Origin of the sequence: Parabacteroides acidifaciens (genome assembly GCF_003363715.1) — a bacterium.
GTDB classification, from domain to species: domain Bacteria; phylum Bacteroidota; class Bacteroidia; order Bacteroidales; family Tannerellaceae; genus Parabacteroides; species Parabacteroides acidifaciens.
The window spans coordinates 57672-109494 of sequence record NZ_QREV01000012.1 but is presented as its reverse complement, the minus strand read 5'-3'; the positions used below and the strand labels follow the sequence as shown (position 1 = coordinate 109494).

Annotated in this window: 44 protein-coding genes and 3 pseudogenes; 22 read left to right on the top strand and 25 right to left on the bottom strand. The window is 43.7% G+C overall.

The genetic code is table 11. The annotated features are described in order from the left end of the window. Window positions 1-647: 647 nt before the first annotated feature. On the bottom strand, window positions 648-830 hold the full coding sequence (locus tag DWU89_RS07500; protein ID WP_115499023.1) for a hypothetical protein: 183 nt from the start codon (window positions 828-830) through the stop codon (window positions 648-650). A gap of 233 nt (window positions 831-1063) precedes the next feature. Here DWU89_RS07500 and nrfA point away from each other — a divergent pair. Continuing rightward, window positions 1064-2455 (top strand): annotated as a pseudogene (gene nrfA / locus DWU89_RS07495) (ammonia-forming cytochrome c nitrite reductase); the annotation flags it as partial. On the opposite strand, the gene DWU89_RS07490 reads toward nrfA, so the two are convergent. Together DWU89_RS07490 and DWU89_RS07485 are read right to left on the bottom strand one after the other, a co-directional pair. Beyond that, window positions 2452-4764, bottom strand: coding sequence for a sensor histidine kinase (locus DWU89_RS07490; protein WP_115499021.1), 2313 nt, complete (start codon window positions 4762-4764; stop codon window positions 2452-2454). The pseudogene nrfA and the gene DWU89_RS07490 overlap by 4 nt on opposite strands. Before the next feature lie 154 nt (window positions 4765-4918). After that, window positions 4919-5419, bottom strand: a complete 501-nt coding sequence (locus DWU89_RS07485) for a thioredoxin family protein (protein ID WP_115499020.1) — start codon at window positions 5417-5419, stop codon at window positions 4919-4921. Window positions 5420-5978: 559 nt separating this feature from the next. On the opposite strand from DWU89_RS07485, the gene DWU89_RS07480 reads away from it, so the two are divergent. The 5 genes from DWU89_RS07480 to DWU89_RS07460 all read left to right on the top strand — a co-directional run bounded on the left by DWU89_RS07480 (window position 5979) and on the right by DWU89_RS07460 (window position 10703). Then, window positions 5979-6806, top strand: a complete 828-nt coding sequence (locus DWU89_RS07480; RefSeq protein WP_115499019.1) for an ABC transporter ATP-binding protein — start codon at window positions 5979-5981, stop codon at window positions 6804-6806. Between the two features lie 15 nt (window positions 6807-6821). After that, window positions 6822-7550, top strand: coding sequence for a hypothetical protein (locus tag DWU89_RS07475; protein WP_115499018.1), 729 nt, complete (start codon window positions 6822-6824; stop codon window positions 7548-7550). After that, complete coding sequence (locus tag DWU89_RS07470) at window positions 7547-7936, top strand: GntR family transcriptional regulator (RefSeq protein ID WP_115499017.1); 390 nt, start codon at window positions 7547-7549, stop codon at window positions 7934-7936. Before DWU89_RS07475 ends, DWU89_RS07470 begins: the two co-directional genes overlap by 4 nt. Continuing rightward, complete coding sequence (locus DWU89_RS07465) at window positions 7923-8327, top strand: hypothetical protein (RefSeq protein ID WP_115499016.1); 405 nt, start codon at window positions 7923-7925, stop codon at window positions 8325-8327. Before DWU89_RS07470 ends, DWU89_RS07465 begins: the two co-directional genes overlap by 14 nt. Window positions 8328-8393: 66 nt before the next feature. Beyond that, window positions 8394-10703 carry a TonB-dependent receptor gene (locus tag DWU89_RS07460; protein WP_115499015.1) on the top strand — a complete coding sequence of 770 codons (2310 nt, stop codon included), beginning with the start codon at window positions 8394-8396 and terminating at the stop codon, window positions 10701-10703. Between the two features lie 82 nt (window positions 10704-10785). Here DWU89_RS07460 and DWU89_RS07455 read toward each other — a convergent pair whose 3' ends face one another. Next, the gene (locus DWU89_RS07455; RefSeq protein WP_115499014.1) at window positions 10786-11313 is read right to left on the bottom strand and encodes a hypothetical protein; all 528 of its coding nucleotides are present in this window, start codon (window positions 11311-11313) and stop codon (window positions 10786-10788) included. 157 nt (window positions 11314-11470) lie between these two features. On the opposite strand from DWU89_RS07455, the gene serB reads away from it, so the two are divergent. Genes serB through DWU89_RS07440 form a run of 3 tightly spaced genes read left to right on the top strand, consistent with a single transcriptional unit; the run spans window position 11471 to window position 13511 of the window. Continuing rightward, the gene (serB, locus tag DWU89_RS07450; RefSeq protein ID WP_115499029.1) at window positions 11471-12697 is read left to right on the top strand and encodes a phosphoserine phosphatase SerB; all 1227 of its coding nucleotides are present in this window, start codon (window positions 11471-11473) and stop codon (window positions 12695-12697) included. A gap of 16 nt (window positions 12698-12713) precedes the next feature. Then, complete coding sequence (locus tag DWU89_RS07445) at window positions 12714-13016, top strand: Dabb family protein (RefSeq protein WP_115499013.1); 303 nt, start codon at window positions 12714-12716, stop codon at window positions 13014-13016. Window positions 13017-13037: 21 nt separating this feature from the next. Then, window positions 13038-13511, top strand: a complete 474-nt coding sequence (locus DWU89_RS07440; RefSeq protein WP_115499028.1) for a C-GCAxxG-C-C family protein — start codon at window positions 13038-13040, stop codon at window positions 13509-13511. 4 nt (window positions 13512-13515) lie between these two features. On the opposite strand, the gene DWU89_RS07435 is transcribed toward DWU89_RS07440, so the two are convergent. From DWU89_RS07435 to DWU89_RS07405, 7 genes are all read right to left on the bottom strand, one after another. Next, a complete protein-coding gene (locus DWU89_RS07435; protein WP_115499012.1) occupies window positions 13516-14220 on the bottom strand; it encodes an MgtC/SapB family protein in 705 nt (234 codons plus the stop codon). A gap of 39 nt (window positions 14221-14259) precedes the next feature. Beyond that, window positions 14260-16419, bottom strand: a complete 2160-nt coding sequence (locus DWU89_RS07430) for an alpha-galactosidase (protein ID WP_115499011.1) — start codon at window positions 16417-16419, stop codon at window positions 14260-14262. Window positions 16420-16623: 204 nt separating this feature from the next. Continuing rightward, a complete protein-coding gene (locus tag DWU89_RS07425; RefSeq protein WP_115499010.1) occupies window positions 16624-17535 on the bottom strand; it encodes a dihydroorotate dehydrogenase in 912 nt (303 codons plus the stop codon). Beyond that, a complete protein-coding gene (locus tag DWU89_RS07420; RefSeq protein WP_115499009.1) occupies window positions 17523-18302 on the bottom strand; it encodes a dihydroorotate dehydrogenase electron transfer subunit in 780 nt (259 codons plus the stop codon). The genes DWU89_RS07425 and DWU89_RS07420 overlap by 13 nt, the downstream gene beginning before the upstream one ends. Before the next feature lie 60 nt (window positions 18303-18362). Then, window positions 18363-18812 carry a helix-turn-helix domain-containing protein gene (locus tag DWU89_RS07415; RefSeq protein ID WP_115499008.1) on the bottom strand — a complete coding sequence of 150 codons (450 nt, stop codon included), beginning with the start codon at window positions 18810-18812 and terminating at the stop codon, window positions 18363-18365. Between the two features lie 847 nt (window positions 18813-19659). Then, window positions 19660-20682, bottom strand: coding sequence for a DNA polymerase III subunit delta (gene holA, locus DWU89_RS07410; RefSeq protein WP_115499007.1), 1023 nt, complete (start codon window positions 20680-20682; stop codon window positions 19660-19662). A 29-nt stretch (window positions 20683-20711) separates the two neighbouring features. Next, the gene (locus DWU89_RS07405) at window positions 20712-21488 is read right to left on the bottom strand and encodes an AMP nucleosidase (RefSeq protein WP_115499006.1); all 777 of its coding nucleotides are present in this window, start codon (window positions 21486-21488) and stop codon (window positions 20712-20714) included. A 54-nt stretch (window positions 21489-21542) separates the two neighbouring features. Between DWU89_RS07405 and DWU89_RS07400 the strand changes: the two genes are divergently transcribed. Beyond that, window positions 21543-21992 carry a type I restriction enzyme HsdR N-terminal domain-containing protein gene (locus DWU89_RS07400; protein ID WP_115499005.1) on the top strand — a complete coding sequence of 150 codons (450 nt, stop codon included), beginning with the start codon at window positions 21543-21545 and terminating at the stop codon, window positions 21990-21992. A gap of 414 nt (window positions 21993-22406) precedes the next feature. Here the strand turns inward: DWU89_RS07400 and nqrF are convergent, their stop codons facing one another. Genes nqrF through DWU89_RS07365 form a run of 6 tightly spaced genes read right to left on the bottom strand, consistent with a single transcriptional unit; the run spans window position 22407 to window position 28402 of the window. Then, a complete protein-coding gene (nqrF, locus tag DWU89_RS07390; protein ID WP_115499003.1) occupies window positions 22407-23693 on the bottom strand; it encodes an NADH:ubiquinone reductase (Na(+)-transporting) subunit F in 1287 nt (428 codons plus the stop codon). Between the two features lie 28 nt (window positions 23694-23721). After that, a complete protein-coding gene (gene nqrE, locus DWU89_RS07385) occupies window positions 23722-24339 on the bottom strand; it encodes an NADH:ubiquinone reductase (Na(+)-transporting) subunit E (RefSeq protein WP_115499002.1) in 618 nt (205 codons plus the stop codon). 25 nt (window positions 24340-24364) lie between these two features. After that, window positions 24365-24994, bottom strand: coding sequence for an NADH:ubiquinone reductase (Na(+)-transporting) subunit D (locus DWU89_RS07380; RefSeq protein WP_115499001.1), 630 nt, complete (start codon window positions 24992-24994; stop codon window positions 24365-24367). A 6-nt stretch (window positions 24995-25000) separates the two neighbouring features. Then, window positions 25001-25813, bottom strand: coding sequence for an NADH:ubiquinone reductase (Na(+)-transporting) subunit C (gene nqrC, locus DWU89_RS07375; protein ID WP_115499000.1), 813 nt, complete (start codon window positions 25811-25813; stop codon window positions 25001-25003). A gap of 13 nt (window positions 25814-25826) precedes the next feature. Continuing rightward, window positions 25827-27029 carry an NADH:ubiquinone reductase (Na(+)-transporting) subunit B gene (locus DWU89_RS07370; protein WP_115498999.1) on the bottom strand — a complete coding sequence of 401 codons (1203 nt, stop codon included), beginning with the start codon at window positions 27027-27029 and terminating at the stop codon, window positions 25827-25829. A 23-nt stretch (window positions 27030-27052) separates the two neighbouring features. Beyond that, entirely contained in the window at window positions 27053-28402 is a 1350-nt protein-coding gene (locus DWU89_RS07365; protein ID WP_115498998.1) for a Na(+)-translocating NADH-quinone reductase subunit A, read from the bottom strand. Window positions 28403-28528: 126 nt separating this feature from the next. Between DWU89_RS07365 and DWU89_RS07360 the strand changes: the two genes are divergently transcribed. Beyond that, window positions 28529-29803, top strand: coding sequence for a type IX secretion system plug protein (locus tag DWU89_RS07360; protein WP_115498997.1), 1275 nt, complete (start codon window positions 28529-28531; stop codon window positions 29801-29803). 178 nt (window positions 29804-29981) lie between these two features. On the opposite strand, the gene guaD is transcribed toward DWU89_RS07360, so the two are convergent. Genes guaD through DWU89_RS07345 form a run of 3 tightly spaced genes read right to left on the bottom strand, consistent with a single transcriptional unit; the run spans window position 29982 to window position 33392 of the window. Continuing rightward, window positions 29982-31283: a guanine deaminase gene (gene guaD, locus DWU89_RS07355; protein ID WP_115498996.1), complete on the bottom strand. Its 1302-nt coding sequence runs from the start codon at window positions 31281-31283 to the stop codon at window positions 29982-29984. A 6-nt stretch (window positions 31284-31289) separates the two neighbouring features. Continuing rightward, a complete protein-coding gene (locus DWU89_RS07350) occupies window positions 31290-32186 on the bottom strand; it encodes a cation diffusion facilitator family transporter (RefSeq protein ID WP_115498995.1) in 897 nt (298 codons plus the stop codon). A 24-nt stretch (window positions 32187-32210) separates the two neighbouring features. Further along, the gene (locus DWU89_RS07345; RefSeq protein WP_115498994.1) at window positions 32211-33392 is read right to left on the bottom strand and encodes a CHC2 zinc finger domain-containing protein; all 1182 of its coding nucleotides are present in this window, start codon (window positions 33390-33392) and stop codon (window positions 32211-32213) included. A 244-nt stretch (window positions 33393-33636) separates the two neighbouring features. Here DWU89_RS07345 and DWU89_RS07340 point away from each other — a divergent pair, with 244 nt between their 5' ends. Beyond that, window positions 33637-36222 (top strand): DUF5686 and carboxypeptidase-like regulatory domain-containing protein, encoded by a 2586-nt coding sequence (locus DWU89_RS07340; RefSeq protein WP_115498993.1) that lies wholly within the window; start codon window positions 33637-33639, stop codon window positions 36220-36222. Window positions 36223-36237: 15 nt separating this feature from the next. After that, a complete protein-coding gene (locus DWU89_RS07335) occupies window positions 36238-37566 on the top strand; it encodes a Na+/H+ antiporter NhaC family protein (RefSeq protein WP_115498992.1) in 1329 nt (442 codons plus the stop codon). On the opposite strand, the gene DWU89_RS07330 is transcribed toward DWU89_RS07335, so the two are convergent. Continuing rightward, window positions 37535-38110 carry a DJ-1 family glyoxalase III gene (locus tag DWU89_RS07330; RefSeq protein ID WP_115498991.1) on the bottom strand — a complete coding sequence of 192 codons (576 nt, stop codon included), beginning with the start codon at window positions 38108-38110 and terminating at the stop codon, window positions 37535-37537. The two genes, DWU89_RS07335 and DWU89_RS07330, sit on opposite strands and share 32 nt — an antisense overlap. Then, the gene (locus DWU89_RS07325; RefSeq protein WP_115498990.1) at window positions 38107-39756 is read right to left on the bottom strand and encodes a PAS domain-containing hybrid sensor histidine kinase/response regulator; all 1650 of its coding nucleotides are present in this window, start codon (window positions 39754-39756) and stop codon (window positions 38107-38109) included. The genes DWU89_RS07330 and DWU89_RS07325 overlap by 4 nt, the downstream gene beginning before the upstream one ends. A 189-nt stretch (window positions 39757-39945) precedes the next feature. Here DWU89_RS07325 and DWU89_RS07320 point away from each other — a divergent pair, with 189 nt between their 5' ends. The 5 genes and pseudogenes from DWU89_RS07320 to DWU89_RS07305 form a co-directional block, all read left to right on the top strand. Further along, the gene (locus DWU89_RS07320; RefSeq protein WP_115498989.1) at window positions 39946-41247 is read left to right on the top strand and encodes a phenylacetate--CoA ligase family protein; all 1302 of its coding nucleotides are present in this window, start codon (window positions 39946-39948) and stop codon (window positions 41245-41247) included. A gap of 30 nt (window positions 41248-41277) precedes the next feature. Continuing rightward, the gene (locus tag DWU89_RS07315) at window positions 41278-41703 is read left to right on the top strand and encodes an acetolactate synthase (protein ID WP_115498988.1); all 426 of its coding nucleotides are present in this window, start codon (window positions 41278-41280) and stop codon (window positions 41701-41703) included. 11 nt (window positions 41704-41714) lie between these two features. Then, the gene (locus DWU89_RS20770) at window positions 41715-41855 is read left to right on the top strand and encodes a symporter small accessory protein (protein ID WP_167451648.1); all 141 of its coding nucleotides are present in this window, start codon (window positions 41715-41717) and stop codon (window positions 41853-41855) included. Then, complete coding sequence (locus DWU89_RS07310; protein ID WP_115498987.1) at window positions 41852-43411, top strand: sodium:solute symporter family protein; 1560 nt, start codon at window positions 41852-41854, stop codon at window positions 43409-43411. The genes DWU89_RS20770 and DWU89_RS07310 overlap by 4 nt, the downstream gene beginning before the upstream one ends. Before the next feature lie 571 nt (window positions 43412-43982). Continuing rightward, window positions 43983-44165, top strand: a pseudogene (locus DWU89_RS07305) (Arm DNA-binding domain-containing protein); the annotation flags it as partial. Here the strand turns inward: DWU89_RS07305 and DWU89_RS21030 are convergent. Further along, a pseudogene (locus DWU89_RS21030) lies at window positions 44155-45121 on the bottom strand (IS4 family transposase); the annotation flags it as partial. The pseudogenes DWU89_RS07305 and DWU89_RS21030 overlap by 11 nt on opposite strands. 154 nt (window positions 45122-45275) lie before the next feature. Between DWU89_RS21030 and DWU89_RS07295 the strand changes: the two are divergent. The 4 genes from DWU89_RS07295 to DWU89_RS07280 all read left to right on the top strand — a co-directional run bounded on the left by DWU89_RS07295 (window position 45276) and on the right by DWU89_RS07280 (window position 51045). Continuing rightward, on the top strand, window positions 45276-47660 hold the full coding sequence (locus DWU89_RS07295; protein WP_115498985.1) for a hypothetical protein: 2385 nt from the start codon (window positions 45276-45278) through the stop codon (window positions 47658-47660). Between the two features lie 113 nt (window positions 47661-47773). Further along, window positions 47774-48001: a hypothetical protein gene (locus DWU89_RS07290; RefSeq protein WP_115498984.1), complete on the top strand. Its 228-nt coding sequence runs from the start codon at window positions 47774-47776 to the stop codon at window positions 47999-48001. Window positions 48002-48057: 56 nt separating this feature from the next. Further along, on the top strand, window positions 48058-50583 hold the full coding sequence (locus DWU89_RS07285) for an amidohydrolase family protein (RefSeq protein ID WP_115498983.1): 2526 nt from the start codon (window positions 48058-48060) through the stop codon (window positions 50581-50583). 9 nt (window positions 50584-50592) lie between these two features. Further along, the gene (locus tag DWU89_RS07280; protein WP_244205872.1) at window positions 50593-51045 is read left to right on the top strand and encodes a hypothetical protein; all 453 of its coding nucleotides are present in this window, start codon (window positions 50593-50595) and stop codon (window positions 51043-51045) included. Between the two features lie 54 nt (window positions 51046-51099). Here DWU89_RS07280 and DWU89_RS07275 read toward each other — a convergent pair whose 3' ends face one another. Beyond that, window positions 51100-51429, bottom strand: coding sequence for a hypothetical protein (locus DWU89_RS07275; RefSeq protein ID WP_115498982.1), 330 nt, complete (start codon window positions 51427-51429; stop codon window positions 51100-51102). Between the two features lie 5 nt (window positions 51430-51434). Then, window positions 51435-51731: a helix-turn-helix domain-containing protein gene (locus DWU89_RS07270; RefSeq protein ID WP_167451647.1), complete on the bottom strand. Its 297-nt coding sequence runs from the start codon at window positions 51729-51731 to the stop codon at window positions 51435-51437. Between the last annotated feature and the right edge of the window lie 92 nt (window positions 51732-51823).

Here is a 51823-nt window from a genome sequence, read left to right as displayed (position 1 = left end):
AGAATAGTTCGTAACCTGTTTCCATTGAGCAAAAATAATTATTTTTTGCTTTCTCCACAACTTTTCGGGGTGAGCCATCAGGAGTTCTTTATTTGGCAAAAGAGAGAGCCTGTGGCAGGGGGCTTATTGTAAAAAACGCATTTTTCAGCCTCAAAAGACATCCGAAACAAAACAAATGTTAATCCACTTTTTCGACCTCAAAAAGGGACTTTTTCTCCTTTTTTGAGCGTTTTTAGTCATTACGACCGTCCTAATCTCCATTGCGACCGTGCTAATGTGTAGTGCACTCGGCAGCTCGCGAAGATTAGCACGGTCGTAATGGAGATTAGGACGGTCGTAATTGAAAAGAGGACGGTTTTCATGGCAAAAAAGCACCTGAATTTCCTTGAGATATTTGGAACGCCGTCCGTTTTATTTTCAAATATTCGATTCTCCGGGAGTTAAGCTTTATCACTTTGCCGACATTTTCTGTTTTCGGTAATCAAATTGTACGCTTTTTCAGACAACCTGCGCACCTCACTCCATCTGTTGTCAGTAAAGAAGATTAAAACCGTGAAAAGAGTCAATCTAAAATGGATCAAGATTTCGGACGAAATAGAAAAACGCCCAAAAAGAGGGTTATTGTATAATTTGCCTCATTCTTGTGTTTATCCCCAATGATTATCGGGTGAAAGCTCTTCCCCTCTTACCGTATTGTCTTGAGCATTCATAAACTCTTCACGGAACTTATGTAATAAATCTATATCCTGGATGTCATTAATATCCAATATTTCTTGAATCAAGGCTATCTTGCCACTCTCCGGTTCTGCATACGGTATCATACTTTTCATGTTTTTTTAGATTATTCAATAAATACTTTGCTTTATATGGTAGTAAACAATCTGTTTTTTCTTTTGTTCAGACTTCATCGGTCGTTATAAGGAAATTTTTCATATATTAGCAGCCCATAAAAGACACTTATTATATAACTTAAGGGTAAAAGACATTGAAGTTACGATATAAAATATTCACAATTATAGGTATTGTTACGATTGTTGTTGTAATTGTTTTCGGTAGAACATTACATCATCAAGACGGAATAAAGTTTATTGATGATACTGATGAAGACCAAGAGTTAGATAACGTTGACCTCTTTTCTAACGAATCTATGGACCTGCGTTATTCAAACGAGTATCAAACCTGGAAAAATACAACCGACACAACTTTCCAAAGTTTATTTAACGGGAACCAGCAGGTGGATATTTTAGCTATGCGCCCCCGGATGGTTATTTTGTGGGCCGGATATGCCTTCTCAAAAGATTATGCAACACCCAGAGGACATATGTATGCCATAGAAGATGTTTACAACAGCCTGCGCACAGGTGCGCCTATGGACAGCAAAAGCGGACCACAGCCGGCAGCCTGCTGGGCTTGTAAAAGCCCGGATATTCCACGCTTGTTGACGAGGACTGACGCTAAGACGCTCTATAAAAAGAAATGGGCCGAACTGGGAAGTGAAGTCGTCAACCCGATTGGCTGCGCCGACTGTCACGAACAGGAAAGTATGAGCTTGCGTATCACCCGTTCCTTTCTGACCGAAGCCTATTCCCGTAAAGGACAGCATATTGAAGACGCAACCGATCAGGAGATGCGCTCCCTCGTCTGTGCACAGTGTCATGCCGAATATTATTTTCATGGAGAAGAGCGTGTGCTGACTTTGCCTTGGGACCGGGGCTACACGGTAGAAAACATAGAAGCCTATTACGACAGCATACATTTCTCCGACTTTACCCATAAATTAAGCCGGACGCCTTTATTAAAGGCCCAGCATCCAGATTATGAACTGGCGCAAATGGGTATTCACGCCCAACGGGGTGTTTCCTGCGGTGAATGCCACATGCCGGCTGTTGGAGAAGGTGGAAACCGGTATAACGATCATCATATTCAAAGCCCGTTGGCAATGATTGACCGTACCTGCCAAGCTTGCCACAGGGAAAGCGAGGAAACGCTGCGAAATAATGTCTACGATCGGCAGAATAAAGTACTCTCCCTTCGCAACCGCTTGGAAGAAGAACTGACAAAAGCTCATATCGAAGCTCAGTTTGCCTGGGACAAAGGAGCGACGGAGCAGCAGATGGAGAATGTATTGAAATTGCTTCGCCAGGCACAATGGCGCTGGGATTTCGGAGTAACCTCCCACGGGGCGGCCTTTCATGCTCCCCAGGAAGTGATGCGCATTTTGAGCGACGGATTCGATAAGGCAACACAGGCCCGCATTCTGATTATGAAAATACTGATGCGCCAAGGTTACACAGGGGAAGTCCCTATGCCTGACCTTTCCACTAAAGAAAAGGCGCAACGGTATATCGGCCTCGATATAGAAGCCGAACGGATCGCCAAAGACCAATTCCTGAAGACTATTGTTCCGCAATGGCAAAAAGAAGCGGCTGAGAACAACCGTATTATTGAGAATTAATTTTCAGATATCTCCAATCCAGGAGTGTATGGCAGCGCAATCGTGAATGTGCTACCTTTTCCGATTGTAGATTCCAACGATATATTGCCACCAAAGGTTTTGATAATACTTAGGCAGATTGCCAAGCCCAAACCGGTTCCCTGTGCAAACTCGTCCAGTTTCTGGAAACGTTCAAAAACCAACGCCTTCTTTTCTTCAGGAATACCTTTGCCGGTATCTGATACGGAAAGAAGGATGAACCGGCTGTCCTTACTCAGTTCGTATTTAATCTCGATGTATCCCTGCGTGGTAAATTTTCTCGCATTATTAATAAAGTTCGTACAAACTTGTGTCAGGCGCAAACGGTCCGTATGAATAATGGCCGGCACATCAGGCACCTGCATCCGCAGCTCTACGCCTTCCGGCATCATCAGCCGGTGAGTATGGTGGACATCTTCTATCAGTTTGCTTAAGTCTATGTTCTCATACGAAAAAGACAGGCATCCGGATTCGATGCGCGACAAATCCAGGATGTCGCTGATTAATTTCAATAACAAGTCGCTGTTCTTACTTATCAGATCGAGGAATTCGACTTTCTCTTCCGGCTCTAACGACACGTCAGAATTGAGCAGCTGCGAGAAACCGACGATAGCGTTAAGCGGCGTCCGTATCTCATGGCTCATATTGGCCAGGAAAACAGATTTCATCCGGTCCGACTCTTCCGCTTTATGGCGGGCTTGAATAAGATTGTTCTCTGTATTCTTAATCTGCTGGATATTCAGGCACAAGCCACTTACCACCACTGAATTGTCATTTGAGGAGAAACCTTCTATGTTTTTATTTTGTGCATAGCGGAACTCCCACCATTCATGGCCCTTTCCGTTAAAGTCATAACGTCGGCGCGTTATCTGCCGGGCAGGAAAACCTGTGTCCAATTTCCCCCGGTTTACTATAAATTCCTCCTGATCATCAGGATGGATGGTTTCTTGGAACTCATCAGCTGTAATTGGTATTGGAGGAATACCCAAGGAATGGTAGAATTCGTTATCAAACTCAAAAATACCATTCTTATACCGGAAAGCAAAGATATTTCCACTCTCCAAAGCAAAAGAAAGAAAGGCTTTCTCCTGACGTAGTTTTTCCTGGGCTTCTTTCTTGTGTTGCGCTTCCCGCCTGTATTGCTTGCGCTGGTAGATAAAGACAGCCAGCAACAGAATACCGAAAATAACTGCAAGAATAGAAATGAATATTTTATAACGCACAGTCAGTGGCATATTAAGAATGATGGCATCGTCAGGTAGTTGTGATAAGTTAATACCCCATTTACTCAGCACATCATAGTCAAACACATATGACTTCTTGCTTTGTTGGATTTGAGGGAACTCTGACAAAGGAACTCCATTCAGAATATCAGTAATCCGACCGGCGGCTTCGTGTGTCTGCTCCTCTAATGTAGCCAGATATCCACCTACAATACCATTATTACAGCCTATTAGCTCATTCATAACAGTAAAACAAGGAAAAGCACTGAGCCGTCCCAGGGAAATCGTCATATAATCCCTCTTTGTCGCCAGGTAAGCTTTGTTGTAATAGTTTTCGCCGAACCCCTTGATTAGCGCATGAGCCGATTTCGCATTGAGTGTGCTGATATATATTGAGTCTGGCTTTATCTTAGGAATATTCGTTATCGAGATGCCGTTTTTACCGGACAAACGGACTCTGTCTGTCGAAAAGATATTGTTTGAGGCGCACAAGCCTTTTATCTGCTCATTCATATCCGCCAAAATCATATTGTCAGCGAAAGTATCATCGGCAACTCTTATAATGATGCAATTGCCTATTAATTGCTGTATCAATTTTATATTGGTCCGGTAGTCCGGTTTGTCGCTAAAGCCTGTGATATTCGGGTGTTTTTCAATAAAAGATATATTGGGATAATTGATTCCCATGAAAACTACCGGTATCGATTTGACAAACGGATGTTCGCACGTTATCAATGCATTCAAGGCTTGGTCATCATTGACAAGGATGATATCCGGTTTCCAGGAAGACAATTCGTTCAGTTTGTCAAATGTCTTCTGCCTTTGTTGCTTTTCAGTGAACTGCTCGCAGTCCAGATAGAAAGAGTATATACTTGCCCGTACACGCCTTTTATGCAAATCATCGGATAGAACCTTCTTCATTTCCTTGTAGGCAGAAAAATGTTTTTCGTAAGATTGAATTACGAGTATATGTTTTTCCTTCGATGAATCAGCCGGAGGACCACATGATATGAAGGTTAGCAAAAGTATCACTACAGCTACTAACTGGAATGAGTATTTATAAGGCATACTATTGTTGGTAATATCGAGCGTTTTTATACTACTGCAAAAATACGTTTTTTAAACCGAAAACAAATAGAAATCACTGACTATTCAAATACCAAAGCATAAAAAAGGCTGACCCGTTACCGGACCAGCCTTTTTCTAATAATAATCTAACTGATTAAATCTTCTTCAATACATTTGTCAGATCTTCCGGGGTCACATTGGCGGCGATGATAACACCCTTATCGTCTATCAGGAAGTTACGGAATCCCTTTTGCAGGTTATACTTCCCAAACAACTCTGACTTTCTGCCAAGTCCTTCATGAAATTGCATCGTGCCTTCCAATTTGTCGGCTTTTACCGTCTCGGTAAAAATGGATTCTTTCTCGTCCAAAGAGATCGAATACATCGCAATCTTACCTGAACTCAACTTGTTAACTTCATTCCATAATTGAACGTTACGGGCCCGCGATTCAGCATCGTAAGCTGCCCAGAAATTCAGCAATGTGTAACGTCCTGAATGATTTTGGAAACTGAAACTCGTTTCGTTTCCTAAAGACTCTATTCTCGGAGCAAAGTCACCAGGGTTTAAACCGACTGTTGGCTTTGCGTTTTTAGTTCCGGCTGATACTGCGAACAGCGCAACCGCAACAAGGAGAACATAAGCTCTTACCTTCATATCATCATATTTATGTTAAACTTAATCGGAGTGTTGCAGAAACTACTCGCTCCGACTCCTGATTTTCAGGAATAAACAAGGGCTTCACCTTCGCTAAGGAATCGCTTTCTTGTTCTTAACGGTTGCAAATATACAGGTAAAAGCTCTTACGAGCCAAACTATATAACACTTTTCTGCTTAATTGCAAGATTTTTTATATGTTTTATTGCATCAAAAGAACGCAAATAGAATGTTTTATAGCATACCATTAACTATATTTCACACTCCATCCCTATCATTTGGCTGTTCGTTGCCCGGAACGTTTCGGCTTTCTCATATAGTTTCACCTGTTTCGTCAAGGTGAAACTTTAGTTCTATCAGGAGGAAACTTTAGTTTCATGCAGGAGAAACTTTAGTTCCATGCCCATGAAACTTTTTTTGCACTGTAGTCTACATTATATATTATAGGTATAAGTTTTTCTTTTTCACATAAAATATTTACCCTTTTCTCTTGTTTGCTTAATAAATAGTATTACATTTGCAGTGTACTAATAAACTAATACACTAAAAGAGCAAGCATATGATTACATTAAAAGAGGCAAGTCTCAGCTACAAACGAAATAATCCTGTCCTCGACGGGGTTGACCTGGACATCCAGCCGGGTTGCATCTATGGTCTGTTGGGAAAGAACGGCGAAGGGAAGACTACATTGCTAAATATCCTGAGCGGACAACTTTTCCTGAATAAAGGCATCTGCCAGGTGTTCGGCCAGAATCCGGCAGAGCGGAACGCCGGACTGCTGCAAAAGCTATTCCTACTGCCGGAAGAAATCAATATGCCGGATGTGACGGCCATGCAGTATGTCCGGATGTATGCTCCCTTCTACCCTACTTTCAGCGACGATATCCTGAAAGCCTGTTTCGAATCGTTCGAAGTGGATTTCTCTGCCCGCCTCAATAAGATGTCGCAGGGACAGCGGAAAAAAGTCGCTATCACGCTGGCGCTTGCCGTCCATACTCCACTCCTGCTGATGGACGAACCGACCAACGGGCTGGACATCCCTTCCAAAGACGTGTTCCGCAAGCTGTTGGCCTCGTTTACGAATGAGCAACAGACGGTTATCATCTCGACTCACCAGGTGCGTGATCTGGAAAGTCTGATAGACGCGGTACTGATCCTGGATAACAAGAAAGTAATACTGAACAGTCCGTTAAACGAAATCGGCCGGAAACTCTTCTTCCGCCTCGTCAGTCCGGAAGAAACGGTTCTCTTCCAGAACCAGACTCCGTTCGGACTCATGGGCGTAGGCGAAAACACGAAAGGTGAAGAGACGCCTGTCTCCCTGGAACTCTTGTTTAATGCAGCGACTCTGCATCCTGAGAAAATCAAAAGCATGTTCAACCGATAAACACCACATACAACCATGAACGATAAGATTAGTTTACAACGAATTAAACTGCTGCTGCGTGCAGACTGGATAGAACACAAATCGCAAGCGGTCTTTGCCATAGGCGCCTTTCTTGTGGCTCTCATCGTCTTCTTCCTGCTTACGTCAGGTGATACGACAATGAAGGAATTTACCAGGAAGCAGTATTTCTTTTATGGCATCGGACTGTTTTGCTATTTCATTTACTTCTGCCGCTATGCAGGGAAAAAGGTACACAGCTCCAAAGGGCTGTATCTGACGCTTCCGGCTAATACAATAGAGAAATTCGTGACGTTGCTTGTGGAAGGATTCCTGTTGATAGCTCTCTTTCACGTGATGTTATGGCCGTCGTTCTACGCTGTGTCTCTGGCGATAACCGGTTATTCCGTCATTAGTTTTTCGGGAGTGATGAATGCTTTCAAAGTCTCCTTGCCGATCCTTGCTTTCCTCTCCTCTATTGTCTTTCTGTCTTATGTTGCTTTCCGGAAATACGCTTTTCTCATAGCCATATTGGCTTACGCTATATTGTTGGGAGGTACGGTCTACATCATTACGAAGTTTGTTATGAACGGATTTGGCCCGCAGCAGGGTGTTTTTATGGAGATGACTCCGATGTATTATATGATCAATTTCCTGGTCCAGTACCATGCTGTCGCTTTCTATGCAGCCACTCTCGGCATACTTTATATCGCTTATCTCAAACTTAAAGAAAAGGAAATCAGATGAACTACAATACGAATCAATCCATATTCATCCAGATAGCCGACCGAATCTGCGACCGGGTGCTGAGTGGCGAGTATCAGGCCGAAGCCCGTATACCGTCCGTCCGGGAGCTGGCGCTCGAAATGGAGGTGAACCCGAACACGGTCATGCGCTCGTACGAACGTCTGCAGGCGAACGAAATCATCTACAACAAAAGGGGCATCGGCTATTTTATCTCGCCTGATGCAGAAAAAGAGATACGGCGGATGCGACATAACCAGTTCATAGAGGAAGTTCTTCCGGCGGTCTTTAAAGAAATGCACCTCCTGGGCGTCGAGCTGAAAGAGCTGACAAATGCATACGATCAATATTCATCTACATTAAACACTGGCAATCATGAAAAGAAGTAATCTATATTTAATCCTGCTGTTCGCCCTGTTATACGTGTTCCCGCTCTTTGTCTGGACGGCCTACGCCTGCCTGGGCTACAAGTCTTATACGAGGATATCCGATCAGTACCGGATTATCAGGATTGAGAATCCCGACTTAACGGCAAAGCAAGTATTGATCAATACGGAAAAGACATCCTACTTCCCGGAACGGGAGATGATGGCTGTTACCGGCCGAAGCTACCTGTATTATAAAGGATACAGGCACTACCTGCCCGATTTGCTGGTCAGCGGCGATACAATCCTGATAGCCAAGCCACAGGGTACAGATAATAAAGACCTGACATTCAATATCCACATTCCTAATCTTAAAGCCGTCATACTCAACGGACAGGTGATCTGGGAGGAATAATATTCCTCCCTCCTTCCTCGTATTCTTAAACTTTTCTATTTATTAATCTCATAAACACATACTGTAATGAAGACTATCATTATAGCTGCTATTCTTATGCTCTTTTCCGTAGGGATACACAGTCAGCAAATACAAATCAAAGGAGAAATCAGAGACGCCGGAGATAGCCAGCCTGTCGAGTTCGCCAATATCGTTCTTCAAACACTGGATTCTGCTTTTATCGCAGGAACCAACAGTAATGAAAAAGGCGCTTTCCGCCTTGAAAAGATAAAACCCGGAGACTATCGCCTCGTTGTTTCCTATTTGGGATATGAGACGACCTATGTTTCAATCTTAGGTATAGCCAAAAGCATCGATCTGGGCAAGGTGCTGCTTCAACCGTCTTCCGTCGCATTAGAAGAAGTAACCATAAAGGCCTCCGCCGTCCGCTCCTATTCAGACCGCCGGATTGCCTTTCCCACCGATCAGCAAAAGCAAAATGCGACGAACGGTATCAACCTGCTCAGTACTATGATGCTCCCGCGGCTCCAGGTAAACCCACTGACAAACGAGGTGAAAGCCGACGAAGGGGATATTCAGTTCTGCATCAATGGCATCAAGGTGGAAGCGCTTGATGTACAGGCCTTGTCGCCGAAAGAGATTATCCGGGTCGAATATCACGACAATCCGGGTGTCAGATATGGGAATGTGGCTGCCGTACTGGATTATATCGTAAAACGGGAAATGACAGGGGGAAGTGTCAATATGAACCTGTCCAACTCGCCTGTCACGGTCTTTGGAGACGACCAGGTCGCTGTCCGGCTGAATCATAAGAAATCGGAGTTCGGCCTGCAATACTCGACCCGCTACCGGAACTTTAATGCGAGGAAAGAAGCCTTGGAAACCTATAACTTCGGCGACGGAATGAACATGCAGCGTGTGCTAAATGGTATTCCTACCTATATAATGGAAACAACTCACAATACATCTCTGAATTACAGTCTTGTAGAAGCTGATAAGTATTACTTCAACGCGACATTACGCTATTCCTTCACAAAAGAGAGAAAGAAGTCGCACAGCTTGCTGTACGAGAAACGGACGCCGGAACAAATAACGGATGTCAGAAGTGGTGGAGAAAGCAGGTCTCATTTGCCGTCGCTCGATTTATACTACATGCGCACGTTGAAAAACAAACAGACCATAACAGCCAACATTGTAGGAACTTATATCAACACGGATGCTAATCAGAATTATACAGAGAAAGAGGAAGAAGAAGTCTTATCGGATGTCCTTTCCAATGTTCTCGGAAAGAAATATTCTCTGATCGGTGAAGGGATATATGAAAAGAACTGGGATTTCGGACGTTTGAGCAGCGGGGTGAAGCATTCGCAGGCCTGGACGGACAATACTTATGCGGGGACAGTCGGCGGAAATACCCGGATGAAGCAATCGGAAACATACCTGTTTGCCGAATTTAGCGGGAAAGTGAAGAGACTCAATTACATGGGAGGTGTAGGCATTGCGCGTTCCTGGTTCAAACAGGAAGGTGAAGACAGTTACCAATATTATTCATTCCGTCCGAAGGTGTCCCTGCAATACAACATGACGGACAATACATTTATCCGTTTGGGCGGAAGCGTCGGAAACACATCTCCGGCACTGTCAGAGCTAAGTGCTATCGAACAGATCATAGACACGTTGCAGATCAGGCGCGGTAATCCGTATCTGACTCCTTATATAAACTACAACACTTACCTGAATTACGAGTATAAAAAAGGCCTTTTCACCGGAGGTATCAATCTCTATTACTGGTATAGCCCGGATATGATTATGGAAGAGACACTCTTTGAAAACAATAAATTCATCCGTACGTATGCCAACCAGAATAGTTGGCAAAAGGTCAGCGGAGACCTGAACGTGCGTTTCGGCCCTATCAAAAACATCCTGATGTTCAACATCACCGGAGGCGTCAACCATTTTATCAGCGACGGGCGGACTTACCGGCATACCTATACGAACCTGTATTACACGGCATCGGTTATGGCGATGTATAAGAAATTCATGGGGATGTTCCAGATCGGAAGTCCCAGAAACAACTTTGTCGGAGAGACAATGCACGGTGGTGAAAACATTCATTTATTTATGCTCCGGTACAACCAGGGTAAGTTTACAGCCGGCGCCGGCATCATGCTTCCGTTCTCTTCCCTGTATAAACGCGAAGACGAGAACAGAAACAGGTATGCGCCTTACAAAATGGAGTCTTTCTCAACCTCCGCATCCCGGATGCTCCTGCTTACCTTCTCCTGGAATTTCGAATTCGGACGCAAGTACAAAGGCGGCAACAAGAGACTGAACAATATGGACACGGATGCCGGTATTGTTAAGGGAGACAAATAAGAATCTCATATTCCCCGGTAAAAAAGAAAGCGCCTTTCCCCTCAAAGGAAAGACGCTTTCTCTTTTATCATGATTACCGTATTTATTTGTCTTTACTATAAGGTGAAGGCATCGGCATCCCTTCCTTTATATATTCGTCATATACGACTGTCGGGTGGTCTTGCGGGGAAGCGACGTTGTATTCTTCTTTGAAGTTGTCACGACGGAAGTTTTTCAATTTCAGATTCTCCGTACTGTAGGTTCGCAAGGTTTGCCTCTTGTTTCCGGTTAAAGAACTTTCTGTTACTTCCGAATCCAGGATATTCATTTTAGGAGTGAGAGAAGGTAAAAGATGCTGTTCGAGTAAACCACGATAGGCCCCGATATACTCACACCAAACAGCATTTCCACGGGTAAAAATACGATAGGTGTAATTGGACCATGCCGTCCGGATGTGGATTTCATTCTTCCAGATTTCAATACATGCCTCTGAATCGTAGTTAGAATCTTTGATCGTTACCCGCTCCAGGCCGTTCATCTTTTCCAGGACATTCGTTTGCCATTTGTCTGAATGCATTATTTCAGCAATAATTTCAGGCAATTTTTCCTTAATTTCAAACTGAATCTTCATCTTTGTTTGCCTGCCAGTCAGGACTTCTTAAGGTTGCCAGGTTCTGTTAGTAATATAATGTGTCTAAATGAATAACAATGGATATGCGAATTTTGTTTACAAAACAATCGGTTTTTGTACATATCTTGTGTACCTTTGCCTTACAAATATAGTAAATATGGAACAAAAAGACGAAATAATACTGATAACTATAAATGGTACGGATCGTCCGGGGGTAACTGCTGCCCTTACCGAGATACTGGCCAAAAATAACGCGGTTATTCTGGATATAGGCCAGGCAGACATCCATAATAACTTGTCTTTAGGTATTTTATTTCAAAGCAGTGAAGGAAATTCCGGAGATATATTGAAAGAATTACTTTTCAAAAGCTATGAGTTAGGTGTAAATATCCGCTTCAATCCGATTACCGAAGATGCCTATAATCAATGGGTTTCCATGCAAGGAAAGAACCGGTACATCATAACGATCCTGGGGCGGAAACTGACAGCCCGTCAAATTGCCGGCGTAACCCGTATTGTTGCCGACCAGGATATGAACATCGACGACATCAAGCGTCTGACAGGACGTATTCCGCTGGACGAGAACGCCCGTACGCCTAAGGCAAGCGTTGAATTCTCCGTGCGGGGAACTCCCCGGGATAAAGAGCAGATGAAAGCTGACTTCATGAAACTTTCGGCTGAACAGGAAATGGATATTTCATTCCAGGAAGAAAGTATGTTCCGCCGTATGCGCCGCCTGATCTGCTTCGATATGGATTCGACGCTGATCGAAACGGAAGTAATAGACGAATTGGCCATACGTGCCGGTGTCGGCGACCAGGTTAAGGCGATTACGGAAGCGGCAATGCGGGGCGAGATCGATTTCTGCGAGAGTTTCCGTCAACGTTGTGCGCTGCTGAAGGGATTGGATGTGTCCGTCATGCAGGAAATTGCAGAAAACCTGCCGATTACAGAAGGGGTTGACCGGCTGATGCGTATCCTGAAAAAGGTCGGCTTCAAGATCGCGATCCTTTCCGGCGGATTCACCTATTTTGGTAATTACTTGAAACAGAAATACAATATCGACTATGTATATGCTAATGAACTGGAAGTGGAGAACGGAAAGTTGACAGGCCGATACGTAGGCGATATCGTTGATGGCAAGCGGAAAGCCGAATTGCTTCGTTTGATTGCACAGGTTGAGAATGTAGATATCCGCCAAACTGTTGCCGTAGGTGACGGGGCCAACGACCTGCCGATGATCAGTATTGCCGGCCTGGGAATTGCTTTCCATGCCAAGCCGAAAGTGAAAGCTACCGCCAAACAATCTATTTCTACGATCGGACTGGACGGTATCTTGTATTTCCTCGGCTATAAAGACTCATATTTGGATGAAAAAATGTAACTAAATTAATAAGACAATGATCAGACACATCGTAATGTTTAAACTGAAAGAGTTTGCAACTCCGGCCGACAAACAGGCTAAAATGCAGGAAATCAAAACAAATTTGGAAGCTTTGATCGATAAAATCGATGTTTTGCGCATGATTCGTGTTGACTTCAATGTGAATCCGGAAGAGACATGGGATATTATCCTGACTACGGAGCTGGACACTTTGAAAGATGTCTGCACATATGCAAACCATCCCGAACATATTGCCGTATCCAAAGGTATTATAGGCCCGGTGAAAGCAGACAGAGCTTGTGTGGATTACGAATGCTAAGGCATGCAAGACGGTATTATTATGAAAGACTTTGATATCGAAGAACGTGCAAGCCAGGCAGTCCGGAACTTCGAAGCGGGATATAACTGTGCACAGTCTGTGTTTTTAGCCTATTCGGATGTATTTGAACTGGATATGGAGTTGGCAAAGAAAATGTCTGTCTCTTTCGGTGGTGGCGTAGGACGCATGCGTGAGATTTGCGGAACTGTCAGCGCAATGGCTATGCTGGCCGGTTTCAAATATCCTGTCTTGGATATTAATGACCAGGAAGCCCGTACGAAAAACTATGCGATAGTACAGAAAATGGCGGATCTGTTTAAAGAAAAGCATGGAACGGTTATTTGCCGTCGGCTTTTACCGCCTGAAGATGCCGCAGCAACAACTCCGGCACCGTCTGCCCGTACAAAAGAATATTATCAGAAGCGTCCCTGTGGCAAGTTTATTGAAGATGCTGCACGCATCGCAGGAAGAATGCTGAAAGGAGAATTGGATTGATGGCTTATGCCATCAATCTGATTTGTGTAACAATGCCCAATTTCCGTATTTCATTGAACAGGTTTGTATAAGAAGAGATAGCTTTCACATTTACTTTATAGGTGATCACAGACCGGTCGTCCAGATAGAAAGTCTCAAAGGAAACACTTACGATGAAAACGCCCTTGTCTTCCAATATCTTACGCATTACTTTCAAGTCGGGTGTCGCTGTAGAACAGGTAATAGTCAAAATCTTATTAACTCCATTCAGAAACATCCTTCTCTCCAATCGTTCCAAGCTCACCAAGATAAACAGTGTTATGACAGTTGCAATAGCAGCCGGAACATACATCCCGGCTCCTACTGCCAAACCTATCACTGCCATTACCCAAATACATGCAGCGGTAGTCAACCCGTGCACACTCCCGTGACTCTGGATGATCGCCCCAGCCCCCAGGAAACCGATACCTGAAAGCACCTGTGCTGCAATACGTCCCGGATCACCGTTCAGGAAGTTGGGATAGCATTGCGGAATCCAGATAGAGACCAGCATAGCGGCTGTCGAACCCATACAAATAAGGGTAAAGGTACGCATACCGGCCTCCCGTCTTCTGAACTGACGCTCTATCCCGATGACTGCTCCCAAAAAGAAACTGATCAGTAACTTGACTGCTGCCGTGTAAGGAGTAATAACCGTGTTTTGTAATATATCATTTATCTGTTCAAACATACTCTATTGCTTTGCAACACGCAATTACAGGTATTTGTTTTATTTGACCTCCGTGATTTCAATCACGTGGCTGTTTGTCGGTCTGCTTGAAAAGACCGGAATCCCCACATTCATCAGAAACTCACCCGAGAAGGTCCGGCCGTTACATTCCAGTCTGGACTTAGTTCCCGGAACCAGATTGATTTCCTTGAGTTCATAACGGGCATCTTTTTTCAATCCCTGTAAACGAAGGGGTTGCATCATCTCTGCATATCTCGGATACATATCGAAAGCAAACAGAACAGCCTTGTTTGCACTTTCATTCGCATACATAACGGCAGCGTGTTCGCTTTCATAAGGAGATGCCAGACGATACTGGTCGCCATCCAGAATCACGTCGCTCAAACGTTTAAAGTTTGCCACAGCTTCCTTGCAATATTGCTGGTCAGCCTGGCTCATTTCATTGATCCGGATATCAAAGCCTAACTTACACATACTGGCAACATCCGTACGGAACTTAACTGGCTGTTTTCCCCAACTCGTGACGTGGGCGGCCATGCTCTTTGCAGGGAAGAAGTGTGAATATCCCCACTGAATAAAGATGCGTTCCACCGGTTCGGTATTGTCACTCGGCCAGAATTCGGTAAAGTATTTCAGTGCTTCATAGTCGCAACGGCCACCGCCACCGGAACACAACATCATCGGCAAGTTTGGATATTTCTGCTTGATACGTTCCAAAACATTATATAAACCACGTACGTGTTCGATATATAAATGAGACTGCTGATTCTTCAAATACGGAGAATAGATATTCGTAATCGGACTATTACAATCCCATTTGAAATAGGCAATACCCGGATATTTCGTCATCAAACCGTCCACAATGCCATACACAAAATCTTGCACTTCCGGATTGCTCATATCCAGAACCATCTGATTTCTAAAGTAATATTCATCCCTGTTAGGCAGATGAATCACCCAATCCTTATGTTTTTCATACAGTTCGCTCTTCGGATTTACCATTTCAGGTTCAATCCACAAACCGAACTTTATACCTTTATCCGTCGCTTCCTTAACCAACTTTCCGATACCGTTAGGCAACTTGGTTACTGTCTCTTCCCAGTCGCCCAATCCCTGATGGTCACTGCTACGGGGATACTTATTGGCAAACCAGCCGTCGTCAAGCAGGAACATATCTACCCCTAAAGTCGCAGCTTCGTCCATAATCGCAATCAATTTGTCTTCATTAAAGTCAAAGTAGGTCGCTTCCCAGTTATTCAGCAAGGTCATACGGGGCTTTTCACCGTCTTTCAACTGATATCTACGTGCCCAGCGTTGGAAATCGCGGCTGGCTTTTCCTTTTCCTTCCGCGCTGTACGTGAATATAAATTCCGGTGTACGGAACACCTCGTTCGGTTTCAGGGAATATTCCGAAGCATACGGGTTGATCCCGGAAAGAATACGTAAACTGTTTTCGTTGTCCACTTCGAAAGTGAAACGGTAATTACCTGTCCATCCGATTGTTCCAAACAAAACTTCTCCCACATTTTCTTCCGCTTTCCGATCCAGGGCAAGCAGGAAAAACGGGGAACAGAACATATTGGCACGGCTTCCCAATTTCGTATCCAGCATCTTTTTCCCAAAAGAAAGCTCGCTTTCCTTCATGTTCACTTCGTGCGCCCAATCTCCCGAAAACTCGGTCAGAAAATACTTGCCGCTGTTCAGATGAAGCAAAGAGGAAGCATAATTATAAAGGGTTACCGGCTTTTTCTCCTGATGGGATATTTCCGCAAATTCTTTAATAATATTTTCCTTCGGATAGGCAATGAAATGCAGCTTCACTTCTACAGGATATTTATCATCCTTCAGTGTAATCACAGTCTCATTCGCTCCCGGCTGAAGTTGCTTGCTTTCGTGGGAAACATACTTCAAAAGCAAAGAAGGATTTCCATCATTATGTAAAACACGGATTGCAGGCTCGAAATAGTCTTCCATTCCATGTGTTATATACGCTTCATTCCCGAGCGGCAACTGTGCGATATCCGAGTCAAAAGATAACTTTTGCCCCAGATAGGACTGATATAATCGCCCGTTGCTGTCATCAACCTTATAAATAAGGCTAATATTGTCGGTTGTAATGGGTATTACAGTTTTCTCATTAGCTCTCAGCACTGCTGATACAGCCATCAAGCATAGCAAAAAAAGGAGTCTGATCTTCATGTTTTTCTTCTATAAATTATTAATTTGATATTACAAATCCAAGGTTTATTATATATACGAGCAAAGATATAATAATAATTGGAATAATAACAATTCGAATAGATAAAAATACAATAAAAAAGTCCGTAAAACGGCTTGTTATACACGTTTTACAGACTTTTCTTTCTTTTATTTCTCCCAAAGGGATTCTTTCATATAATTTTCCTATACATCCAATGCACCGATCAGTTCCCGGACAGATGAAAATCCATGCCTGTTGCAATAGTCTTCCATCCCCTCTATAACCTTTATACTGGCAGTCGGATCAACAAAATTATATGTCCCGATCTGGATAGCTGTTGCTCCTGCAAGCATAAATTCGACTGCATCTTTCCAATTGGAAATACCTCCCAAACCGATAATAGGAATCTTCACGGCCTTATATGTCTGCCATACCATCCGCAGGGCAACCGGCTTTACGCAGGGACCGGAAAGGCCACCGGTTATTGTAGATAATACCGGTTTACGCTTCTCGGTGTCGATAGCCATTCCCAGCATCGTGTTGATCAGTGAAACGGAGTCTGCCCCTTCAGCTTCTACCGCCCGGGCAATCTCCGTAATATCGGTTACATTAGGGGAAAGTTTTACAATAAGGGTCTTCGGATAAACCTTGCGGACTGCCTTCACAACCTCACTTGCCCCGCAAGTCGTTACCCCGAATGCCATACCTCCCTGCTTCACGTTCGGGCAGGAAATATTCAGTTCGATAGCCGGAATTTTGTCCAGTTCGGCAATCTTTTCGGCACATTCCACATACGTTTCGACAGATGAACCGCTCACATTGACGATCATGTTCGTATCGATATCCTTAATATCCGGATAAATATGATCGACAAAATACTGTGCGCCTTTGTTTTGCAGGCCTACTGCATTCAACATTCCGGATGGTGTTTCCGCCATGCGGGGATACAAATTACCTTCACGTGGCTGGATAGTTGTACCTTTCACAAAGATACCGCCCAACCGGGAGATATCCATGAAATCGGAATATTCCACACCGTACCCGAAAGTACCCGATGCTGTCATAACCGGGTTCTTCAATTGTAAATTACCTATGTTTACGTTTAATTCAGCCATGTCAATTTTTCTATATTAAATACAGGTCCTTCAGTACACACACACACATGATGCTCATCCTTAGTCTTTTCCACACAGCACAGGCAAGCACCTATACCACAAGCCATTGTGTTTTCAAGAGAGACTTCACAAGAGGTGGAAACAGTGTCCGCATATTTGGCCACAGCCATCATCATCGGCTTAGGTCCACAAGTGTAAATCCGATCGAAATGAATTTCTTTCAATATGGAATGATTGGTCACATATCCTTTTTCGCCCAATGAACCGTCTTCAGTTGTAACATATACGGTCCCGATCTGTTCGAATTGTTCCAATTGTAACACATCCTCTTTCGAACGGGCTCCCAAAAGGAAAGTCGGTGTATATCCGACATTCTTCAAGACTGCCCCCAAGTATAACATCGGAGCTGTACCGACCCCGCCACCGATCAACAGGAGTTTTTCGCCTTTATCGGCAGGCGTTGTGAAACTGTTTCCCAAAGGCAACATAATATTTACAATATCACCCGGCTTGTATTCGGCCATCCGGCGTGTTCCGTCACCGACCAATTGAATCAGTAGCCACAATTCATTTGTCGCTCTGTCCACATAATTAATAGAGATGGGACGACGAAGAAATGTTGTAGGAGAGTTATCCACACGTACCTGTACGAACTGGCCCGGAAGCATTTCCGGCAAGATCTGATCAGATGTTAGTTTAAGCAGGCAGTAATTTTTGTGAAGGCGGCGGTTTTCAGTCACCTTCATGTCAAGCATGTACTTCTTCATATAATGATTAGTCAAATTCTATACAAAGATACATGAATATGATGTATAAACCAAAACAAGCTATTCTTTCTTGTCTTTTTCGCTTATAAAAGTATCAAATGTATTATCAGAATAAAAAATCATTATTTTACTAACTTTTTTAGCATTCGTTTCTTGCTGTATAATTTGCTCTACTACAGGCATTTTTGTATTGTTTACAGGTGTGTCAACCCTCGTTTCCTTGCGATATTCGAGAGCAGCTTGCCCTTCGGACGGATTTATCGCCGTATTTTGGAACAAATCAGGCTGTGTCAACACATGTTCCCGTATCATTTCACCTTTGCCAAAGAGGAGCCAGTCGGAATCTACATAAGTGAACCGTTCCAGAATTTTAATAAGGACATCCAGGCTAACATTATTTCTTCCATTCAAAATATGTGACATGGCTGAACGCTGGATACCGATTGCTTCAGCAAATTTAGAAGGAGTCATACCTTCCCGTTCCCTTATTTTAGTGATACGTTCTATCATCTTTCTGTATATCCTTAATTTGTTTAGCAAAATACTGACATTGTGTCTGCTTTTTATCAAAAATCATACACAAACCAATAACGATACAAATATAAACTATAATTCTCAATTGTGCAATTTATCTATATAAACTTAAACTGATATTTTTATATACAACAGAATACATTTGTAATGGTTATTATTGTAAACAGGGATTTTAAGCATAAAAACCATGTTAAAGTAATACTTTCACTATATAACCTATTTTATTGTTATCCTTATCATTATAAAACACAAAAACAAGATTGTTCTTTGTTTTTATGAGCATTTGTACACAGATGTAGCCTTATAATTAACGTGTCAGATTAATATTTCAACGTAATTAACTGGTTTATGCTTATTTATGCGAAAAATAGAAAGTTTGGCTGAAAGGTCTGTTTTTACCAGTTTATAATAGTAATGTAAACATAAACAAATGTTTCCTTATTGAATTTTGTTTACAGAATACAATTGTATTCGTACATAAATTATACAAACAGTCGTGTTTACAATCGTAACACCTGTAATTAGGTTTACATTTCAATACTATAATTTGTTTTGATATTATGGGATACTGACAGAATGTCCCGATTTACGAATGTTATCTTACCTGGCCAATCTCTTTTGGCATTGGTGAAGGCTAAACCTCTCTTTTTTGATGATTTTTGTGAACGGATGGTAAGGCGAGAATAAATATTCAACTCACGAGTGGGTTAAAATGAGTATAATGAACTGAAAAACAGAAAGAAGAGGCTTATTTTCCCGGTCTATTTTTTTGTTATTCCAGGAAAAAGCCCCTTCTTTCTGCTTATTGGGTATAAAAAGTTGTTTAATGAAGTATTTTGTAGAGTAGCTCCTTCAGAAGTTCGGCATCCGATACCGATGTATTTTCCACTCCTTTCGAGCGGGCGTCCGTCATACGGATATCACTGATCAGGTTAAAGACCTTCATAGCCGAATAGTTTCGCATTCCCAAAAGATAATCTTTGACCTGGAAAGTTCCCCTAAGACCAAGTGCCGTCATCAGACCGGTCTCGGAACGGTCCTTCGTATAATAGCAGATCAACAGGTTTGAGAAGTAGTTAAATAATACAGGAAGGGTCATCTGGATCGGATTGCTTTTCGGGTTCTTTTCGAAGTACTGGGCAATCCTGTTTGCCTTCAGGACATCCTTCATGGCAAGTGCCTTTATCAGCTCGAAGTTATTGTATTCTTTACTGATTCCGATATTCTGCTCTATTAACTCCGGCGTGATGCGTTTTGCTCCCTTTTCCGGCAGGATCAACGCCAGTTTATCCAATTCCTTGCTCAAGCGGCTTAAATCGTTTCCAAGGAAATCTGAGAGCATTTGAGCGGCTTTATTATCGATCCCTATAGAACGTAGTTGCATGAATGAACTGATAAAGGCCGGCATCTTATAATCGGGGATTTTTTTAGACTCGAATAATACGCCTATTTTATCGGTCGCAGCTGCTAATGCCCTGCGGCGGTCCAACGTTTTATATTTGTAATTAATGACCAGAACAGTCGACATTAATGGATTTTTTACATAGTTCGACAGCACTTCTATATCACGAACTAATTGTGCTTCCCGGACTACCACTAACTGATATTTTGACATCATCGGAAAACGGCGTGCCGCATTTATTATCGTAGCTGCATCCGTATCGGCTCCATACATGATAACCTGGTTAAAATCCCGTTCGGATTCCTCCAATACATTTTCGAGCAACAATTCCGTTATCTGGTCCATAAAAAAAGGTTCGTCACCCATCATAATATAGACAGGCGCAAACTTTTTTGCCACTATATCCCGGCATATTTCCTCGTATGTATATTCTTTTTTAGCCATATTTTCGCGTAATCACTCTTTTATTCCAATTACCAACTGAAGCGGATATGACGGATTGTTTTCTTTCCGTCGATAATCTGACGAAGCGCTTCCACTCCCAACATGAGATGCTCTTCAGCAAAGTTTTTTGTCACGGCCCGGTCACTGGCTTCCGTCTTCACTCCGTCTTCTTCCATCGGCTTATCGGAAATCATCAGCAGCGCACCTGTCGGGATCTTGTTGGCAAAGCCTGCCGTAAACAGTGTCGCAGTTTCCATATCGATGCCGGTGGCATGCGTCCGCCGAAGATAATCTTTAAAATCGTTATCGTATTCCCATACCCGCCGGTTCGTTGTGTAAACCGTACCGGTCCAGTAATCTTTTCCCCGGTCGCGGATTGCAGACGAAATGGCGCGCATCATCGAGAAGGCCGGAAGCGACGGTACTTCCGCCGGAAGGTATTCGTTTGATGTTCCTTCCCCGCGTATGGCAGCGATCGGCATGACGTAGTCACCCAGGTTATTCGTCTTTTTCAACCCTCCGCATTTCCCCAGAAAAAGGACTGCCGTCGGTTTGATCGCAGACAACAGGTCCATGATCGTAGCCGCATTCGCACTACCCATTCCAAAGTTGATGATCGTTACACCGTTGGCGGAAGCATTCGGCATCGTGTTCTTCAGCCCTAAGATCGGGACATTGAAATGTTCTGCAAACAGCTCCACATATTTCGTAAAGTTGGTAAGCAGGATATATTTATCAAAGTCTTCCAGTTTCCGTTCCGTATAGCGCGGCAACCAATTCTCGACAATTTCTTGTTTTGTTTTCATAAATCATTACCTTTGATGGACTGTTTTCGCAGAATAAAAGAACAAATATAGTAAATGCTGACATTAAACTTACCTGGTTTCGCGCCTAAAGTAACAGAAAAAGATGGAAAACGTACGATCTTTGATCCCGTACGCCGTAAATATGTAGCCCTGACTCCGGAGGAATGGGTACGCCAGCATTTTGTCAACTATCTGATTTCTTTCAAAAATTATCCGAAAGAACTTCTGGCCAATGAAGTATTGGTAAAACTGAATGGAACGTCAAAACGCTGCGATACGGTTGCTTATAACCGCTTTTTAGCGCCTTTAGTGATTGTCGAGTACAAAGCCCCTACCGTCAGCATCACAAATGCCGTATTCGACCAGATTGCGCGTTATAATATGGTTTTGCATGTCGAATACCTGATCGTAAGCAATGGACTCAACCACTATTGTTGCAAGATCGACTACAACAACCAGACTTATGTCTTTCTGAACGGTATTCCCGGATATGACGAGCTGTAAATTACAGGATGGATGCGGTTTGGTCCTTGTAAATCAAAATGGAATCGCTTATTTGAGTATTGGCCGGCCTGTCGACATAGACAGAATTACTATCCTTTATAACAGGCTGTTCCGCTGATTCCTTCTCATTAAAAATGAGAGAATAACCTAAGATAACCGCAAAAAAAGATAATATCAACGCTTTCATAATCTATTGCAATTTTAAAATCATATACAAGTATGATGTATTTAGAACGGGAAACGCTGCACTATATTACAAAAGAAATGTATTTTTTTTGTCACCCATTTGTAATACCGAGTTTCCCTTCCCTTGATTTACAAGGATAACATTCTAATAAACAGAATAGTTCTAAAATAAAAAGCGGGAAAAGAAAAAATCTCTTCCCGCTTCTTTTATTTTGATCGAATGACCGTTTATGCACCGAAGTCGTCGAAATGCAACATTTCACGCGGCACACCCAAATTGTCCAACATGTTTTCCACAGCCTTTGACATCGGGCCCGGACCACACATGTAGTATTCGATATCTTCCGGAGCTTCGTGATCCTTCAGATAAGTATCGTAGATTACCTGGTGAACGAAACCGGCCGTGTACTTCACTCCTGCTGCATCGGCTACAGGATCCGGACGGTCGAGCGCCAGATGGAATGTGAAGTTCGGGAATTCTTTTTCGATTTCCAGGAAGTCTTCCAAATAGAATACTTCGTTCAGCGCACGGGCACCGTAGAAGTATGACATCTTGCGGTCTGTCGTCTTCAACGTCTTTGTCATGTGCATGATCTGCGCACGCAACGGAGCCATACCGGCACCACCGCCGACCCACATCATCTCGCGCTTGGAGTCGAAGATCGGATGGAAATCACCGTAAGGACCGCTCATCGTCACTTTATCACCCGGTTTCAGGGTAAAGATATAAGAAGAAGCGATACCCGGCATCACATCCTGGAAGCCCACCTGGGGTTTCGGCTTGAACGGCGGTGTGGCGATACGAACCGTCAACATGATACGGTCGCCTTCCGCAGGATAGTTAGCCATAGAATAAGCACGGATAGTCGGCTCGTCATTCTTGCACTTCAGCGTGAACAGACCGAAGTTTTTCCATGCCGGCAGATATTCGTCACCGATCAGGTTCTTGTCGATATCTTTGTCATAATCCATTGAGTATGCAGGAATCTTGATCTGGGCATAAGAACCCGGCAGGAAGTCCATGTGTTCGCCCTTAGGCAATGCCACGATAAACTCTTTGATGAAAGTAGCCACGTTCTTGTTGGAGATCACTTCGCATTCCCATTCCTTTACGCCGAATACTTCGTCCGGAACCTGAACGACCATATCTTCCTTTACCTTGCACTGGCATGCCAGACGCCAGTGTTCCTTGATCTGCTTGCGAGAGAAAAAGCCCTTTTCAGTCGGCAGGATTTCTCCTCCGCCATCGATTACCTGTGCACGGCACTGGCCACATTTACCACCGCCACCACAGGCAGAAGACAGGAAGATACCCCCGCTCTGCAAAGCGCCCAACAGCGTTCCGCCTATCGGAGTTTCTATTTCTTTTTCTTTATTTACCTCCAGCTTTACATTTCCGGATGGTACCAATTTTGCTTTAGCGAACAAAAGTGCGGCTACCAGAATCAGTGTTATCACAAGGAAAACAACTGCACTGGCTGCGATTGTAAGTCCGCCCGACATTAATAAAATCATCTTTATCTGTTATTTAATGCGTTAATACTTAAATCTTAAGACCTGAGAAGCACATAAAGGCCATACCCATCAAACCGGTGATGATGAAGGTAATACCAAGACCCTTCAACGGTTTGGGAATGTCTGAATATGCCAGTTTTTCACGGATAGCAGCCATACCTACGATAGCCAGCAACCATCCGATACCAGAACCTAAGCCATACACAGTTGCAACACCTACATTCGGGAATGCTTTCTGCTGCATAAACAGAGAACCACCCAGGATAGCGCAGTTTACAGCGATAAGCGGCAAAAAGATACCCAGGGAAGCATACAGAGAGGGTGAAAACTTCTCGATAACCATTTCAACCAATTGCACGAAAGATGCAATAACGGCGATAAAGATGATGAAAGCGAGGAAGCTCAGATTCACATTTGCGAAATCCGGCCCCAACCAGCTCAATGCACCTTCTTTCAGTACATAGTTTTCAAGCATATAGTTGATCGGCAGTGTACACAAGAGCACGAATGTCACTGCTATACCTAATCCTAAAGCTGTCTTCACATTCTTGGAAACAGCCACGAACGAACACATACCTAAGTAGTATGCGAAGATCATGTTGTCTACAAAAATCGAGCGGACGAATGTGCTTAATAATTCTTCCATTCTATTATTCTTTTAATAGTTAGCATTAATTTTCCTGAAGTTCCTTGTTACGAGCACGATGAACCCAAATAATCACAGCAATCACGATCAACGCCATCGGAGGCAGGATCATCAAACCGTTGTTCACATAACCGAAGTCATAGAATGCCTGCGGAATTACCTGGAAGCCTAACAGTGTGCCGGAACCTAACAGTTCGCGGAAGAAACCGACGATCACCAGTATCAACGCATACCCGAGGCCGTTGCCGATACCGTCGAGGAATGATTCCCACGGGCCGTTACCCAAAGCAAATGCTTCCAGACGTCCCATCAGGATACAGTTGGTAATGATCAGACCGACAAACACGGAAAGCTGTTTGTTTACATCGTAAGCAAATGCTTTCAACACTTCACTAACAATAGTTACCAACGCAGCTACAACCACCAACTGTACGATAATACGGATACGGTTAGGAATTGTATTACGGATCAATGAAATGATTACGTTGGCAAAAGCCACAACAGCCGTTACTGAAATACCCATTACAATAGCCGGCTCCAGTTTTGATGTTACAGCCAGCGCAGAGCAGATACCCAGCATCTGGACGACAACAGGGTTGTTGGCGCTAAGCGGGCCTAACAGAACTTCTTTATTCTTATTCGATAATAATCCCATCTTCTCTTAATTTTGTGAGGTTAAAAATTTGACATAACCACTCAAACTGTTGAACAACATCGCGTCGACACCTTTACTGGTGATCGTACCGCCGGAAATACCGTCAACATAATCCTGGCCTTCCACACTCTTGCCGGGTTTTACTACGGCAACAGATTTGAATGTTCCATCCATAAACAGCTTTTTGCCTTTAAATTCACTGCTGAACGCCGGCTTGGCGATTTCGGCACCCAGACCCGGAGTTTCCCCCTGGTGGCTGAAGTCGGCGCCGTACACCGTGTTCTTATCGCTATCTACGGAAATATATCCCCACAGCGGGCCCCACAGACCTGCACCATGCAAAGCCATGATGTATTTTGTCTGGCCGTCTACATTAGCTACGAAAACCGGGTATTCGTGTTCGGTAGCAGCCTTTACTACATCGGCAGCAAAAGCATCGCCGTCCACCTTCTGTCCGTTTTCATTTACCAGGAATGCCTCCTTGATCAATTCGTTATATTTAGCTTCAGCTTCATTGGCAGAAACCGCTACGTTAATAGAACGCAGAATCTGCTGGCGCTTGTCGTTTTCTTCATTCTTCTGCTGGAAGCTTCTCAGCGACTGGGAAGTGAAAGCCAACACGACGGCTACCAGAACAACCATTACCGAAGCATATACAACCGTATAAACATTGCTATCCCGGTTCATACCCTTCTTGGCTGCAGCCTCGTCTTTCACTTCTTCGAAATCGGAAGCAGGAGCTGCACATATAGGACAAACATCCGGAGCTTTATTTCCTTCGTGGATATATCCACATACTTTACATTTATATTTAGCCATACTCCTTCTTACTTTATTTGATTACACGTTTCAATCTGCGGTTGATGTTAGCTTCCACTACGTAGTAGTCGATCAGCGGAGCAAATACATTCATCAACAGGATAGCGAGCATCATACCTTCGGGATAACCCGGGTTCAACGCGCGGATGATAATAGCCATGGCGCCAACCAGGAAGCCATAGATATATTTTCCTGTTTCCGTACGGGCTGAAGTGACAGGGTCGGTAGCCATAAACACGGCGCCGAATGCGAAACCACCCAGGAACAGTTGATCCAGCGGAGATACGCACATCGAAACTGTCGTTCCGACCATATTGAAGATCAATGACATGACAGCACCACCGACAAACACGGAAACCATTGTCTTCCAGCTTGCGATTCTTGTAAACAGAAGGATTACGGCACCGATCAGAATTGCCAATACGGATGTTTCACCGATTGAACCCGGAATCAGACCCAAGAACATGTCCCATGTGGAAATCGGATGTCCGAGAACATCGACTGCCTGGAACGAATTGATCAGTTCCTTGCCTGCAATTGCAATCTGTCCCAGCGGAGTTGCACCGGAGAAACCGTCCACAACCTGACCGCCACCAATACCGAACGTGTCGGCTGTACGGACAAACACCTGGTCGCCCGACATGGCTGCCGGATAGGCAAAGAACAGGAATGCACGTGTAACCAAGGCTACATTAAATACATTATATCCCGTACCGCCAAATACTTCTTTTGCAAAAACAACAGCGAATGCAGTGGCAACAGCAATCATCCACAGCGGAGTGTCCACCGGAACGATCATCGGGATCAGGATACCGGAAACCAGGAAACCTTCCTGAATTTCTTCCTTCTTCACCTGGGCAACCGCAAACTCGATACCCAAACCTACTACATACGAAACAATGATTTTAGGCAATACAGCCAGAAAACCAAAAATAAAAGTCATGAGAAATCCCGGATCAGTACCAACCGCAAGGTTATGCTGATAACCGACATTATACATACCAAAAAGCAAAGCGGGCAACAAAGCTATGATAACCACGGTCATCGTACGCTTCGAGTCAATATAGTCATGAATATGTACGCCTGATTTGGAAGTCGCATTCGGAACAAATAAGAATGTTTCGATACCTTCAAAAACAGAACGGAACATCGCCAGCTTTCCGCCTTCCTCAAAGTTAGGCTTAATCTTGTCGAGGTAATTCCTTAACGCTTTCAATGTATTCTAATTTTTTAATGTTATTAATTCATTTCCTTGTATAACAGATTCAAGCCCTGACGAACGATCTTCTGGATTTCAAGCTTGGATGTGTCAACAAATTCGCAAAGTGCAAAATCTTCGGGAGCCACTTCGTAGATACCTAAGTTTTCCATCTTGTCGATATCGAACGTGATGATTGCCTTCAGCAGGTATTCCGGCATGATGTCCATCGGGAATACGCTTTCGTATTCGTTAGACATGATCATGGCGCGTTTGCCACCCTTGATGCGGGCGTCGATTACATACTCTTTGTTCTTACCCATCAGCCAAGTCGGGAAAGAGTGGCTGACACTGTATTTTCCAAAGCCGGGAGTAGCCCAACCGAAGAAATCGTATGTTTCGTCGCCTTCCGGGATTACGGTAATCTGATTGTCGTAAGCGCCTAAGTAGTCGTCTTTCATCACCTTCGTACCGGTCAGCACATTACCGCTGATGATACGGACGTCTTCGTTCCCTTTCAGGATCTTTCCGGCAACCAGGCTGTCGATCGTACAACCGGAGATAGCCTTGATATATCCTCTTTCTGTCGTTTCGGAACCGGTCAGCACAACCAGGCGGCTGAAATCGGCAATACCTTTATTGAACAGACGGCCGATTACGATCACATCGGCAGGATTTACCGTCCAAACCACTTCGCCTTTGTTGACAGGCTTGATGTGATTAATCTGTACTCCCACATTCGCTGCAGGATGCGGACCTTCCACTTCCACTGTTTCAACACCTTTCACACTGACGGAAGAACCTTTGCGGACACCGACATAAACCTTACCGGCGGTAAGCTTTGCCAATGCATCCAACCCTGTCTGGAAATCTGCTTCCTGACCTTTCACGATGAAATCGAAGTTCGGCGCTAACGGTGCGGAGTAGAATGCAGAAACAAAGATGTCACGCGGAGCATCTGCCGGCGAAGCGACGATGTCATACGGACGTTGTTTGATATAAGGCCACAAACCGGCATTCAGGATTGCGTCCTTAACCTCCTCTCCTTTCAGAGAAGCTACATTTTTCTTGCCGAAATCCTCGTACTCGATCTGCGCATCCGGCTTAACAACAATGCTAAGCACTTTACGCTTCTCTCCTCGGTTTACGGCAGTTACTTCGCCACTGACAGGCGAAACAAACTTGATCTCCGGGCGGTTCTTATCGATCATCAATACAGAACCGGCTTTGACTTTTTCTCCTACTTTGGCAACAACTTTGGGTACAATACCGTTATAATAATCGGGAACGATCGCGTAAGTATCGCTTTTCCCCCCGTTTAACAGTACGTCCGAAGCTTTGCCCTTCAGATTAATGTCTAAACCCTTTTTAATCTTAATCACATTTGCCATGATACAACTAAAATTGTTTATATGTAATTTTCCCGCAAAAGTAAGCAATTTTTTATGCTTTAAAGCAGGCGAAAGGAAATAATTAAAGAAATAATTCCATAATTTTGCATTGTCAAAGAAAGAAATATGAAAAAGAGAGTGTACAGTTTGCTTTTTATGTCGCTTTTTGCCCTTTCCATCGGGGCAAATGCACAAGTGAAGTATTTTACCGACGTCAACAACAAACAGATAAAGACGCTTCAGGTGAAAGTGGCCGGCGAGTTGATATCCGAGCCCTATATCGCTTTGGGCGGCGACGAGCGGATCGAAATCAATTTCGACGGTTTGGGCAGCGGGTACACACGGTATGCCTACAACGTCATACACTGCAATGCCGACTGGACACAATCGCAGTTAAGCCCCATCGAATACATGAACGGTTTCCAGGGAATGACAATCGACGATTTTGCCAATTCCATCGGGACAACCACCCAATATTCCAACTACCGCCTGTTGCTTCCGAACGACGATGTCCAGTTCAAAGTTTCCGGGAATTACGCCATACAGGTCTATAAGGAAGACAATCCGGACCAGATCGTGTTTACGGCCTGTTTCTCGGTGGCCGAACCTGTCATCAACATCGCTGCTTCCGTCAGCGGGAATACGGACATCGACACCAACCAGAGCCATCAGCAGGTCAGTTTCACCATCAACAACAAGAATTTCCCGATCACCTATCCGCAAACAGACCTGAAGATATATGTCTATCAGGACAACCGGCGCGATAATGCCGTCACCGACCTGCAACCGATGAGCATTTTAGAAAACCAGATTTCCTATGCTTACAACCGCAACCTGATTTTCCCTGCCGGAAACGAATACCGGCGTATGGAGTTCCTGAGCAACAAATATAACGGGATGCACGTCGAAGACATCTCTTATCACAACCCTTATTATAATGTGGAACTAATGACCGATTATAAACGGGACAAAGGAACCTATCAGTACGACCAGGACCAGGACGGGCGTTTCTTCATCCGTTGCAGCGGTTGCAACGATCCTGATACGGAAGCCGATTACTACATCGTGCATTTCGCGCTTGCCTGTGACCCGTTGCCCGATGGAAATGTCTATCTGAACGGTGAGCTGTATAATAATGTATTGGACGAAAAGAGTAAAATGGGCTATAACTTCGAAACAAACCAATACGAAAAAGCCGTCCTGCTGAAACAAGGCAGCTATAACTACCAATATTTGTTTGTCCCTACCGGATCTACGGTCGGACAGACCGGACCGATAGAAGGCAACTTCTACCAGACGCAAAACGAATATAGCATCTACGTCTACTTCCGCCCGATGGGTGCCCGCTACGACCGCTTGATCGGCGTGACGACAGTCAGGAACGAAATGCAAGTGTTTTAGGAGATTACAAAAAAGCTTCAAGCGTACGAAAGTCTGAAACTTTAGTTTCAACAATTCCGTACGGTTGAAACTTTTGTTTCATGCCGATGGAACTTTAGTTTCACGGGACGAAAATTTAGTTTCCTCGGCTGAAACTTTAGTTTCGACCGCAGACACTTTAGTTTCAGTCGCAAAGACTTCACATTCGTTTCCCCATGATATAGGTTGCCACAATGTTACGGTCATCTCCTAAAGTTTGCAAACCGAAGAGTTTGTTCTCCAGTTCCCATTTCCCATTGCGTTCCAGATATTCCCGGCGTATTTGTTGGGAAGGGGTGGCGGCATAATCGAGAACGATGAAGTCTGCCTTCCGGCCTTTTTCAAAACTGCCTGTTTCATCCTCCAGATGGAGCGCCTTTGCGGCTCCTAAAGTACATTTGTAAAAGGATTCCAGTACGGACATCGGATATCCGTTGAGTTGCTGCACCTTGTAAGATTCGCCCATCGTACGAAGCAAGGAGTAAGACGTTCCGGCACCGACATCGGTCGCCAGCGTGGTCTGCATACCGATCCGGTTAGCCTGCCGCATATCATACAGGCCGCTTCCTAAAAAGAGATTGGAAGTCGGGCAATGAGCGATAACCGAACCGGCTTCTGCCAGGCGGCGGCATTCTGAATCCGACAGATGGATGCAATGGCCGAAAACCGAACGGTCTGTCACCAGTCCCGCCCGTTCGTACACTTCCAAATAATCCCGGCAGCCGGGACACAAGGAAAGTGTATTACAGATTTCCTCCTTATTTTCGGAAAGATGCGTTTGGATATAAGTATCCGGATATTGCTCATGCAAGCGTCCTGCGGCCTTCAGTTGTTCGTTCGAGCAGGAGATCGCAAAACGGGGAGTAATCACATAACGGTTACGCCCTTTCTTATGCCAGGCTTCGATCAGAGAACGGCTTTCGACCTCTCCCCGTACGGCTGTGTCGGTCAAACCATCCGGCGCATTACGGTCCATCAGCACTTTTCCGGTCATCATGCACATATTATATTCCGAAGCAACCGAAAAAAGAGCATTAACGGATGCAGCATGCACAGTCGCATATGCCATACAGGTCGTCGTCCCGTTCCGGAACAGTTCCTGCACGAAAAAGCGTGCGATCCGTTCGGCATGCTCCGGAGACGAGAAAGCCTGTTCGGCAGGAAAAGTATAGTCATTCAGCCACTCAAGCAATTGTTTCCCATACATCCCGATAATCTCGGCTTGCGGATAATGGATGTGAGAATCGATAAAGCCCGGCATTATCAGCTTGCCGGAATAGTCGATCCGTTCACAACCGGCGTAGCGGTCTTCCAGTTCCTTGAAAGGCCCGCAATCGATTATGATCCCTTCCTTCACGACCAACGCTCCGTCGGGGAAATACCGGAAAGCGTCACTTCTGTCCAAAGGCGAATCTGTAAAGTCGAAAACTTCTCCTCTATATAACTTTATCGTATCGTTCATCTTCCTTCATTTTACCGGTTCGACATGCAAAACAATATGAGTTGCCGGACCGTATTTCAACCGCAATTTCCGCTCTATCTCTTTTGTCAGTTCGTGTGCATGACTGACGGTTGTCTGGCCGTCCACACGGATATGCACCTCGATTGCAAAATCATTGCCAATACGGCGGGTACACAGATTATGCGGGTTCTTCACATCCGGAGTCTCGTTAATGACTGAAAGGATCTCGTCTTCCACTTCTTTAGGCAATGATTTCTCCAACAGGTCATTTATAGCAGGGAGGACCAACTGGAAAGCAACTTTTACAATCAGAATACTGACGATAACAGCCGCGATCGGGTCCAGCACACGCCAGTTGTCGCCCAACAGGATTGCACCGCCGATCCCAAGCGCCGTGCCTATGGAAGAAAAAGCATCCGAACGATGGTGCCAGGCATTCGCAATAACCGCCTGGCTGTTTTCCCGCCTGCCGACAGAAAGGGTCAGGCGAAACAACGCCTCCTTTATCATTATAGATACGACAGCAGCGAGCAGGGCAATTTTCCCCGGACTTTCAAGCGGCTCATCCATGAAATAAAATCCATATATCTTATTCGCCCCTTCCCAGAAAAGGCCGACTCCTACGCACATCAGGACGATACCGATGACCGAAGTGGCCAACGTTTCATACTTACCATGCCCGTAGTCATGCCCTTCATCCTTCGGCTTTGACGATATATTGATAAAAAGCAGTACGATTACATCCGTTACAAAGTCGGAAAGAGAATGGACGGCATCTGCAATCATGGCACTACTGTGTCCCAATACACCTGCTACAAATTTGAAAACCAGTAACAGGAAATTGGCTACCGACCCGGTCAGAGTCACCGCCATAATCTTTTTCTTTCTTGTATGCGCTTTCATTCTGCTTTTTATCTCGCAATCAATTTATCCGAAATATCGATATAAATAGTCCCAGTTTCTATCTAAAAGACCGGTCAGCTTGTCGACCTTGTTCCGCACTTGAATCAACTCGGACCGTAACTGGAGTTTCTCTTCCAATACTTGCACGCTTGCCAGCTGTTTCGTTATTTCCTCTAATCGGGCAATAAGACGTACGTTTACCGCATCCAGGTAATTCAGACGGGTAGACTGACGGATAAAATACTCAAATCGGGCTGGTTCCATCTTATAGTATAAAGATGATAATCCTTTTCTTGGCAAAGGAAAACGATATGGAGTTACTGAAAGATGCGATAATCGGGCGGCCGCTTTTGTCGCTCTGACCTGCTTGGATATTTCATCGGGGTACATAAAGACAACCTGATTCGTCTGTTTTAAAAGCGATTCGATGTGCCGATAAGTCAGTTCCGGCCCGCAACAGGCTACCGTATTGGTGAAACCTGCGGCATGCATGATCATTAAATCCTTGCTGTTCCATACCAAATATGCAAAACCGCATCGTTTTATAGCCTCGATTGCCTGATAAAGCCCCAACAGGTTTGTTTCTCTCAAATCCGCAGGAATGCAAAAGCCTTCTTCTTCTTCTTTTTCTTCCGGAACGTATTTAAGAAAACCTTGTAAACTTCCGCTATCATCCCGGACAGGGAAGAGCTTGCATCCGGAAATCTGTTCATAGGTATCCGGAAGGATATCTGCCGCCACACCAAGCTCCAAATATTGATGGGCATAGGCTAAAAGAGGACTACTGCATGAGTTGGAGGTGAAAGAGTTTAATAACATATTGAACTCTTTTTCTCTATGCTTGGCAGTAAACATACTCTTTTCTTTTTCCTTTTTCCGCTTACTCTTGCGGGCAAGGTATTCCAATCCATTTTCATCAATCGGAATATGGAACCAATCCACCAAAAGGCGTAATGCTTCCCCTTCATTACAACCGACTAACAGTTGTGTCAAGCGGACAACGTCACCGGCTTCTTTACAGACATCACACTCGTAGGTTTGATCCGTTACTTTTATTTTAAAAGATTTTTCATCATCTTTATGAAATGGACAACTACACATTAGTGTTTTTCCTGATTTACTTCCACGATGTAATTCCGCATATTTCTGAACTACATCTTCCAATCTTGCTTCTTGAGCGATTGTTTGCTTCAAATTTTTAATCATAATTAAATTTTGAGGTTTTTCTTGGATAATAAGGCAAATAACCAATTATTGATAAATCCCATGACCCAATCTCTCCTTTCTTTTTAAGAGAGAACAAATATATGGAGAATTTATCTATAAATCTCATCTTTACTATCCTGTATAAATATTAAAAGATAAAAAACTTAATATTGCCATACTTATCTAACCAATAAAAAAGTCTACCTTTGTTCCTACATTTCCGAGAAGGAAGAACGTTACATACATGATGAAACTTATTGGTTATATATTATTAATAGCTTTGTTACAGTCAGTAACAGGCATCTCCATCTTATACGCTCAGAGTTTTACATCGGCTTCCGGTATCGTAAAAGATTCGATCACCGGTGAGCCGCTCCCATTTGTGTCCGTATATTTTGACGGATCCACTATCGGGGCAATGACAGACGACGACGGAGTGTTTACTCTTCAAAATAATGAGGGATATACGAAGCTGGCAGCCGCCTCATTAGGATATGACACTAAGTTTATCGATCTCAAACCCGGTCAAAAGAACGACAATTTAGTGTTTTTGCTCAAACCGACCGCTTTCGAAATATCCGAAGTCGTAATCAAACCGAAGCGGGAAAAATATACCCGGAAAGATAATCCGGCAGTCGAGCTTATCAAAAATGTAATTGCACATAAGAATGACAACCGGATTGAAGCCAAACCGGAATACCAGACGGAAGTGTATGAAAAATTGAGTTTGTCGTTGGACAACTTCAACCCGAATCTTGACAAGAATAAATTTCTGAAGAAGTTTAAATTTATCAAGAACTATCTGGACACATCCGAATTCAACGGTAAACCGATCCTGACCGTTTCCGTTCGTGAAAACCTGTCGGATTTCTATTACCGGAAAAGTCCTAAGACAGAGAAGACAATAGTAAGGGCCAAGCGCATGCAGGGAATCGACAAATCTTTGGATGATGGCGGTGGTATCACTTCCAATCTGGAAGAAATATTCAAGAGCGTCAATATCTTTGATAATAACATTCCTATCCTGTTGAACCGTTTCGTCAGCCCTTTATCCTCTACGTTGGCGACCACTTATTACCACTACTATATCATGGACACGCTCGATATAGGAGGTGATAAATGCGTTGACCTCGCTTTCGTTCCGGCGAACAGCGAAAGTTACGGGTTTACCGGACGGCTTTATATAACTCTCGACGGTAATTATGCTGTCAAAAAGGTACTGTTGAACACACCTGCCAACATCAACCTGAACTGGGTAGACAAACTGCGTATCGAACAGGAATTCAAGCGAATGCCGGACAGTACCTGGGTGATCGACCAGGAAAACACCTTTGTCAATTTCTATGTGGTGAAAGGGACACAACAACTATATGCCCATCAGCTCAGGAACTATGATAACTATAATTTCAATGTCCAGAATGCCGATTCGGTCTTCGGCCTCTTGGGGGCGTTACATGTCTTGCCGGAAGCGACCGCGCAACCCGATACTTTCTGGATGCATAACCGTCCTATACCTCTGAAAGAAAAAGAAGATGCCTTGAAAGACTTATTGGCTCAATTGCGCAAGGTTCCTGCTTTCAATGCTATTATCAAGACGGCGGAGATACTGATTACGGGTTATATTCCGACTGCGAACGATAAAAAAGTGACCAAGTTCGACTTTGGCCCGATGAATACGACCTTCAGTGCAAACCATCTGGAAGGTTTCCGTATGCGTGTCGGAGGAATGACAACGGCAAATCTGAGCCCGTATTGGTTTGCAAGCGGCTATCTGGCATATGGAACAAACGACCGTAAATTAAAATACAACCTGAAGCTGACGCATAGTTTCAATAAAAAAGAATATCACGAAGGGGAAAATCCGGTCAACAACTTATCGTTTATCCAGGAATATGACGTGTACACGCCTGGGCAGGACTTCCTTTTCACCAGTAAAGATAACATTTTTGTCGCCTGGAAAGTCGGCGAACCCGTCACAAAGATGCAGTACATCCGTAAAAGTGTTTTGCAATACGAGAAGGAATGGCTGAACGGATTGACTTGGAAGTCATGGCTGATGAATCAAAACAATGAAGCAGCCGGAACGCTCCAGTACATTAAACGCGACGAGACCGGCAAATTATACCTGCTGAAAGATTTTACGACATCCGAGATCGGAACACAATTGCGCTTCGCTCCGGGTGAACGGTCTTATAATGGACGCTCGGGTAAAGAATCCGTATTCAACCTGTCTAAAGATGCTCCGGTCTTCAAGCTCTCCCACCAGTTGGGTATTAAAGGCGTATTGGGAGGTGACTACAATTATAACCATACGGAGATCAGCGCCGAAAAGCGTATCTGGTTGTCTTCATTCGGACATATCGATGCGCAATTGAAAGCCGGAAAGGTTTGGGATAAAGTTCCTTTCCCTCTGCTGGTCCTACCCAACACAAACCAGTCCGTTACAATCCAGCCGGAAGCGTTCCACATGATGAGTGCCTTGGAGTTTGTCACCGACCAATATGTATCCTTTAATGCGACTTACTACCTGAAGGGTTGGATACTAAACCGTATTCCGGGAATTAAGTGGCTGCGCCTGCGCGAAGTGGTTTCCTTTAATATGATATACGGCGGGTTGACGGATAAAAACAATCCGACTTTGACTCCGGGACTCTTCCTGCTGCCGGAAGGAACACAGCCATTAGGCAATACGCCTTATATGGAATGTAGCGTCGGTCTGGAAAACATATTCAAGATATTGCGCATCGATTATTACAGACGACTGACTTACCTGAATCACCCGGATATCAAAAAGGGAGGTATCAGGATTGCGCTACGATTCACGTTCTAATATTACGGTTTTGCAATGACAGATCAAAATAGTTCCCGACTCCATCACGCCCCAAACCCGTGGGCATTGACGCCACTGGCCGTTTTCCTGTTGTCCTACCTGGTTGTTTCCATTATTGCCGGAGATTTCTACAAGATGCCCATTACAGTGGCGTTTGTGGTTGCTTCGGTTGTTGCCATAGCTATTTCCAAAGGGGGGAAACTAAGTAACCGGATCGAACAATTTTGCCGGGGAGCCGCTAACAGTAACATCATGCTAATGGTACTGATCTTCATCCTTGCCGGAGCCTTCGCGCAAACGGCAAAGGCGATGGGGGCTGTCGATGCCACCGTAAACTTGGCTATGTCTATTCTGCCCGGCAATTTATTGGCGGCAGGCATCTTTTTAGCAGCTTGTTTTATTTCGATTTCAGTCGGAACTTCAGTCGGAACAATCGTCGCTTTGGCCCCCGTCGCTGTCGGGATTGCGGATAAAACCGGAATGCCCGATGCGCTCATGCTGGGTGTAGTCGTGAGCGGGGCTATGTTTGGTGACAACTTATCCTTCATCTCAGATACGACTATTGTTGCAACCCGGACACAGGGCTGCAACATGAACGATAAGTTTAAAGTAAATATCCGTATCGCTCTTCCTATTGCAATCCTGACAGGTATTATATATGTATTGATCGGTAGCGGGATAGACAGTACATACGAAACGGGGCCTATCGAATGGATCAAGGTTCTGCCCTATCTGGTGGTACTGGTAACAGCAATTTGCGGTGTAAATGTAATGATGGTTCTGATAATCGGAATTCTCCTTTCCGGCGTTGTTGGACTGATTACCGGAGGTTTTGATATTTGGGGATGGAATGCTTCGATGGGGCTTGGTATTACCAATATGGGTGAACTGATTATCGTCACTTTGCTGGCCGGAGGAATGCTGGAAATGATACGGTATAACGGTGGGATCGATTGGATTATTTTAAAGCTGACTTCCCATATCCGTTCCTCAAAAGGTGCAGAAGTAAGTATTGCCGCTTTAATCAGTTTCGCCAATCTTTGTACTGCAAACAATACCATCGCTTTGATTATGGCAGGCCCGATAGCCAAAGACATCGCAGACCGTTTCAAAATAGATCCGAGACGCAGCGCAAGCCTACTGGACATTTTCTCCTGCTTTGTACAAGGTATTATTCCGTACGGAGCACAGTTACTGATGGCAGCAGGCTTAGGACACGTCTCTCCTATCGAGATAATGCAATATCTCTATTATCCTTATTTATTGGGGGCCGGCGCGTTATTGGCAATCGCGTTCAACTATCCCCGGAAATTCACGATTCGGCCTGCGACGACTCCGGATTAGCCACAAGCAAAGCGGCTGCGACTTCTTCCGCGATCTCCTCGTCCTTAAGGTTTTTCAGGATTGTCAAGCCAAAATCGAACACAAAACCGGGACCTTTACAGGTTATGATATTTTCGTCTTGTTCCACCCCGTTCTCTGTCGGTATAGCTCCGACCATAGTCGGTTCGAAATAAGGGAAGCAGGTCGCTTTACGTCCTTTCAGCAGCCCTAATCCGCCTAATACCATCGGACCTGCACAGATAGCAGCCAAAAGCTTTCCTTCCTCATATTTCTGCATGACCAGTTCTTTCAACCGCGTACAGGTATTCAAATGATTACTGCCAGGTATCCCACCCGGTAATACCAACGCATCCGCCGCACTAAAGTCCGCATCTTCAAACAAGTAGTCGGCCACTACCGGTATATTATGGGCGCCCATAACCTGCAGTTCTCCCATAATCGATACCGTAGAAACCCGGACACCACCCCGACGTAAGATATCCGTCGTACCTAAAGCTTCAATCTCTTCAAATCCTGTAGCCAGGAATAAAAATACATTTTTCATACCTCTATCTTATTTAAATAATACTTAATCTTATGTTTCAGCATCGGAATATCTACCGGTTTGGTCAGATAATCGGTAAAATCATATTCCATTGCCTGCTCTTTTTCCTGTTTAAACGCAAAAGCCGTCAAAGCAAGGATCGGTACGCTTGCCGATAATGCCCGGATCTCTTTTGTTGCGGCATAGCCATCCATCACCGGCATTTTAATATCCATCAGGATAATATCCGGATTATATTTGTGGAACATTTCCACGGCCTGCTTTCCGTCTACGGCATGCAATAACCGGTATTTCCCTTTGAGAATCGCCTGCAATAATAAATAGTTTTCCAACACATCTTCTGCTATCAATATCGTATATTGCCCCGGTAGCGCATCAAGTACAGCGTCTTTTGCAAAAACGACATCCTCATTTCCTTCGGTGTCGAGCTTTTCCTCTTCATTGCCTATAGGAAGTGTGAACCAGAAAGTGGAACCTTTACCCGGTTCAGACTCAACGCCGATTTCGCCTCCCAATTTCTCCACGATCATTTTGCAGATCGACAGTCCCAAACCTGTCCCCTGGCGGAAGCTGTCCAGTTTGACAAAACGCTCAAACACTGTTGACAGCTTATCGGAGTCAATCCCGACGCCGGTATCGGTAACGGATAAGCGGACACATTCTTTTTCGACTTTGTAAGACAAGGAAATGAAACCGTAGGTCGTGCATTTGATCGCGTTGGACATCAGATTGTTTAGCACTTGTTCTATCCGTTGTGCATCTGTAAATACCCGGATAGAAGGCAAAAGGCTTTCATTGAACAACAAAGCAACATCCGATGTCATTTTCAGAGATTGGCTTACATATATATTATGGCAAACATCTTTCAAATCCACCCACGATTTGTTGTAATTAAGCGTACCCGATTCTATTTTCGCAAAATCGAGCATATCGTTGATCAGCTGCAACAACTGTTCACTGCTGTTACTGATAATGGACAGGTATTCCTGTGCCTCGCTGGCATTGTCCGTCTCCGTAATCAGATGGGAGAATCCGACGATTGCATTCAACGGAGTCCGGATTTCATGGCTCATATTCGCGATAAAAGCATTTTTCATTTTATCTGCTTCCTGAGCTTTGATCAAGTTCAGCTCATTCTCCCGTTGTTCGGTAATATCCCACATCATCGTTAAAATCAACGGAGAAGCTTCCGGGTCCGGATTGGTAATCAGCAAACGGATATTATTCACGATGCGGATTCCGCCATCCGGTTTTTCATATTCCACCATATATTTTTCCAGTCGTCCGTTTTTGATGGTCGAATAGTCTTCCGTACGCATTTCATGCGCCCGGCGGGAATCAGGAAACAATTCAAAATCGGTCTTTCCGATTATATCATCAGCTTTAACTCCAGTGAATTGTTCCGCCGCCTGATTAAAGTAGATATATTTGAAACCGGCAAAAATATCCTTTACCGATATTGCCACAAAAATATTGGACAAGATCGTATTCATAAGAATATTCAAAAAATTCAACTTTCTTTGATTAAGAAGGTTTTCATCTTGTATTTCAGACTTTTGTTGATTTTCGTAAAACGTCATCCCGGCTTCCAGCACTTCAATGCGATGGATCAGTTCTTCTTTCGAGAAATCGCTATATTTACTCATTTGTGAAATTATTTAAGGGTCACAACTCTTACATTACCTACTTGACAAATGTACTAAAAATATTTCATTTAATAACCCAAAAAAGTATCCTCTTTCACATTTTTGACCAGAAATATACAATCTATCCAAAATAAAAGATACATTTGCAGTCTAATTTCATGAATTAAACACATAATAATACAAAAAACGATGGAATATTGGCAGAAAGATATTGAAACCATGAGTCGCAAAGATCTGGAAAAGCTACAGTTGGAGCGATTAAAAAAGACAATAGAATTAGCCGGAAATTCTCCTTTCTACAGTAAAGTATTCAAAGAAAACGGCATAACAGCCGATAGTATTCAATCCTTGGATGATTTGCAGAAGATCCCTTTCACGACGAAAGACGATCTCCGCAACAATTACCCCTATGGAATGGCTGCCATACCTATTAAAGACTGCGTACGTATCCACTCGTCCAGCGGAACGACCGGTAACCCGACTGTCGTGTTGCACTCGGCAAAAGACCTTGATCAGTGGGCGAACCAGGTTGCACGCTGTATGTATATGGTCGGCATACGCGACACCGATGTTTTCCAGAACACATCCGGCTACGGTATGTTTACCGGCGGCTTGGGATTCCAGTACGGAGCTGAAAAATTAGGTTGCCTGACAGTGCCTGCCGCAGCCGGGAATACCAAACGGCAGATTAAGTTTATTACGGATTTCGGGACGACCTGCCTCCATATCATACCCAGCTATGCGACCCGTCTGGCGGAAGTGATGTATGAAATAGGCCTCGACCCCCGTCGTGACACCAAACTGCATACCGTTTGTATCGGCGCCGAACCCCATTCGGAAGAACAGCGCCGCCGTATCGAACAGCTGTTAGGCGTAAAAGCATATAACTGTTTCGGAATGTCGGAAATGAACGGTCCGGGTGTCGCATTCGAATGTACGGAACAAAACGGGCTTCATATCTGGGAAGACAACGTAATCGTTGAGATTGTCGATCCGGTCACTTTGCAGCCGGTAAAAGAAGGCGAAGTCGGAGAAATGGTCCTGACCACTATCAACCGGGAAGCCATGCCCTTGTTCCGCTACCGTACGCGCGACCTCACCTGCTTCTTGCCGGGAGACTGTCCTTGCGGACGTACACACAGGCGGTTAGCACGTTTCAAAGGCCGCAGCGACGACATGATCATCCTGAAAGGTGTCAACCTCTTCCCGATCCAGATAGAAAAGATATTGATGCAGTTCAAGGAACTGGGCAGCAACTACCTGATCACCATCGAAACGGTAGGAAACAACGACGAAATGCTGATCGAAGTAGAACTGAGCGATCTCTTTACCGATGATTACAGCGTGCTGCAACGTTTGGCAAAAGACGTTACCCGTCAGCTGAAAGACGAGTTGCTCCTGACCCCTCACCTGAAACTTGTGGCTAAAGGCTCTTTGCCGGTACAGGAAGGAAAAGCGGTCCGTGTAAAAGACTTACGCAAACTTTGCTAATAGAATAATGAACTTAAAATAAACACAGTCATGACAGTCAATCAGATTTCTATTTTCCTGGAAAATAAATATGGCAAGCTCAGTGAAATCCTCGCAATGCTGGCCGAAGAAAAGATACGGATTATTGCTGCTACCGTTGCCGACACATCCGAATACGGTATCCTGCGTATTATCGTCAGCGACCCGCAGGAAGCGTACAAAATCCTGAAAAGTAATAATGTCAGTGCAAACCTGACCGACGTGTTGGCAATCGTCACCGATTCCTGTGCAGGCAGCTTTGCACAGACATTGTCTTGCTTCACTAAAGCCGGATTGAGCATCGAATATATGTATTGTTTCTCCGTCAAAGAGAAATCGATCCTGATCCTGCGCACAAACAACCGGGAAGCAGCCCGCGAAGTGATCCGCCGCCAGAATCTGGAATATATTTGCGAAAGCGATTTGATTAAACTATAAAACAACTTTACATGTTCGGAATTAGCGACCCTGGCATCTGGCTTGCCTATCTGTTAGCCTTAATATGCCTGTTCTATTCCATTTGGTTTGGCGTAACCCATTGGAATAAAGGCGACGAAGACAGTACTAACTCACAAGAGCCGGAAAAATGAATACACTGACTTTAGGTATCGTAGTAATCATCTATATGTTTATCCTGGCATGGCTGGGATACATCGGATACAAACAAACGAAAAATGCCAGCGACTATTTGCTGGGGGGACGGAAAGTAAACCCCATCATCATGGCTCTTTCCTATGGGGCGACATTTATCTCCGCATCCGCCATTGTCGGCTTCGGGGGTGTTGCCGCCACATTCGGTATGGGAATCCAATGGCTGTGTTTGTTGAATATGTTCATGGGCGTTGTCATCGCTTTTATCGTTTTCGGGCGTAACACCCGTAAATTAGGCGAGAAGTATAATGCCCGTACTTTCCCGCAACTATTGGGAGCTCATTATAAGTCGCGCTCCATACAGGTTTTTATCGCTGCCGTCATCTTTATCGGTATGCCGCTCTATGCAGCAGTCGTGATGAAGGGAGGTGCCGTGTTTATCGAACAGATGTTCCATATAGACCTGCATCTGGCCTTGCTGATCTTCACTCTTATTGTTGCCGCCTATGTGATCACGGGTGGAATCAAAGGTGTGCTGTATACGGATGCCCTGCAGGCGGTTATCATGTTTGCCTGTATGCTGTTCCTTCTTTTCTGGTTCTACCGGGTGATGGATATGGGCTTTATCGAAGCCAACCATAAGCTGACGGAGATAGCTCCGCTCGTTCCGGAACGCTTTAAAGAGTTGGGGCATCAGGGATGGACGGCAATGCCGGTAACCGGATCTCCACAGTGGTACACGTTAGTGACTTCTCTCATTTTGGGTGTCGGCATTGGTTGCTTGGCACAACCCCAGTTGGTGGTACGCTTTATGATGGTGGAAAGTACCAAGCAGTTGAACCGGGGTGTCTTGATCGGCTGTGTCTTCCTGATTGTAACAGTTGGAGCCATTTATCATGTCGGCGCCTTGTCGAACCTGTTTTTCCTGAAAACGGAAGGCGTGGTTGCTTCCGAAGCGATCAAGGATATGGACAAAATTATCCCGCTGTTTATCGGCCGGGCGATGCCGGAATGGTTCAGCGCCGTGTTTATGTTGTGTATCCTGTCGGCAAGTATGTCCACGCTCAGTGCACAGTTCCATACCATGGGAGCCTCTTTCGGCGCCGATATTTTCCCCGGGTTGGGACATAAGAAGAGCAACACGAACTCGACAATGGGCGTACGCATCGGCGTACTTTGTGCCATTTTGGTCAGTTACATCATCTGTTATACGCTGAGTGCGGGTATTATCGCACGCGGAACAGCCCTGTTCATGGGAGTTTGTGCCGTTACTTTCCTCCCCGCCTACTTCTGTTCCCTTTTCTGGAAGAAAGCGACCAAGGAAGGAGCGCTTGCCAGTTTATGGACAGGGGCGTTGGCAAGTCTTTTTGCGATGTTGTTCCTTCATAAAGCGGAAGCAGGTGCAGTCGGCCTCTGCAAAATGTTATGCGGCCGGGATGTCCTGATCGATGTTTATCCCTGGTTTGCTATCGATCCGATCCTGTTTGCATTGCCGTTATCAGTTCTTGCAATGGTTTTGGTAAGCCTGATGACGTATAAAAAACAAGCAGTTTAAAGATATTAGCTTTTATTAAAAGCGAAAGAACAAAATTTAATACATTATCTATTGACAGCTACAGGAATACCCGTATATTTGCACTGTGGTTTTTTCATAATAGTATTAGATTTAAGGTTAACAAAGTTGGTTAGGGGTTGTCGTGAGACAGCCTTTAATTTTTTATATACGTTCCTTCCCTTTTCCACACAGCTTCCCATCCATTATCAGTTATTCGGGCACTAAGAAAAAGTTTCATAGGCACGGAACTAAAGTTTCTTCACGAGGGAACTAAAGTTTCATAGGCATGGAACTAAAGTTTCCGTTTGTGAAACTTAGTATTTCAAAAAGATACGCAAAAATAGCGCAATCATGCTAAAAATTAAATAGTTATAAAATATGTTTTTTAGCAAGGTAGGAAAAGAAAGCAAGGAAAAGCATATTTGGGCGGGAATTACGTTACCAAATCGTAACTCGCCTCCAAATGCTCCAGGATAAAGCGTAATGCATTATATTACAGTATGTTACCCAATTTTGCCTAACATCAAATAACTCAACAGTAATTAAATTTGTGAAGAAAAAAAGTTGAGTTATGAGAAGTACGTATCGTGTGTTATTTTACACCAAAAATCAAGCAGTAAAGAATGGTAAAGCACCGATTATGGGCCGCATCACCATCAATGGAACCCAAGCAGGTTTCAGTTGTAAGAAAGAAGTATCCCTCGCTTTGTGGGACGTCAAAGCCAACCGGGCCAAAGGTAAATCCGAAGAATCGACTTTGCACGATGCCCATGTTTCAATATCCTAATTTTCTTTATATTGATATTCTTATGATTCCCCACAAGATACGCCCATACAAGAGCCATACACACGAGCGCGACGAGTTTTTGATTCTATCAATGTACCTCATGTGCATCCTCTATATTGAATCCAGAGGATTTCATGACCTTGAAAAGAGTCTCAATCTGCCATCTGTCCTTGTATGTCTATATGGCATGTTCAATCTGAAGTTCAGGCTCTCCGTCGGAGTTCTTAAGCCGCGCACCGACCAGATATTATGGAGGAGAAGTTCTTCACTGAGTCTGACGCGGTTGAACAGATGCCATGCGCAAACTTTCTCACCGGACTTCGGATTTACGATCCAAAAGTTCTGCCGGATCCGTATGTAGTACCGTATTCTGTTTTTGTTAAGCCATGCAATCCATTCCTCGCTGACAAATTCCCTGTCTGCCACGAGACTATCGATACGTCCCGGACCGAAAATGTCGATAAACCTCTATATAATAGCCTTGCGTTCCATCCAATTGGAGTTCCCCGTTTGTCCAAAAGCCTGAACAACAGCAGGAAAGCGATTTCCTTGTAGGTTATCCCGAGCATGAGGATGTTGATGTTTGGCTCTCCAGATTTCCAGTTGGTGCGGTCCATGGAAAGAACCATCTCCTTTCTGACAGGAAGAAGGCTGAAAATCATCCTTGCTATAAGGTCAAGATTGAGGGCGTATTTTGCAAAGAAGCGTTGAAGCCTTCGCATGGTGGAATCCCGTTCCACGGTTGTAGGCATGGCCGCGGCCAACTTGTGAAGATTGACAGTCTGGACAATGCAAAGGGCATGGATTACGTATGTCATCAACTTTATGCGTGCCAGATTCCTTATATTTCCGAAATACTCTTGCATAGTCAGAAAAATTTGGTTAACTTTGACTAAGTCCTTGGGTTTTTTAGTAGTTCTCATGGAGAAAATTCGATAAACTTTTCTTTTAAATTACTAAATATCAAGGATTAAAAAAAGAATAACTATTTAAAATGTAGATGTTTAGAAATATAATTTCAATTTTTATCATGTACTAAAAAGAAATTGATACAGGAATACTTAAACTATCATAATTATGCCGATACTGAGATATAAATTTGGCCAAGAGAGAGAAATTGTAAAGGAAAATGCTGGATTTGACGACTCTATTTTCCGTGACCAATATGTGCAAGCTCTTAGACTGACGAATGCCTTTGTTCGCGATAAAGAGAGTCAAACCCTTAAATGCGTGGCTTTCTGCGGGGATCGAGGAGAAGGAAAAACATCGTGTATGACAACGACACAAGGAATTATTGAACAGGTTAAAGAGAAATCTGACGCATATTCGTATGTGGATAAAATAGGATGCAAGGATCTTGCTAATACCAAATGTTCAGTCGTAGAAGTTACTGACCCTTCTTTTTTCGATGACTCGCACAACATTCTTCAAATTACTATCGGGAAATTATATAATAGCTATCGTCGGAAGCAGGAAGAATGCAAGGTTGATTATGGAAAAAAGAACAAGCTGCTGGAAGCTTTTTCGAGAGTGAATGCATCCCTTTTGACCCTGCAAAAAGATGATATAGACTCGATGAACGACTTGCATAGGTTGGCGGTACTTGCCACAGGTATTACATTACGCGATCAGATTACCGAATTGGTAAAAGAGTATCTAAACTTTATGGGGGCTGACATTTTGATTGTCCCCATAGATGACATCGACCTGAATATCGCCCATGCATACAGGATGTGTGAACAAATCAGAAAGTATCTGTGCGTACCGCAATGTGTGGTGTTCCTCAGTCTGAAAATAGAGCAGTTGCAGTATGTGGTGGAAAATGCTTTCGCGGCAACAATAAAAAATCCTAATATAGGAAAAGCCTCAGATTCAAATGGATTCAACTCTGACGAGATAGCCGAAATGGCAAAAAAATATATCAACAAGTTGGTTCCAGTGAACAGCCGTGTGGAGATGCCTAAAGCCTACAGCCTTGCTGAAGTTAAATTGGAGTTGCCAACAAGCAATGGTGGTATCATGACGATGGAGAGTATGAAAAAGGGAGTACTTGAATTAATATACAATAGGACTCGTTACCTTTTTTATAATCCGGCTGATAGCATATCTCCGATTGTTCCGAACAATCTTCGAGACTTGTTTAACCTCATCGCTTTACTCGCTGCAATGGAAGAAATTCCAGATTCAAGGGAACCGACAAAAAAGCATGCTTTGGAGACAAACAAGAATATGTTCAAGCTCTATTTGTTCACAGTTTGGAAAAAACGATTTGACATTAATACACAAAACAAACTTGATAGTCTTGTGACTTTTGATTACGGAACTTCGTTTAACAAGGAAGTAATCGCGATTCTCTCAAAAAGGTTTGAGGAACAACTGAAAAAAGATTATCACGAACAGACAGAGGATGATTATCAAATAAGGGATACTGAAGCTAATATTTCTGATTCAAAATCAGAATCCTCTAAGGTTGATACCACCCCACAAACCATAATGCTTAAAAGCATATGTGCTACTGACAATTTTGGTTATAATGTTACTGCGGGGGACCTCTTTTATCTGTTTTCTATACTTGAGCGTGAAGTCTTGAGCGAAAACGATAATGCGCTTCTCTTTTTTCTTAAAAGTCTCTATTCAATAAAACTTTATGAAGAATACGACCAAGTTACTGAACTTGAAGGAATGGTCTATCCTAAAACTAACGATGAAGAAAAAGGACTCACTATTGTAGATAGGAGATTTGATCACTCAAATAAATTGCAACTTCTTACAGGAGGCAGCTATTTCACTTATTGTCCGGGAGATTTTATTCCTAAACCCTCAAAAGAAGTCGCTTATGATATAAGAATCATCAGTGGTAAAGAACTAAACGGCTTTTTATCTGAGTTAAGGGGCGGTTTTAAAGAAATAGAGGATTTAGAGAAAAAAAAGAATAAGACAGATGAAGAGAATAAGAAAATAAAGGAATTCAACATAAGACTTAATACAGCTGAGTTTTTCATTCTTACCACGAAATGTGCCGTGCCGCAAAAGAAAGCAGAAACAAAGGATTCGATCAGTTTAGTGAGAACGTTGGATTTCTTGCGTCATAATGTTGAAGCATGCCATTATAGAACATTTTATCCTACTACCGGCTATTACCTCTTTGACATCATGTCGATTTTTGGCAATATGATAAACCTGGAACTTACATACAAGAAGTTTTATTATGTCAACGATGACTTTTATCGTTTCATCTTTAATCATCCTGGTTCGTTGCTTCACAAAATTACTGAAAAAAGTTCAGTTTCTCGACAATATATAAATTATGAGGACAATAATGAGCGTACACAGATGCATAGACTCCTATCTGATAGCATTATCCGAAACGCAGAAGTACTCACTTCGGTGAGAGTAACCCTGATGAAGAGGCGGATATTTGGAGTAAATGTAAGAGTATTTTTGATTCAATATTCAATATAGAGCTAAAATCTCCTGATAATCTTTCATTGGAAGAAATTCTAAAAACAATCCACAGGGCAAAAAATCCCGTGACTATTAGGGAAAAATTGAAGACTATCCCCTACTTTAGTAAGATGGATGACGATGAATTGAAATCATGGGTACCTGACAAACCGGATGGTACAAATTATACTAAAGAAGAAGCTGAAGATATTATCATACGGAAATATAACGAAATATTTATACATGAAGACGTGGTGGTCCCTGCTGAATCTGAACAGACAGAAATGCTTCAACAAGCAGAAGTACAGCAAGTTGACATGGATGAAAATGAGTCAAATGGAGAGCCGGTACAGCAGTAATCGTTTTATAACTCTCGAAGTCCAAAGAAAGTATAAGTTTTTACCGAATTTGATAAATGGATCTAATCAGAAATACAATTGAAGGTTTACTGTACGATTTCCCAATTGAATTGATGGGAAATTACATCACAAAAGATGACTCTATAGATATCAACGAGATACTGATAGACATCATAAAACGAAAGGATGTCTCATTCACCCGAACAGATATTTCGTTGCTTTCTGAAGTGATTAATGATACATGGTGTACGGATGCTGAATTTGGTATTCATCCGGAAACATCCTCTTTGACTAATCGCATTTTATTATTGATGACAGAATTCTCAAAGCATGTGCTTAATCTTGCCGGTCTGCACAATCCTACTGTTCGATTCAACGAATTGTTGAGATGGCGTACTCTTTCGCTTAAGGTGGGTGAGGATATATTGGTTCTTCCATTGCTTGCACGGTATGATACGCTATGCCGTATCAAAAGAAAACGCTTTTTGTGGCCGATGGTACTTGAACACGACAATCTGAGACTTAATGCGATTCTTGATGAAGAGTTGTCTGACACACATTCGCATATCAATGCAGCCACCGATGTGTTCGAATTCAATTGGCTGAGATTAATGAACATGCCGGGACGAAAAAAGGACAAAGGAACTTTTTGGATATCAAGTGCAAAGAAAGACTACGACCTCATAAGCAGAGCGGGTAACAACCATTATCCACTTCCTTGTTGGGCGGTGATTGCCGCTACTGTTCGAGCAATGCTATGGGCGTCGGTTACCGAGAATGAGGATACTTGTCCCATTACTCGCGTTATGGTTGAAGAGATGCTTGAATCTGAAGACTCGATTTATAATAAATTGGAAGCATTAAATCCTCTCATTGCTACATTTTTAGAGAATGCCCTTGAAACAAGTAATGGAATCAAGATAGATTATGCTATTGATGCACGGGATTTTATCAGTGATATCCCTTCTTCCCCTTATTTGATACATCATGGTGAGAGAAATTTCCTTTATCAATGGTTTAAAAGTTTTTTCGATAACGAACATGGGGCAAGAGAGAATGCGGATCTTATGCTTCTCTATCTGGTAATTAAATGCAAAGTTCGTCGAGAATTTGTACAAACCAATGACCTCAGAGGTTTTGTGAATTTTCAAGATTATGACCATGAAAAGGTATCGGCTTTGGGCACGGAAGAAGAAAAATGGGAAAAAGCTTTTGGGGAGATTGCCTATAGATATGCTGTGCAGACTTCTTGTGGAGACAAACTGAGATTCAATCTCGAGGCTCGAGTTACTCCCAATAGTATAAGATGCGTGCGTAAGATGAATTATAAGCAAGCTATATTTGGAAATTCAGATTTTCTAAAACGTGATAACTGTCCATCTATAACCTTAATCGCTCATTTTATAAAGGGTGCAGATAAACAGAAGAATGGATTCACATGCCGACATGCTGATTTACGAAAAACACTAAAAAAACAAATGAACCAAATCATTAATAGAATTGGAGAGTATTCTATGGGTAATGGTCCCCATTTGACAGGACTTGACGCAGCCGGTTCGGAACTCGGATGTCCACCTGAAGTGTTCGCCCCTTTTTTTCGTTATGCAAAATTACACGGATTGACCAACTTAACCTACCATGTCGGAGAGGACTTCTATGATGTTGTGGATGGACTGAGAGCAGTGGACGAAACGATACATTTCATGAATTATTCTGCAGGATGCCGTATCGGTCATGCACTGGCTTTGGGAGTAAATCCATTTGATTTTTATGAAGAACGGCATCATTATATCATTATTCCCAAACAAACACTGCTCGACAATCTTGTGTGGCTTAAATACACAGCCGCATCCAACAATATAAGGCTTAATCCCCAAACACTCTTACTAATTGATTGTCAGTTTTCCATATTATCTTCGGAACTTGGCTATTCGGCAATTTCATCTGATATGAACGACTATCAGCAAAGCATGAATATGCGAGGTGATTGGATAGACAATTCTGAAGAGCCTGAGGATATTGGAGGTCGTTATTTTAAATGGTCTCCAATAACTCCTGCAGCTGTTGCTCCACAGAGAGTATTTGATTTATGGGAGCATTATAATCATTCGGAATGTTGCAATCGAATTGGGAAAAAAGTGACGGTGATTCAAGTTCCTCTTTCATTTGCCACCGATGTCGCCAAGGTACAAGAGTCCATTCTTTGGAATTTAGAGAAGCAGGGAATAGTGATTGAAACCAATCCGACATCCAATCTGCGGATAGGTCGGTTTAATAGATACGACCAGCATCCGATCTTCCATTTTCATTCCATAGATGCAAAAGAGGGGAAGCATTCAATGTTGGTTAGTATCAACACGGATGACAAGGGTATATTCTACACTTCACTCAAAAATGAATTTTCATTATTAGCTATAGCATTGCGAAAAGAAAGAAATGCTGATGGGACTCTGAAGTGGAGTGATTTGCAAATAGAAAACTATTTGAAGCGTATAGCTCATTATGGCAATATTTCACGGTTCCGACAAACGTATATTCCTTCGGGGGAGGAAATAGAGTTTGAATCAGTCCATAACCACTAAACTGAGTTCTTGCAGAACAAGTTCATGGTCGAGGGACTGGACGGTATCAAATATACCTACAACAACGGTTATATAGCCAAAGACCTGAAACTGGCTGTCATGAACTTCATCAATGCGCTGGAACGCATTCCCGCCATGATAGAGAAACGGGAAAAGGAGAACGCGGAGCTGTCGAAAGACATCCCGATCCTTCGGGAGATTGTGGCGGCCTCATGGCCCAAGGATGCGGAAATCAAGCGGCTGAATGAAGAACTTGCCACGTTGAACCGGAAAATACAGCTTACCATAAAGCCGGCAGGCGGCAGTGACGGTACACCGGACCTACCACGGAAGGCAAGGCACGTACCCTCAATGGATATTGCTCCCTCGTCAAACGGGCTGAAAAAATATCCTAAGTTTCCCGCGGCAGATTGCGGTAAGCCCCGAAAGATACGCTGGCCCCACTTCTGCAGTTTACCATAAAGAGCCTTCAGAAAATGACAAGGGTGTGGCTGTAATGGGGAAAAGGACACTCGGTCATTCCACTTCCTCAAAGGAAAGGCTTTTCACCTGTCTGTTAATGACTTTCCAGTCAACGAAATCTTTCAGATTGATTATATCCACAATCGAATAATGTCTGGTTCCGTCCTCTTCTTCCGCAAAACGCAGACGTCCGCTCAAACGCTGTTTCTCAATCTCTGCCGGATCGAGATTTATCAGTTCGCAGACTTCATCGGGCAGCATGGAAAGCGCCACGTCATTTTCCTGACAGATATGTTGCAGGACAGCCAACATGTTCAACGACTTCTTGTAACTTCTCACGAGCGCAGCGAATGAACCGCTTTCAATTTTAATCATCTTCTTCATAACGCTTATTTTTTAGAGTGTTCTTCTTTTTCCAGCAACATGGCACGGAGTACGTCCGAACGGCGGTAATATATCTTCCCCTTGTCTCTATGAAAGGGGAGTGTCCCGTCATTGCGTCGTCTTAAAAGTGTCCTGTCCGACATCTTGGTAAGCAGGTGCACACCTTTTGAATCCAGTATCTCGCTGTCCGGCAAATTATGTACGGCAGGAGCCAATAACTTTTCAATGTTGGTAACTTTGGCAAGTATGGCACTAAGCATGTGGGTTGTCTGTCCACCCGGTGCAGTTCTTCTATTATTCATAATGACCTTATTTTTATTGTTTATGGTGCAATATTACGGAGATATTATAAGGCCATTGGTTACTCAACCGTTGAGCAACCGCCAAAAAAAGA

Bases quoted from the DNA above. Each gene is read 5' to 3' on its own strand.
- holA (WP_115499007.1), bottom strand. From the start codon at position 20,682: ATGGCTAAAAAAGAATATACATACGAGGAAATATGCCGGGATATAGTG.
- DWU89_RS07485 (WP_115499020.1), bottom strand. From the start codon at position 5,419: ATGAAGGTAAGAGCTTATGTTCTCCTTGTTGCGGTTGCGCTGTTCGCA.
- DWU89_RS07330 (WP_115498991.1), bottom strand. From the start codon at position 38,110: ATGAAAAATGTATTTTTATTCCTGGCTACAGGATTTGAAGAGATTGAA.
- DWU89_RS07445 (WP_115499013.1), top strand. From the start codon at position 12,714: ATGATCAGACACATCGTAATGTTTAAACTGAAAGAGTTTGCAACTCCG.
- DWU89_RS07475 (WP_115499018.1), top strand. From the start codon at position 6,822: ATGAACGATAAGATTAGTTTACAACGAATTAAACTGCTGCTGCGTGCA.
- DWU89_RS07380 (WP_115499001.1), bottom strand. From the start codon at position 24,994: ATGGGATTATTATCGAATAAGAATAAAGAAGTTCTGTTAGGCCCGCTT.
- serB (WP_115499029.1), top strand. From the start codon at position 11,471: ATGGAACAAAAAGACGAAATAATACTGATAACTATAAATGGTACGGAT.
- DWU89_RS07320 (WP_115498989.1), top strand. From the start codon at position 39,946: ATGGAATATTGGCAGAAAGATATTGAAACCATGAGTCGCAAAGATCTG.
- nqrF (WP_115499003.1), bottom strand. From the start codon at position 23,693: ATGATTTTATTAATGTCGGGCGGACTTACAATCGCAGCCAGTGCAGTT.
- DWU89_RS07415 (WP_115499008.1), bottom strand. From the start codon at position 18,812: ATGATAGAACGTATCACTAAAATAAGGGAACGGGAAGGTATGACTCCT.
- DWU89_RS07460 (WP_115499015.1), top strand. From the start codon at position 8,394: ATGAAGACTATCATTATAGCTGCTATTCTTATGCTCTTTTCCGTAGGG.
- DWU89_RS07425 (WP_115499010.1), bottom strand. From the start codon at position 17,535: ATGGCTGAATTAAACGTAAACATAGGTAATTTACAATTGAAGAACCCG.
- DWU89_RS07290 (WP_115498984.1), top strand. From the start codon at position 47,774: ATGGATGACGATGAATTGAAATCATGGGTACCTGACAAACCGGATGGT.
- DWU89_RS07275 (WP_115498982.1), bottom strand. From the start codon at position 51,429: ATGAAGAAGATGATTAAAATTGAAAGCGGTTCATTCGCTGCGCTCGTG.
- DWU89_RS07465 (WP_115499016.1), top strand. From the start codon at position 7,923: ATGAAAAGAAGTAATCTATATTTAATCCTGCTGTTCGCCCTGTTATAC.
- DWU89_RS07480 (WP_115499019.1), top strand. From the start codon at position 5,979: ATGATTACATTAAAAGAGGCAAGTCTCAGCTACAAACGAAATAATCCT.
- DWU89_RS07360 (WP_115498997.1), top strand. From the start codon at position 28,529: ATGAAAAAGAGAGTGTACAGTTTGCTTTTTATGTCGCTTTTTGCCCTT.
- DWU89_RS07285 (WP_115498983.1), top strand. From the start codon at position 48,058: ATGGATCTAATCAGAAATACAATTGAAGGTTTACTGTACGATTTCCCA.
- nqrE (WP_115499002.1), bottom strand. From the start codon at position 24,339: ATGGAAGAATTATTAAGCACATTCGTCCGCTCGATTTTTGTAGACAAC.
- DWU89_RS07270 (WP_167451647.1), bottom strand. From the start codon at position 51,731: ATGAATAATAGAAGAACTGCACCGGGTGGACAGACAACCCACATGCTT.
- DWU89_RS07490 (WP_115499021.1), bottom strand. From the start codon at position 4,764: ATGCCTTATAAATACTCATTCCAGTTAGTAGCTGTAGTGATACTTTTG.
- DWU89_RS07420 (WP_115499009.1), bottom strand. From the start codon at position 18,302: ATGAAGAAGTACATGCTTGACATGAAGGTGACTGAAAACCGCCGCCTT.
- DWU89_RS07335 (WP_115498992.1), top strand. From the start codon at position 36,238: ATGACAGATCAAAATAGTTCCCGACTCCATCACGCCCCAAACCCGTGG.
- DWU89_RS07440 (WP_115499028.1), top strand. From the start codon at position 13,038: ATGAAAGACTTTGATATCGAAGAACGTGCAAGCCAGGCAGTCCGGAAC.
- DWU89_RS07405 (WP_115499006.1), bottom strand. From the start codon at position 21,488: ATGAAAACAAAACAAGAAATTGTCGAGAATTGGTTGCCGCGCTATACG.
- DWU89_RS20770 (WP_167451648.1), top strand. From the start codon at position 41,715: ATGTTCGGAATTAGCGACCCTGGCATCTGGCTTGCCTATCTGTTAGCC.
- DWU89_RS07350 (WP_115498995.1), bottom strand. From the start codon at position 32,186: ATGAAAGCGCATACAAGAAAGAAAAAGATTATGGCGGTGACTCTGACC.
- DWU89_RS07295 (WP_115498985.1), top strand. From the start codon at position 45,276: ATGCCGATACTGAGATATAAATTTGGCCAAGAGAGAGAAATTGTAAAG.
- DWU89_RS07310 (WP_115498987.1), top strand. From the start codon at position 41,852: ATGAATACACTGACTTTAGGTATCGTAGTAATCATCTATATGTTTATC.
- DWU89_RS07455 (WP_115499014.1), bottom strand. From the start codon at position 11,313: ATGAAGATTCAGTTTGAAATTAAGGAAAAATTGCCTGAAATTATTGCT.
- DWU89_RS07500 (WP_115499023.1), bottom strand. From the start codon at position 830: ATGAAAAGTATGATACCGTATGCAGAACCGGAGAGTGGCAAGATAGCC.
- DWU89_RS07470 (WP_115499017.1), top strand. From the start codon at position 7,547: ATGAACTACAATACGAATCAATCCATATTCATCCAGATAGCCGACCGA.
- nqrC (WP_115499000.1), bottom strand. From the start codon at position 25,813: ATGGCTAAATATAAATGTAAAGTATGTGGATATATCCACGAAGGAAAT.
- DWU89_RS07400 (WP_115499005.1), top strand. From the start codon at position 21,543: ATGCTGACATTAAACTTACCTGGTTTCGCGCCTAAAGTAACAGAAAAA.
- DWU89_RS07340 (WP_115498993.1), top strand. From the start codon at position 33,637: ATGATGAAACTTATTGGTTATATATTATTAATAGCTTTGTTACAGTCA.
- DWU89_RS07345 (WP_115498994.1), bottom strand. From the start codon at position 33,392: ATGATTAAAAATTTGAAGCAAACAATCGCTCAAGAAGCAAGATTGGAA.
- DWU89_RS07435 (WP_115499012.1), bottom strand. From the start codon at position 14,220: ATGTTTGAACAGATAAATGATATATTACAAAACACGGTTATTACTCCT.
- guaD (WP_115498996.1), bottom strand. From the start codon at position 31,283: ATGAACGATACGATAAAGTTATATAGAGGAGAAGTTTTCGACTTTACA.
- DWU89_RS07325 (WP_115498990.1), bottom strand. From the start codon at position 39,756: ATGAGTAAATATAGCGATTTCTCGAAAGAAGAACTGATCCATCGCATT.
- DWU89_RS07365 (WP_115498998.1), bottom strand. From the start codon at position 28,402: ATGGCAAATGTGATTAAGATTAAAAAGGGTTTAGACATTAATCTGAAG.
- DWU89_RS07315 (WP_115498988.1), top strand. From the start codon at position 41,278: ATGACAGTCAATCAGATTTCTATTTTCCTGGAAAATAAATATGGCAAG.
- DWU89_RS07430 (WP_115499011.1), bottom strand. From the start codon at position 16,419: ATGAAGATCAGACTCCTTTTTTTGCTATGCTTGATGGCTGTATCAGCA.